The sequence below is a fragment of the Microbacterium sp. Clip185 genome (assembly GCF_028743715.1).
In the GTDB taxonomy this organism is placed as follows: Bacteria; Actinomycetota; Actinomycetes; order Actinomycetales; family Microbacteriaceae; genus Microbacterium.
On record NZ_CP117996.1, the window covers coordinates 1,302,094 to 1,358,013 of the forward strand.

General features: G+C 68.6%; 56 protein-coding genes (2 of these 56 cut by a window edge). 41 read left to right on the forward strand and 15 right to left on the reverse strand.

Annotated elements, in window-relative coordinates; all coding sequences use genetic code 11:
* The 6 genes in view from PQV94_RS06220 to PQV94_RS06245 are tightly spaced (at most 17 nt apart) and all read left to right on the forward strand, a layout consistent with a single transcriptional unit that may run on beyond the window.
* Window positions 1–1,686, forward strand: partial view of a peptidoglycan D,D-transpeptidase FtsI family protein gene (locus PQV94_RS06220; RefSeq protein ID WP_274287907.1) — the 3' portion only. The gene continues 96 nt to the left of window position 1, outside the view; 1,686 of the gene's 1,782 nt are visible here — the last part of the coding sequence; its start codon lies beyond the left edge, outside the window; the stop codon is at window positions 1,684–1,686.
* A 17-nt stretch (window positions 1,687–1,703) separates the two neighbouring features.
* Window positions 1,704–3,116 (forward strand): UDP-N-acetylmuramoyl-tripeptide--D-alanyl-D-alanine ligase, encoded by a 1,413-nt coding sequence (locus PQV94_RS06225; protein WP_274287908.1) that lies wholly within the window; start codon window positions 1,704–1,706, stop codon window positions 3,114–3,116.
* The gene (gene mraY / locus PQV94_RS06230) at window positions 3,113–4,222 is read left to right on the forward strand and encodes a phospho-N-acetylmuramoyl-pentapeptide-transferase (protein WP_274287909.1); all 1,110 of its coding nucleotides are present in this window, start codon (window positions 3,113–3,115) and stop codon (window positions 4,220–4,222) included. Before PQV94_RS06225 ends, mraY begins: the two co-directional genes overlap by 4 nt.
* Window positions 4,204–5,763, forward strand: a complete 1,560-nt coding sequence (gene murD / locus PQV94_RS06235; protein WP_443192712.1) for a UDP-N-acetylmuramoyl-L-alanine--D-glutamate ligase — start codon at window positions 4,204–4,206, stop codon at window positions 5,761–5,763. The genes mraY and murD overlap by 19 nt, the downstream gene beginning before the upstream one ends.
* Entirely contained in the window at window positions 5,714–6,958 is a 1,245-nt protein-coding gene (gene ftsW, locus PQV94_RS06240; RefSeq protein WP_274287911.1) for a putative lipid II flippase FtsW, read from the forward strand. Before murD ends, ftsW begins: the two co-directional genes overlap by 50 nt.
* Window positions 6,955–8,025, forward strand: a complete 1,071-nt coding sequence (locus tag PQV94_RS06245; RefSeq protein ID WP_274287912.1) for a UDP-N-acetylglucosamine--N-acetylmuramyl-(pentapeptide) pyrophosphoryl-undecaprenol N-acetylglucosamine transferase — start codon at window positions 6,955–6,957, stop codon at window positions 8,023–8,025. Before ftsW ends, PQV94_RS06245 begins: the two co-directional genes overlap by 4 nt.
* A 6-nt stretch (window positions 8,026–8,031) precedes the next feature.
* Here the strand turns inward: PQV94_RS06245 and PQV94_RS06250 are convergent, their stop codons facing one another.
* Entirely contained in the window at window positions 8,032–8,397 is a 366-nt protein-coding gene (locus PQV94_RS06250; RefSeq protein ID WP_274287913.1) for a GntR family transcriptional regulator, read from the reverse strand.
* Between the two features lie 102 nt (window positions 8,398–8,499).
* On the opposite strand from PQV94_RS06250, the gene murC reads away from it, so the two are divergent.
* The 10 genes from murC to PQV94_RS06300 all read left to right on the forward strand — a co-directional run bounded on the left by murC (window position 8,500) and on the right by PQV94_RS06300 (window position 16,763).
* On the forward strand, window positions 8,500–9,906 hold the full coding sequence (gene murC, locus PQV94_RS06255; RefSeq protein ID WP_274287914.1) for a UDP-N-acetylmuramate--L-alanine ligase: 1,407 nt from the start codon (window positions 8,500–8,502) through the stop codon (window positions 9,904–9,906).
* 2 nt (window positions 9,907–9,908) lie between these two features.
* On the forward strand, window positions 9,909–10,901 hold the full coding sequence (locus PQV94_RS06260) for an FtsQ-type POTRA domain-containing protein (RefSeq protein WP_274287915.1): 993 nt from the start codon (window positions 9,909–9,911) through the stop codon (window positions 10,899–10,901).
* A gap of 183 nt (window positions 10,902–11,084) precedes the next feature.
* Window positions 11,085–12,254 carry a cell division protein FtsZ gene (gene ftsZ / locus PQV94_RS06265; RefSeq protein WP_274287916.1) on the forward strand — a complete coding sequence of 390 codons (1,170 nt, stop codon included), beginning with the start codon at window positions 11,085–11,087 and terminating at the stop codon, window positions 12,252–12,254.
* A 65-nt stretch (window positions 12,255–12,319) separates the two neighbouring features.
* Window positions 12,320–13,009 (forward strand): YggS family pyridoxal phosphate-dependent enzyme, encoded by a 690-nt coding sequence (locus PQV94_RS06270; protein ID WP_274287917.1) that lies wholly within the window; start codon window positions 12,320–12,322, stop codon window positions 13,007–13,009.
* Between the two features lie 31 nt (window positions 13,010–13,040).
* Window positions 13,041–13,511 (forward strand): cell division protein SepF, encoded by a 471-nt coding sequence (locus tag PQV94_RS06275; protein ID WP_274287918.1) that lies wholly within the window; start codon window positions 13,041–13,043, stop codon window positions 13,509–13,511.
* A 6-nt stretch (window positions 13,512–13,517) separates the two neighbouring features.
* The gene (locus tag PQV94_RS06280; protein WP_274287919.1) at window positions 13,518–13,817 is read left to right on the forward strand and encodes a YggT family protein; all 300 of its coding nucleotides are present in this window, start codon (window positions 13,518–13,520) and stop codon (window positions 13,815–13,817) included.
* 93 nt (window positions 13,818–13,910) lie between these two features.
* Window positions 13,911–14,516 (forward strand): DivIVA domain-containing protein, encoded by a 606-nt coding sequence (locus PQV94_RS06285; protein WP_274287920.1) that lies wholly within the window; start codon window positions 13,911–13,913, stop codon window positions 14,514–14,516.
* Between the two features lie 8 nt (window positions 14,517–14,524).
* Entirely contained in the window at window positions 14,525–15,181 is a 657-nt protein-coding gene (lspA, locus tag PQV94_RS06290) for a signal peptidase II (protein ID WP_274287921.1), read from the forward strand.
* Window positions 15,181–16,101: an RluA family pseudouridine synthase gene (locus PQV94_RS06295; RefSeq protein ID WP_274287922.1), complete on the forward strand. Its 921-nt coding sequence runs from the start codon at window positions 15,181–15,183 to the stop codon at window positions 16,099–16,101. Before lspA ends, PQV94_RS06295 begins: the two co-directional genes overlap by 1 nt.
* Before the next feature lie 65 nt (window positions 16,102–16,166).
* A complete protein-coding gene (locus PQV94_RS06300) occupies window positions 16,167–16,763 on the forward strand; it encodes a GNAT family N-acetyltransferase (RefSeq protein ID WP_274287923.1) in 597 nt (198 codons plus the stop codon).
* Window positions 16,764–16,904: 141 nt separating this feature from the next.
* On the opposite strand, the gene PQV94_RS06305 is transcribed toward PQV94_RS06300, so the two are convergent.
* Together PQV94_RS06305 and PQV94_RS06310 are read right to left on the reverse strand one after the other, a co-directional pair.
* Window positions 16,905–17,510, reverse strand: a complete 606-nt coding sequence (locus tag PQV94_RS06305) for a cyclodeaminase/cyclohydrolase family protein (RefSeq protein ID WP_274287924.1) — start codon at window positions 17,508–17,510, stop codon at window positions 16,905–16,907.
* A complete protein-coding gene (locus PQV94_RS06310; RefSeq protein WP_274287925.1) occupies window positions 17,510–17,980 on the reverse strand; it encodes an NUDIX hydrolase in 471 nt (156 codons plus the stop codon). The genes PQV94_RS06305 and PQV94_RS06310 overlap by 1 nt, the downstream gene beginning before the upstream one ends.
* A gap of 112 nt (window positions 17,981–18,092) precedes the next feature.
* On the opposite strand from PQV94_RS06310, the gene dnaE reads away from it, so the two are divergent.
* The 5 genes from dnaE to PQV94_RS06335 all read left to right on the forward strand — a co-directional run bounded on the left by dnaE (window position 18,093) and on the right by PQV94_RS06335 (window position 25,573).
* Window positions 18,093–21,563, forward strand: coding sequence for a DNA polymerase III subunit alpha (gene dnaE, locus PQV94_RS06315; RefSeq protein WP_443192720.1), 3,471 nt, complete (start codon window positions 18,093–18,095; stop codon window positions 21,561–21,563).
* Window positions 21,564–21,649: 86 nt separating this feature from the next.
* Window positions 21,650–22,651, forward strand: coding sequence for a hypothetical protein (locus tag PQV94_RS06320; protein WP_274287927.1), 1,002 nt, complete (start codon window positions 21,650–21,652; stop codon window positions 22,649–22,651).
* Between the two features lie 42 nt (window positions 22,652–22,693).
* Window positions 22,694–23,995, forward strand: a complete 1,302-nt coding sequence (gene hisD, locus PQV94_RS06325; protein ID WP_274287928.1) for a histidinol dehydrogenase — start codon at window positions 22,694–22,696, stop codon at window positions 23,993–23,995.
* Window positions 23,996–24,007: 12 nt separating this feature from the next.
* Complete coding sequence (nrdR, locus tag PQV94_RS06330) at window positions 24,008–24,493, forward strand: transcriptional regulator NrdR (protein WP_274287929.1); 486 nt, start codon at window positions 24,008–24,010, stop codon at window positions 24,491–24,493.
* A 42-nt stretch (window positions 24,494–24,535) separates the two neighbouring features.
* Window positions 24,536–25,573 carry a quinone-dependent dihydroorotate dehydrogenase gene (locus PQV94_RS06335; RefSeq protein ID WP_274287930.1) on the forward strand — a complete coding sequence of 346 codons (1,038 nt, stop codon included), beginning with the start codon at window positions 24,536–24,538 and terminating at the stop codon, window positions 25,571–25,573.
* A gap of 48 nt (window positions 25,574–25,621) precedes the next feature.
* Here PQV94_RS06335 and PQV94_RS06340 read toward each other — a convergent pair whose 3' ends face one another.
* Entirely contained in the window at window positions 25,622–26,188 is a 567-nt protein-coding gene (locus PQV94_RS06340) for a DUF3043 domain-containing protein (protein ID WP_274287931.1), read from the reverse strand.
* A 48-nt stretch (window positions 26,189–26,236) separates the two neighbouring features.
* Here PQV94_RS06340 and PQV94_RS06345 point away from each other — a divergent pair, with 48 nt between their 5' ends.
* The 6 genes from PQV94_RS06345 to PQV94_RS06370 all read left to right on the forward strand — a co-directional run bounded on the left by PQV94_RS06345 (window position 26,237) and on the right by PQV94_RS06370 (window position 32,147).
* Window positions 26,237–27,628, forward strand: coding sequence for a dipeptidase (locus PQV94_RS06345; protein ID WP_274287932.1), 1,392 nt, complete (start codon window positions 26,237–26,239; stop codon window positions 27,626–27,628).
* A gap of 112 nt (window positions 27,629–27,740) precedes the next feature.
* Window positions 27,741–28,106, forward strand: coding sequence for an iron-sulfur cluster insertion protein ErpA (gene erpA / locus PQV94_RS06350; RefSeq protein WP_274287933.1), 366 nt, complete (start codon window positions 27,741–27,743; stop codon window positions 28,104–28,106).
* 154 nt (window positions 28,107–28,260) lie between these two features.
* A complete protein-coding gene (gene ctaC, locus PQV94_RS06355; RefSeq protein ID WP_274287934.1) occupies window positions 28,261–29,154 on the forward strand; it encodes an aa3-type cytochrome oxidase subunit II in 894 nt (297 codons plus the stop codon).
* 2 nt (window positions 29,155–29,156) lie between these two features.
* The gene (ctaD, locus tag PQV94_RS06360) at window positions 29,157–30,917 is read left to right on the forward strand and encodes an aa3-type cytochrome oxidase subunit I (RefSeq protein ID WP_274287935.1); all 1,761 of its coding nucleotides are present in this window, start codon (window positions 29,157–29,159) and stop codon (window positions 30,915–30,917) included.
* On the forward strand, window positions 30,918–31,352 hold the full coding sequence (gene ctaF, locus PQV94_RS06365) for an aa3-type cytochrome oxidase subunit IV (protein ID WP_137416753.1): 435 nt from the start codon (window positions 30,918–30,920) through the stop codon (window positions 31,350–31,352).
* A 3-nt stretch (window positions 31,353–31,355) separates the two neighbouring features.
* Window positions 31,356–32,147 carry a PP2C family protein-serine/threonine phosphatase gene (locus tag PQV94_RS06370; RefSeq protein ID WP_274287936.1) on the forward strand — a complete coding sequence of 264 codons (792 nt, stop codon included), beginning with the start codon at window positions 31,356–31,358 and terminating at the stop codon, window positions 32,145–32,147.
* A 13-nt stretch (window positions 32,148–32,160) separates the two neighbouring features.
* Here PQV94_RS06370 and PQV94_RS06375 read toward each other — a convergent pair whose 3' ends face one another.
* From PQV94_RS06375 to ctaE, 6 genes are all read right to left on the reverse strand, one after another.
* Window positions 32,161–32,568 (reverse strand): rhodanese-like domain-containing protein, encoded by a 408-nt coding sequence (locus PQV94_RS06375; RefSeq protein ID WP_274287937.1) that lies wholly within the window; start codon window positions 32,566–32,568, stop codon window positions 32,161–32,163.
* A gap of 72 nt (window positions 32,569–32,640) precedes the next feature.
* Window positions 32,641–33,819, reverse strand: coding sequence for an FAD-dependent urate hydroxylase HpxO (gene hpxO / locus PQV94_RS06380; protein WP_274287938.1), 1,179 nt, complete (start codon window positions 33,817–33,819; stop codon window positions 32,641–32,643).
* A gap of 115 nt (window positions 33,820–33,934) precedes the next feature.
* Entirely contained in the window at window positions 33,935–35,719 is a 1,785-nt protein-coding gene (qcrB, locus tag PQV94_RS06385; RefSeq protein WP_274287939.1) for a cytochrome bc1 complex cytochrome b subunit, read from the reverse strand.
* Between the two features lie 44 nt (window positions 35,720–35,763).
* Window positions 35,764–36,843: a cytochrome bc1 complex Rieske iron-sulfur subunit gene (qcrA, locus tag PQV94_RS06390; protein WP_274287940.1), complete on the reverse strand. Its 1,080-nt coding sequence runs from the start codon at window positions 36,841–36,843 to the stop codon at window positions 35,764–35,766.
* 37 nt (window positions 36,844–36,880) lie between these two features.
* A complete protein-coding gene (qcrC, locus tag PQV94_RS06395; protein WP_274287941.1) occupies window positions 36,881–37,684 on the reverse strand; it encodes a cytochrome bc1 complex diheme cytochrome c subunit in 804 nt (267 codons plus the stop codon).
* 19 nt (window positions 37,685–37,703) lie between these two features.
* Window positions 37,704–38,345 (reverse strand): aa3-type cytochrome oxidase subunit III, encoded by a 642-nt coding sequence (gene ctaE / locus PQV94_RS06400; RefSeq protein ID WP_274287942.1) that lies wholly within the window; start codon window positions 38,343–38,345, stop codon window positions 37,704–37,706.
* A gap of 177 nt (window positions 38,346–38,522) precedes the next feature.
* Between ctaE and trpD the strand changes: the two genes are divergently transcribed.
* From trpD to PQV94_RS06415, 3 genes are all read left to right on the forward strand, one after another.
* Window positions 38,523–39,587, forward strand: a complete 1,065-nt coding sequence (gene trpD / locus PQV94_RS06405) for an anthranilate phosphoribosyltransferase (RefSeq protein ID WP_274287943.1) — start codon at window positions 38,523–38,525, stop codon at window positions 39,585–39,587.
* A gap of 97 nt (window positions 39,588–39,684) precedes the next feature.
* Window positions 39,685–40,173 (forward strand): aromatic ring-opening dioxygenase LigA, encoded by a 489-nt coding sequence (locus PQV94_RS06410; RefSeq protein ID WP_274287944.1) that lies wholly within the window; start codon window positions 39,685–39,687, stop codon window positions 40,171–40,173.
* A 55-nt stretch (window positions 40,174–40,228) separates the two neighbouring features.
* A complete protein-coding gene (locus PQV94_RS06415) occupies window positions 40,229–41,530 on the forward strand; it encodes an MFS transporter (protein WP_274287945.1) in 1,302 nt (433 codons plus the stop codon).
* Here the strand turns inward: PQV94_RS06415 and PQV94_RS06420 are convergent.
* Window positions 41,461–42,369 carry a 5'-3' exonuclease gene (locus tag PQV94_RS06420; RefSeq protein ID WP_274288231.1) on the reverse strand — a complete coding sequence of 303 codons (909 nt, stop codon included), beginning with the start codon at window positions 42,367–42,369 and terminating at the stop codon, window positions 41,461–41,463. The genes PQV94_RS06415 and PQV94_RS06420 overlap by 70 nt on opposite strands.
* 87 nt (window positions 42,370–42,456) lie before the next feature.
* Between PQV94_RS06420 and PQV94_RS06425 the strand changes: the two genes are divergently transcribed.
* The 4 genes from PQV94_RS06425 (at window position 42,457) to PQV94_RS06440 (ending at window position 44,990) form a co-directional block, all read left to right on the forward strand.
* The gene (locus tag PQV94_RS06425) at window positions 42,457–43,452 is read left to right on the forward strand and encodes a PHP domain-containing protein (RefSeq protein WP_274287946.1); all 996 of its coding nucleotides are present in this window, start codon (window positions 42,457–42,459) and stop codon (window positions 43,450–43,452) included.
* A 50-nt stretch (window positions 43,453–43,502) separates the two neighbouring features.
* A complete protein-coding gene (locus PQV94_RS06430) occupies window positions 43,503–44,093 on the forward strand; it encodes a nucleoside deaminase (RefSeq protein WP_274287947.1) in 591 nt (196 codons plus the stop codon).
* Window positions 44,094–44,145: 52 nt separating this feature from the next.
* A complete protein-coding gene (locus PQV94_RS06435) occupies window positions 44,146–44,553 on the forward strand; it encodes a hypothetical protein (RefSeq protein ID WP_274287948.1) in 408 nt (135 codons plus the stop codon).
* A 71-nt stretch (window positions 44,554–44,624) separates the two neighbouring features.
* Window positions 44,625–44,990: a TraR/DksA family transcriptional regulator gene (locus PQV94_RS06440; protein WP_274287949.1), complete on the forward strand. Its 366-nt coding sequence runs from the start codon at window positions 44,625–44,627 to the stop codon at window positions 44,988–44,990.
* Between the two features lie 6 nt (window positions 44,991–44,996).
* Here the strand turns inward: PQV94_RS06440 and PQV94_RS06445 are convergent, their stop codons facing one another.
* Genes PQV94_RS06445 through PQV94_RS06455 form a run of 3 tightly spaced genes read right to left on the reverse strand, consistent with a single transcriptional unit; the run spans window position 44,997 to window position 47,481 of the window.
* Window positions 44,997–46,031, reverse strand: a complete 1,035-nt coding sequence (locus tag PQV94_RS06445; RefSeq protein ID WP_337994371.1) for an FUSC family protein — start codon at window positions 46,029–46,031, stop codon at window positions 44,997–44,999.
* A complete protein-coding gene (locus PQV94_RS06450) occupies window positions 46,031–46,519 on the reverse strand; it encodes a hypothetical protein (RefSeq protein ID WP_274287950.1) in 489 nt (162 codons plus the stop codon). Before PQV94_RS06450 ends, PQV94_RS06445 begins: the two co-directional genes overlap by 1 nt.
* Before the next feature lie 29 nt (window positions 46,520–46,548).
* Entirely contained in the window at window positions 46,549–47,481 is a 933-nt protein-coding gene (locus PQV94_RS06455; RefSeq protein ID WP_443192713.1) for a VOC family protein, read from the reverse strand.
* Window positions 47,482–47,560: 79 nt separating this feature from the next.
* Between PQV94_RS06455 and PQV94_RS06460 the strand changes: the two genes are divergently transcribed.
* From PQV94_RS06460 to PQV94_RS06475, 4 genes are all read left to right on the forward strand, one after another.
* On the forward strand, window positions 47,561–47,971 hold the full coding sequence (locus tag PQV94_RS06460; RefSeq protein ID WP_274287952.1) for a YchJ family protein: 411 nt from the start codon (window positions 47,561–47,563) through the stop codon (window positions 47,969–47,971).
* 35 nt (window positions 47,972–48,006) lie between these two features.
* Window positions 48,007–48,651: an SDR family oxidoreductase gene (locus PQV94_RS06465; RefSeq protein WP_274287953.1), complete on the forward strand. Its 645-nt coding sequence runs from the start codon at window positions 48,007–48,009 to the stop codon at window positions 48,649–48,651.
* Between the two features lie 39 nt (window positions 48,652–48,690).
* Window positions 48,691–49,809: an NAD(P)-binding domain-containing protein gene (locus PQV94_RS06470; RefSeq protein WP_274287954.1), complete on the forward strand. Its 1,119-nt coding sequence runs from the start codon at window positions 48,691–48,693 to the stop codon at window positions 49,807–49,809.
* Between the two features lie 61 nt (window positions 49,810–49,870).
* On the forward strand, window positions 49,871–50,452 hold the full coding sequence (locus PQV94_RS06475) for a flavin reductase family protein (protein WP_274287955.1): 582 nt from the start codon (window positions 49,871–49,873) through the stop codon (window positions 50,450–50,452).
* A 61-nt stretch (window positions 50,453–50,513) separates the two neighbouring features.
* Here the strand turns inward: PQV94_RS06475 and PQV94_RS06480 are convergent, their stop codons facing one another.
* A complete protein-coding gene (locus PQV94_RS06480; protein ID WP_274287956.1) occupies window positions 50,514–50,999 on the reverse strand; it encodes a Dps family protein in 486 nt (161 codons plus the stop codon).
* Between the two features lie 148 nt (window positions 51,000–51,147).
* Between PQV94_RS06480 and PQV94_RS06485 the strand changes: the two genes are divergently transcribed.
* From PQV94_RS06485 to PQV94_RS06495, 3 genes are all read left to right on the forward strand, one after another.
* Window positions 51,148–53,292: an acyltransferase family protein gene (locus PQV94_RS06485; protein WP_274287957.1), complete on the forward strand. Its 2,145-nt coding sequence runs from the start codon at window positions 51,148–51,150 to the stop codon at window positions 53,290–53,292.
* 9 nt (window positions 53,293–53,301) lie between these two features.
* Window positions 53,302–53,832 (forward strand): gamma carbonic anhydrase family protein, encoded by a 531-nt coding sequence (locus PQV94_RS06490; protein ID WP_274287958.1) that lies wholly within the window; start codon window positions 53,302–53,304, stop codon window positions 53,830–53,832.
* A gap of 153 nt (window positions 53,833–53,985) precedes the next feature.
* Window positions 53,986–55,920 carry the 5' portion of a DUF2510 domain-containing protein gene (locus PQV94_RS06495; RefSeq protein WP_274287959.1) on the forward strand. Its footprint extends 381 nt past the window's final position, so 1,935 of the gene's 2,316 nt are visible here — the first part of the coding sequence; it begins with the start codon at window positions 53,986–53,988; its stop codon lies beyond the right edge, outside the window.

Consider the following 55,920-nt stretch of genomic DNA (forward strand, 5'->3'; position numbering starts at 1 on the left):
GACATCCAGGTGGTCAACGCCGGCGAGCACATCGACGACTCGCTGCGCATCGCAATGGGCGGCAAGACCACTCTGTACGGCACGCGCGGATCGATCGTCGACGAGAACGGCAACGTCCTTGCGGGAAGCATCCTCACCTACGACGCCGAACTCGACCCCAGCAACGTGGGACCGATCGAGCGCACGGACGACGCAGGCAACGAGATCGAGGTCGACTGGCCCACCGTCGCCGGCGAGATCGCCCAGATCACCGGTCAGAGTGCCGAAGACGTGCAGAAGATCGTCGCCGATGCACTCGCGGTGAACCCGAAGTCGCAGTACGCGTCGCTCAAGAACGGGCTCTCGACCGAGAAGTACCAGCAGCTGCTGGATCTGCGCATCCCGTACCTGACGATGCGACCGCATCCGGCCCGCACGTATCCCGACGGCGCCGTCGCCGGCAACCTCGTCGGATTCGTGGGATCCGACGGGAAGCCGCTGGAAGGACTCGAGTCCGCCCAGGATTCGTGCCTGGCACCCACCGAGGGCGAGCGCGTCTTCCAGAAGGGCAAGGACGGCGTCATCATCCCGGGCACCGAGCAGGTGACGCCTGCCGTGGACGGCGGGACGCTCACGTTGACGATCGACCGCGACCTGCAGTACTACCTGCAGCAGCTGATCGCGGAGCAGGCCACGAACCAGGGCGCGCAGCACGGGCAGATCATGGTCGTGGAGGCCAAGACCGGAAAGATCCGCGCTGCGGCGGAGTGGCCGACGGTCGATCCCAACAACGTCTCGGCCACGGCGCCGGAAGACCGCTCCAGCCGTATCTTCCGCGGCACGTTCGAGCCCGGTTCGACATTCAAGGCGCTGTCGGCTGCGACCGTGATCGACACGGGCGCAGCGACGCCGACCTCGACCGTCACCGCCTCCGGGCGCGAGACCTTCCCCAACGGGGCCCGCGTACAGGACGCGATCCCGCACGGGGCGCTGAACTACACGCTGGCGGGCGTGCTCATCGACTCCTCGAACGTGGGTATCTCGAAGTTCGCGGAGATGGTCCCCGCCCAGACGCGATACGACTACCTGCAGAAGTTCGGCATCGGTCAGGTCAGCGGCGTGGGTTTCCCCGGCGAGGCGAAGGGGACGCTGCGTCCCGTCGACGAGTGGGACAACCAGACCTTCTACAACACCTCCTTCGGCCAGGGTGTCGCGACGACCCTGCCGCAGCTCATGGGCGCGTACCAGGCGATCGCGAACGACGGCACGAAGGTGCCGCTGTCCCTGGTCGAATCGTGCACGAAGGCGGACGGCACCGTCCAGGACACGGATGCGGGGGCGAGCACTCAGGTCGTGAGCGCAAGCACGGCGAGCCAGGTGCGAGAGCTGCTCGAGAACGTTGCGGTTCAAGGCGGCAACGCCAAGGCGACGGCCATCAGTGGCTACCGCGTGGGGCTCAAGACCGGAACGGGTGAGATCTCCGACGGCGCCGGCTACAAGAGCGGCGTCTACTTCACGACCATGATCGGCATGGCCCCGGTCGACGACCCGCAGTACATCGTCGCGGTCACCCTCGATCAGCCCACTGCGGTACGCTCGTCTGCGGCCAACGCTGCGGCCTTCCAGAAGGCGATGACCCAGGTCCTGAAGACCTACCGGGTCCTGCCCTCCGACTCGCAGCCCGAGCTGCTGCCGAAGATCGGCTGAGCGGCGCCCTCCAGGACATGATCGCACTCACACTCTCCCGCATCGCCGAGATCCTCGGCGGCACCCTGCTCCCCGCAGGCGCCGATGACGCCGACACCGTCGTATCCGGCGATGTCGACACCGACTCGCGCCAGATGCGCCCCGGCGCCATCTTCGTCGCCAAGCCCGGCGAGACGACAGACGGGCATCTCTTCGTCGATGCGGCCGTCGCCTCGGGCGCTGTCCTCGCCATCGTCGAGCGCCCTGTGGACACCGCGGTGTCCCAGATCGTCGTTCCCGACGCGGTCACGGCCCTCGCCGATCTCGCGCGCGCTGTCGTCGCCGAGGTGCGCGCGGGCGGACGCCTGCGAATCGTCGGGATCACCGGCTCCAACGGCAAGACGACCACCAAGAACCTGCTCGCCCGCATCCTGGAGCCGGAGGGCGACACGGTCGCGCCCCGTGCTTCCTTCAACAACGAGGTCGGCGCGCCGCTGACGATGCTGCGCGTCACCCACGACACGCGCTTCCTGGTGAGCGAGTTCGGTGCCAGCGCCCCGGGCGCGATCGCCCAGCTGGCAGGGCTCGTCGAACCCGACATGGGCGTCGTGCTGATGGTCGGTATGGCCCACGCCGGCGGCTTCGGCGGCATCGAGGCCACGTTCCACGCCAAGAGCGAGCTCGTCAGGGCGTTGCGCCCGGGCGGACTCGCCGTGCTCAACGTCGACGACGCTCGGGTGCGGGCCATGGCGCCCATCGCGGCCGAACAGTCCGTCGACGTGCGCTGGTTCGGCCTCGGTGAGGATGCCGCCGTGCGCGGCACCGATGTCGAAGTCACCGCATCCGGGACCCGCTTCGTCCTCACCGTCGACGGGGAGAGCCGCCCGGTGGCGCTTCGGGTCCTCGGCGCCCACCACGTGATGAACGCCCTCGCTGCGGCAGCGGCCGCCACCGCGCTGGGGGTGGCGATCGACGACGTCGTGACCCGCCTGGAGTCGGTGGAGCTCGCCGAACGCTGGCGTATGCAGCCGCTGGGATCCGACCGTGTGCGCATCATCAACGACGCGTACAACGCGAGTCCCGACTCGATGGTCGCGGCGCTGCGGACGCTGGCGCAGATCACGGGCCCGCAGGAGCGGATGGTCGCGGTCCTCGGGGCCATGAGCGAGCTGGGCGAGTATGCGGGGGAGGAGCACGACCGCATCGGCGAGCTCGCCGTCCGCCTGCGCATCCCGCGCATCGTGATCATCGGGCAGGCTGCGCGGCGCATGTACCTCGCAGCGGTCGCCGAGGGCTCGTGGAGCGACGAGGCCGTGTTCTTCGACGACGACGACGCCGCGTACGCGTACCTCATGGGGGAGCTCCGTGACGGTGATCGTGTGCTCGTGAAGTCGTCCAACTCCGCCGGGCTCCGCTTCCTCGGCGACCGTCTGGGAGAATCGTTCTCGTGAGATCCCTGCTGACAGCCGCCGCGATCTCGCTCGCCTTCACCCTGTTCCTGACGCCGGTCTTCCTGCGGCTGTTCCGTGCATGGGGATGGGGCCAGGTGATCCGCACGCCGGAGAACGAGCACAACCCGAGCCACGGCGCAAAGCGCGGCACGGTCACGATGGGCGGCACGATCTTCATCGTCGGCAGCCTCGTCGGCTACTTCATCGGCACCTACGCGGGCGGCAACCCGCCCACGATCTCCGGGCTGCTCGTCATCTGGATGATGGTCGGCTTCGGCATCGTCGGCTTCATCGACGACTTCATGAAGGTGCGTCGCCAGAACAGCCTCGGACTCTCCGGCTGGCGCAAGATCATCGGCCAGATCCTGGTCGTCGTGCCGTTCGGCATCGTCGGGTTGAGCTTCCCGAACGCCGACGGGCAGACGCCCGCGAGCCCTTTCGTGTCACTCTTCCGCGATATCCCGGTGCTCTCCTTCATGGCGCTGGGCGCCATCGTCGGATGGCTGCTGTACCTCGCGTGGATCGCATTCCTGGGTGTCGCGGCCTCGAACTCGGTCAACGTCGCCGACGGCCTCGACGGCCTCGCCGCCGGCTCCGGGATCTTCGTCACGAGCGCCCTCGCCCTGATCTCCTTCTGGCAGTTCAAGCAGCCCTGCGACCTCGACGCGATCAGTCGAGGCCTGCAGGACGCCTGCTACCAGACGCGCGATCCGTTCGACCTCGCGATCATCGCCGCATCCTTCATCGGCGCCCTCGTCGGCTTCCTGTGGTGGAACGCTCCCAAGGCACGCGTGTTCATGGGTGATGTGGGCTCCATGTCGATCGGCGGCGTGATCGTCGCTCTCGCGATCCTCACCCGCACGGAGATCCTGCTGGCCGTCATCGCCGGCGTCTACGTCATCGCGTCCGGCTCCGTCATCCTCCAGCGGTTCTACTTCAAGCTCACGCGCGGCAAGCGGCTGTTCCTCATGAGCCCGCTGCACCACCATCTCGAGATGCGCGGCTGGCCCGAGATCACGATCGTGGTGCGGATGTGGATCATCGCCGGGCTCCTCGCGCTGACCGGCGTCGGTCTGTTCTATGTGGAATGGCTCGTGCGATCGTGAGCACCGCTCGTCTGGACGGCCTGAACAGCTGGCATGCGGACTGGAAGGGACTGCGGGTCGTCGTGCTCGGCCTGTCGATGACCGGATTCTCCGTCGCCGACACCCTGGCTGAACTCGGTGCCGACGTGCTCGTGGTCAGCGAGAGCGCCGACGAGGAGTACGCCAGGCTGCTGCCGGTCATCGGCGCCGAGCTGTGGACCGGATCCTTGGACACGGTCCCCGACGCGCTGATCGCACACCGCCCCGACCTCGTCGTCGCCTCGCCGGGGTTCGCCCCGCATCATCCCGTCATCTCCTGGACGAGGTCCGAGGGCATCGGGCTCTGGGGGGACCTCGAGCTGGCATGGCGGGTGCGCGACAAGGTGCCGCGACCCGACGGCTCCCCGCACGAGTGGATCCTGGTCACGGGCACCAACGGCAAGACGACGACGACGCGACTGACCGCGACCATGCTGCAGACCGCGGGCTACCGCGTGGCCCCCGTCGGCAACATCGGCGTGCCGGTCCTGGATGCGGTGCGCGACCCCGCCGGCTTCGACGTCCTCGTGGTCGAGGTGTCCAGCCACCAACTCTGGTACCTGTCGTTGCAGACGGGGCCGGAGCCCGTGTCGCCCTGGGCCAGCGTGTGCCTCAACCTCGCCGACGACCACCTGCAATGGCACGGTTCGTTCGCCGCGTACCGCGACGCGAAGGCCGTCGTCTACTCCCACACCCGCACGGCCTGTGTGTACAACAAGGCCGACGAGGCGACGCGGCTGATGGTCGAGGACGCCGACGTCGTGGAGGGCGCGCGCGCCATCGGCTTCGACCTCGGGATGCCGGGGCCCAGCGACCTCGGCGTCGTGGAGGGAATCCTCGTCGATCGGGCGTTCCTCGATGATCGCCGCAACAGCGCCCTCGAGCTCACGACGCTCGAGGAGCTCGCCCGCCAGCAGCTCGCGGCACCCCACATGGTCGCCAACGTGCTCGCGGCCGCGGCGCTGGCCAGGTCGGTGGGCGCGGAGCCGGCGGCCATCCGTGAAGCGCTCGCGACGTTCCGCCTCGATCCGCACCGTATCGAGGTCATCGCCACATCGGCGGGAGTGACCTGGGTCGACGACTCCAAGGCAACGAATCCGCACGCCGCCGCGTCCTCGCTCGCCGCCTACCCCGGCGCCATCTGGATCGTCGGCGGTCAGTTGAAGGGCGTGGACGTCTCGGACCTCGTCGCCACACGCGGCGTGCTGGCGAAGGCCGCCGTCGTGATCGGCGCCGATCGCACCGAGGTACTGGCGGCGTTCGCGCGACACGCGCCCGCGGTTCCCGTCTTCGAGGTCGTTGACACCGAGACTGAAGACGTCATGGCGCAGGTCGTCGAGCTGGCGACGGAGATCGCGCACGACGGGGACGTGGTTCTGCTCGCCCCCGCCGCCGCATCCTTCGATCAGTTCACGTCCTACGCGGACCGCGGAACGCGCTTCGCGAACGCCGTGCGAACGAGGATCGAAAGGGATGCGGGTGGTCGACACGACGAGGACCAGGCCCCTCCCGCAGGAGCCTGAGCCCCCCAAGCGAGGACTGGCCGCACGGGTCTCTCTGGGACGCGTCTTCGCCCCCGTTCCCAGCGAGTTCCTGCTCATCGCGTCGACGGCGCTGATCCTGACCGGTTTCGGTCTCGTGATGGTCCTCTCCGCAACCTCGGCGACCAGTGAGGACGCGGGTGGTGGACCCTACGACGCCGTGATCAAGCAGGGCGTGTTCGCGGTGATCGGCATCCCGCTCATGTTCCTGGCCTCCCGCATGCCCCTGCGGTTCTGGAAGCGTATGGCGTGGCCGGCTCTCATCGGGGCGACGGTCTTCCAGCTGCTCGTGTTCACACCGCTGGGAATCACGAACGACGGCAACCAGAACTGGATCCGCATCGCCGGGCTGCAGGCGCAGCCGTCGGAGTTCCTGAAGGTCACCCTCGCGATCTGGCTGGGGTACATCCTCTATCGCAAGCGAACGCTGCTCGCCGACTGGCGCCACGTCTTCATCCCCGCCGTTCCCGTGGGTATCGCCGTCATCGGCACCGTCATGGCCGGCCACGACCTCGGCACCGCCATCATCCTCGTGCTCATCATGCTCGCCGGTCTGTTCTTCTCGGGTGTGAAGCTGCGGGTCTTCCTTCTCCCGCTCCTGCTCTTCGCCGGCGGCGTCGCGTACTTCGCGATCTCGAGCCCCGACCGCATGCGTCGATACATGAGCTTCCTCTCCAACGACTGCCTCGCCGACTACTACGGCGACTGCTATCAGCCGCTGCACGGCATCTGGGGACTGGCCGGCGGCGGCGTGTTCGGCGTGGGCCTGGGTAACTCGAAAGAGAAGTACAGCTGGCTGCCCGCCGCGGCCAACGACTACATCTTCGCGATCGTCGGCGAGGAGTTGGGGCTGATCGGCTGCATCGTCGTGCTCACCCTCTTCGCGATCTTCGCGGTCGGCGCGTTCCACATCGTCCGCAAGACCGACGACCCGTTCGTGCGGATCGCCGCCGGTGCGATCACGGTCTGGATCATCGGCCAGGCGTTGCTGAACATCGGTGTCGTGCTGCGCCTGCTGCCCGTCTTCGGCGTCCCCTTACCGTTCCTGTCACAGGGCGGAACCTCCCTCATGTCGGTGCTCATAGCCTGCGGTGTGCTGCTCTCGTTCGCGCGCACCATCCCGCACAAGGCACGCTCAGCGGCAGCTCCGGCGACGCGTGGCAGAATCGCCCGGTGACGACGTACCTTCTCGCCGGCGGTGGCACCGCCGGCCATGTGAATCCTTTGCTCGCGGTCGCCGACGGGCTGCGCGAGCGCGAGCCGGACGCGCAGATCCTCGTGCTGGGTACGCGCGAAGGGCTGGAGTCCCGACTGGTGCCGGCGCGCGGATACGAGCTGCTCATCGTCGACAAGGTGCCCTTCCCTCGTCGGCCGAACGGCGCGGCTCTGCGCTTTCCCGCCCGATGGCGCCGCGCGGTGGCGCAGGTGCGCGGCTACATCCGCGAGCGCGGCGCGGACGTCGTGGTCGGATTCGGCGGGTACGCCGCAGCTCCCGCCTACGTCGCCGCCCGCCGCGCGGGCGTTCCGGTCGTGGTGCACGAGGCGAACGCGAAGCCGGGGCTGGCGAACGTGCTCGGCGCCCGGCGAGCCGCCGCCGTGGGAGTCGCCTTCGAGGGGACGCCGTTGCGCCGCTCCGAGGTGGTCGGGATGCCGCTGCGCCGAGAGATCGTGTCGCTGGACACCGCCGCTCTGCGGCCGCAGGCCGCTGCGTCGTTCGGCCTCGACCCCGCTCGCCCGACCCTCCTCGTCTTCGGCGGCTCGCTGGGCGCGCAGCGGCTCAACGACGCGTTCGGTGCCGCCTATGAGGACGTGCTCGCTGCCGGCTGGCAACTGCTGCACATCACGGGTGAGCGGTCGGAGCTCGCCGACCCTGCGGTGCGCGGCTACGTCGTGCGCCGATACATCGATCGGATGGACTACGCCTTCGCGGTCGCCGATGCGATCGTCTCTCGCTCGGGAGCGGCGACGGTCAGCGAGATCAGCGCGCTCGGCATTCCTGCCGTCTACGTGCCATACGCGGTCGGTAACGGCGAGCAGAGTCTGAATGCCGCATCCGCCGTCGCCGCGGGAGCTGCGGTGCTGATCCCCGACGCCGAACTGGATGCCGAGCGCGTGCGTTCCGAGATCCTGCCGCTCATCTCCGACCGGACCCGCATCCAACGGATGCGGGAGGCGTCGGTCGGCGTCGGCACGCGCCGCGGAACAGAGAATGTCATCGCGCTGATCGATCGCGCGCGGGCCTGAGCGCATTCAGCGCGTTGCGCGCAGTGCGTCTGCCACCAGCTGTACGGCATCGTCGTCGGTGATTCCGAGCCCGCGAACCTGGGTGGCGTAGGCTGCCGCCGCGCGCTGAGCCTGGCTTCGCAGAGGGTCCTGCGCGAACGACACGAAGGTCCCCGCCCGGCCTCGCGTCTCGATCACACCGTCCGCCTCGAGCTCCTTGTACGCTCGGGCGACCGTGCCCGGTGCGACACCCAGCTGGTCGGCCAGCGCTCTCACCGTGGGCAGTTTCGCGCCCGCGATGAGCGAACCGGCGGAGACCGCGCCGACGATCTGTGAACGCAACTGCGCATAAGGCGGTTCGGCAAGAGCCTGGTCGACGTTCAGCGAGAGCATGCTCTCCTTCGTAGCGTCGGCGGCGGTCACCGTCAATGCGCACGGGTGCCGTGCGCGCGCCGGAGCCGCGCGGGGACGGGGCGAACGTAGACTTTGACGGTCATGATCAGACCCGACCTGAGCCTTCCCCTGCCCGACGACATCACGGCGGCGCATTTCATCGGCATCGGCGGATCCGGGATGTCCGGACTCGCGAAGATGTTCCTCGAGCGCGGCATCCGCGTGTCCGGTTCGGACCGCTCCGACTCCCGCGCGCTGCGCGAGCTCGCCGCCGCCGGCGCCGAGGTGCATGTCGGCCACGACGCCGCCCACCTGGGGGATGCGGACACCGTGGTGCACACCGGAGCCATCTGGCCGGAGAACCCCGAGTTCGTGACGGCCAAGGAGCGCGGACTCAGCGTCATCCACCGCTCGCAGGCGCTCCACTGGCTCATCGGGTCGCGCCCGCTCGTCGCCGTTGCGGGAGCGCACGGCAAGACGACCTCCACCGGGATGATCGTCACCGCGCTGCAGTCGCTCGGCGCCGACCCGAACTACGTCAACGGCGGTGTCATCGCGCAGTTGGGCACCTCCAGCGGCACCGGCGCCGACGACCTCTTCGTGATCGAGGCGGATGAGTCCGACGGCACGTTCCTGCTCTACGACACTTCGATCGCCCTCATCACGAATGTCGATCCCGACCACCTCGATCACTGGGGGAGCCGCGAAGCCTTCTTCGACGGTTTCGTCCGTTTCGCCGATGAAGCGTCCGATGCCGTCGTCATCTCGGCCGACGATCACGGGGCCCGCGAAGTGCGCGCCCGCATCCGCCACGACAGAGTGCTGACGTTCGGCGCCCACGAGAGCGCGGATGTGCGGGTCACGGACATCGATGCCGCCGCGACGGTGTCGTTCAGCGTGAGATTCGACGGACAGACGCAGCGCGTGTCGCTCTCCGTTCCCGGAGAGCACAACGCCATCAACGCCGCCGGTGCGATCGCCGTCCTCATCGCGCTGGGATACGTCTTCGCCGACGCGGTGACCGCTGTCGCGGGGTTCTCGGGCACGGTGCGCCGGTTCGAGCTGCACGGTGTCGAGCGCGGCGTGAGCGTCTACGACGACTACGCGCATCACCCGACCGAGGTGGCGGCTGCACTGAACGCCGCGCGCACGGTCGTCGGCTCGGGGCGGCTGATCGCGGTTCACCAGCCGCACACCTATTCGCGTACCCAACTGATGTCGGGCGAGTTCGCGCGCGTACTCGAGGAACTCGCCGACCACACGGTCGTCCTGGATGTCTACGGCGCCAGGGAGGATCCGATCCCCGGAGTGACGGGGGAGCTCGTCAGCGACGCGTTCGTCGACGCCGCCCGCGTGCACTACGTCGCCGACTGGCAGGAGGCGGCCGATTACACGGCCGCGGTCGCTCGTGAGGGCGACTTCGTCATCACGCTCGGCTGCGGCAACGTGTACCAGATCATCCCGCAGGTGCTCGGCGCGCTCTCCGCCTCGGCGACGCCCGAGGACTGAAGATGCGCCGCCCCTCGCCGTTGCCGCCGCAGGGCGGGAGACCCGCCGACGCGCCGCTGCGCCCCCGCTCGGTGAAGCCGGCGCGTGAGGAATCGCCGCGGCCGGTTGCGGACGAGGATCTGCAGGAGACGGCGCCCATCGCGCCGCTGTTCGTCCCGCCCGCAGCGCCGGCGACGTCCGACGCCGTGCCGGCGATCGAGGACGATGACGTCGAACCCACCGAGACGACGCCCGTCGGATGGCGCGACGTCTGGCGCGCCGCACGCTCGAGGCGAAAGGCGCTGCGAGCCGAGGTCAGGCGGTTCACGGTCCGCCAACGCCGTCGGCGCATCGTCTGGCTGAGCGTGGCCGCATCCCTGGTGCTCGTCACGATCGCCACGGTCGGCGCCGCCTACAGCCCGTTGTTCGCGGTGCAGCAGATCACCGTGGTCGGCACGTCGCAACTGGCGGCCACCGACGTCGAGGCCGCCCTCGACGGCCAGCGCGGCACGCCCCTCGCCGCGATCGACGCATCCTCGATCAAGGCGGCGCTGGTCGCGTTCCCGCTCGTGGAGAGCTACACGCTCGAAGCACGTCCGCCGCACGAGCTCGTGGTGCGGATCGTGGAGCGGACGCCGATCGGAGTAGTCTCCGGCGCGGCCGGCTACACCCTCGTGGATGCGGCGGGCGTCGCGCTGTCGACCTCGCCGACACCGCCCGCCGGCTACCCGCTGGTCGACGCCGCGGGCGGTGAGGACGGCGTCGCGTTCGCCGCGATCGGCAAGACGATGCGTGCTCTGCCCGCCGATCTGCGCGCCCAGGTGACCCAGGTCGAGGCGAAGACGGCCGACGATGTGACGCTCACCCTGGGCGGCACGAACACGCGCGTCGTATGGGGGAGTGCGGACGAGTCAGCGCTCAAGGCCCTCGTGCTGCAAAAGCTGACGGCGACGCGCCCACCCGACGGCGTGGCGGTCTACGACGTCTCCTCGCCCGAGGTTCCGGTCATCCGCTGACGCCTCCCGCGACGAATCCCACAGGACTTGGGCGACACGCCCGCGCGCCTGCGGGTCGCAGGGCGCGCGGCGCATACCTTCGATTCAGGAATTGCATACCGGGCAATACTTTAACCCTTTACATGAGGTTTAAGGTTCAACGCTCCGGTAGGGACGTCGGTTCAACGAGACGAAAGGGCTGGGATGAGCCAGAACCAGAACTACCTCGCGGTCATCAAGGTCGTCGGGGTAGGTGGCGGCGGAGTCAACGCCGTCAATCGGATGATCGAGCTGGGTCTGCGCGGAGTGGAGTTCATCGCGGTGAACACCGACGCCCAGGCACTGCTGATGAGCGACGCGGACGTCAAGCTGGACGTCGGTCGCGAACTCACGCGCGGTCTCGGAGCGGGAGCGGATCCCGAGGTCGGCCGACGCGCCGCCGAGGATCACGCCGAGGAGATCGAGGAGGCGCTTGCCGGTGCCGACATGGTCTTCGTGACTGCTGGCGAGGGTGGCGGGACCGGCACGGGCGGCGCGCCCGTCGTGGCGCGCATCGCCAAGTCGATCGGCGCCCTGACGATCGGTGTCGTCACGAAGCCGTTCTCCTTCGAGGGTCGTCGACGCCAGAGCCAGGCCGAGGCGGGCGTGGCGAAGCTCAAGGAAGAGGTCGACACCCTCATCGTCGTCCCCAACGACCGTCTGCTGGAGATCAGCGACCGTGGCATCTCGATGATCGAGGCCTTCGCCACGGCGGACCAGGTGCTGCTCGCCGGTGTCCAGGGCATCACCGACCTCATCACGACCCCGGGTCTGATCAACCTCGACTTCGCCGACGTGAAGTCCGTCATGCAGGGAGCAGGTTCCGCCCTCATGGGCATCGGCTCGTCTCGCGGGGCGGACCGCGCCATCAAGGCGGCCGAGCTGGCAGTCGAGTCGCCGCTGCTGGAAGCCTCGATCGAGGGTGCCCACGGTGTGCTCCTGTCCATCCAGGGCGGCTCCAACCTCGGCATCTTCGAGATCAACGACGCGGCGCAGCTCGTCAAGGAGGCCGCGCACCCCGAAGCGAACATCATCTTCGGCACGGTCATCGACGACACGCTCGGTGACGAGGTGCGTGTGACGGTCATCGCGGCAGGATTCGACGGCGGCGAGCCCAGCCCGCGCCTCGAGCCCGTCACCGCGACCCGTCCCGCGGTCAACCCCCTCACCACGCCGGCAGCGCCGGCCGTGGCCGCGGAGGAAGCCGCCGCCACGCCGGTTCCCGCCGCCGAGGAGCCGCCGGCTGTGCCGGTCACCGCGGGAGTCTCTGAGCCGTCGTCGTACGACTCCGCCTTCGGCGACGATGACCTGGACATCCCCGACTTCCTGAAGTAAGCCACAGGCAACGGGCGGGTCGCGGGTATCTGCGGCCCGCCCGTTCCGATTCTCCTGGAGGACGAGTGGACGACACCCTCGCAACGCGTCTGGCATCGATCGACGAGCGCATCGCGGATGCGGCGCGCGCCGCAGGTCGAGACGCGGCCGGCATCACCCGGATCGTGGTCACCAAGTTCCATCCGGCATCGCTCGTGCGGGAGCTCCACGCCCTCGGCGTACGCGAAATGGGGGAGAACCGGCAACAGGAGCTGACGACCAAGCGCGACGCGACGTCCAATCTCGGGGATCTCGTCTGGCACTTCATCGGCCAGGCGCAGACGAACAAGGCCCGCGCCATCCGTGACGCCGCATCCGCGGTGCACACGGTGGATCGCACGCGACTCGCCGACGCGCTGCAGCGCGCGGCCGGCGAGGGCGATCCCGCGCTCGACGTGCTGGTGCAGATCAACCTCACCGAGGATCCCGGGCGCGGGGGAGTCGCCCCGAGCGAGCTCGAGACACTGGTCGAGCACGTGCTCGGCTGCGACACCCTGCGCCTGCGCGGTGTCATGGCGGTGGCGCCTCTGGATGAGGACCCCGCCGCCGCCTTCGCGCGCGTGGCGGACTACGCTGCGCGCGTGCGCAGGCTCGAGCCCGCGGCGAGCTGGATCTCTGCCGGAATGACCGGTGATTTCGCCGAGGCGATCGCCTCAGGCGCGACACACCTGCGGATCGGGTCGGCAATCACGGGTCCGCGCCCGCTACACGGTTAGCCTCGAAGAGGACGAGCAAACGGAGGATGCGATGTCGAACCCGCTGAAGAAGACCATGGTCTACCTGGGCCTCGCTGACGAGGAAGAGGTCTACGAGGAGCAGCCTGCACTGGCGCGCGAGCGCCGCAGCAAGCCCGAGCAGGTCGTCGAGAAAGCCGCGCCCGTGACCCCCATCCACCGCCCCGCGGTCGTCCGTCAGCCGTCCGTCGGCGCGGTGACCGAGATCCTCACGGTGCACCCGAAGCAGTACCGCGATGCCCAGATCATCGCCGAGAACTTCCGCGAGGGCGTGCCGGTCATCATCAACCTGTCGCAGATGAGCGACGCCGACGCGCGCCGTCTCATCGACTTCGCGAGCGGACTGTCGCTGGGCCTCTACGGGCGCATCGAGCGTGTGACGAGCAAGGTCTTCCTGCTCTCGCCGGAGAACGTCGCCGTCTCGGGCGATGGCGCCGTGGCGCAGGCCGACCCCGAAGCGACGCCGTTCGCTGCACAGCAGTAACGCGTCGTGGAGGTCGTCCGCCTCGTCGCCTCGATCGCGAACATCCTGCTGCTGCTCTACCTGCTGGTGCTCTTCGCGCGTTTGGTGCTGGATTACATCCCCATCTTCAACCGTGAATGGCGCCCGCGTGGAGCGGGTCTCGTGGCCGCTGAGCTCGTCTACACGGTCACGGACCCGCCCATCAAGCTGTTCCGTCGTTTCATCCCCCCGCTGCGCGTCGGCCCGATCGCGATCGACTTCGCGTTCACGCTGACGCTGCTGCTCTGTTTCATCCTGCTGTCGGTCACCGGTTCCCTCGCAAGGTGATTCACGGCCGACTATGCTTGGCTGAAGCGGCCCGTCCGCGGGCATCATCCCCCTGAAATCGGCACGCCGCCACGCCCCGAAAGAGGAATCATCATGGCATTGACTCCGGATGACGTCGTCACCAAGCAGTTCCAGCACGTCCGGTTCAAGGAGGGCTTCGACCCGGACGAGGTCGACGACTTCCTCGACGAGATCGTCGTCGAATGGCGCAAGACCATCGCCGAGAACGACGAGCTGAAGGCGAAGATCGCGGCTCTCGAGTCCGGCGCCTCCGCCGCTCCTGCTGCCGCTGAGACCGCCGCCCCCGAGCCCGTCGCCGAGGCGCCCGCTCCGGCACCGGTCCCCGCGCCCGCTCCGGCTCCGGCCGAGGGCGCCGCAGCCACCGCCGGCATTATCGAGCTCGCCCAGCGTCTGCACGACGAGCACGTCGCCGAGGGCAAGGCCCAGCGCGACCAGCTCATCGCCGACGCGCAGGCCCAGGCCGCGACCATCGTCGCGGAGGCCGAGGCCAAGGGCCGCGACGAGATCGCCCGTCAGGAGAAGGAGCGCAAGGCGCTCGAGGCCCGCATCACCGAGCTCCGCCAGTTCGAGCGCGACTACCGCGCCGAGCTGCGCAGCTTCATCGAGGGCAAGCTCCGCGACCTCGAGACCTCGCCCAACGGTTCGTCCAACACGCCGGTCTCGGCCATCGGTCTCTGAGTAAGGCCTTGTCGGACCGACGACCCCTGCGTCAGGCGGCGGCCGGCATCATCATCGCGTCTCTCGCGGTGCTGGTGCTGGCCGCCGACCAGTTTGCGAAGCTCCTCGCGATCGCCGAGCTGCCCCCGGAGCAGCCCGTTCCCGTCATCGGGGACTTCCTGATCTTCTATCTCGTGCGAAATCCCGGGGCGGCATTCTCGCTCGGCGAGGGCGTGACCTGGATCTTCACCATCGCGATGGCGGCCGTGGCCGTGGCCATCGTCGTGATCGCGCGCCGCATCCGCTCGCGGATCTGGGCCGTCGTACTGGGGCTGCTGCTCGGAGGTGTGCTGGGAAATCTGGCCGACCGACTGTTCCGCGAGCCGGGATTCGCGGTCGGCCACGTGATCGACTACATCTCCACGCCGTGGATGATGCCGGCGATCTACAACGTCGCCGACATCTTCATCGTGACGATGATGATCTCCGTCGCGCTGCTGGTGCTCATCGGTCTTCGTTTCGACGGCACCCGGGAGCGTCGCTCGAACGCCGCGGCGGCGGATGCGGACTCGAGCGCGGATGCGACCCCTGCGGGCACCGGGGAGCTGCGCGACCCGCTGTTCCCCACGGCAGACCCCGAGGCCGGCGCGCCACCGGCGGCGGGCGACGGTCGCCGCGAGAGCTGATGGAGACGCGCAGCCTGCCCGTTCCCGACGGGCTCGACGGCGTCCGTGTCGACGCCGCGCTCGCCAAGATGCTCGGCTTCTCCCGAACGTTCGCCGCCGAGATCGCCGACGCGGACGGCGTGGAGCTCGACGGCCGGATCGTCGGACGTTCGGACCGCCTTCGCGCCGGTGGCTGGCTCTCCGTGAGCTGGGAGCCCAAGCGTGAGCCCGAGGTCGTTCCCATGGAGGTGCCGGATCTCGGCATCGTCCATGATGACGACGACATCGTGGTGGTCGACAAGCCCTCCGGTGTGGCGGCTCATCCTTCTCTCGGATGGGAAGGTCCGACCGTGCTCGGCGCGCTGGCCGCCGGCGGATATCGGATCGCGACGACCGGTGCCGCTGAACGACAGGGCGTCGTACATCGACTCGATGTGGGTACCAGCGGGTTGATGGTCGTCGCGAAGACCGAGAGCGCCTACACCGCGCTCAAGCGTGCGTTCAAGGAGCGCGAGGTCGAGAAGATCTACCACACCGTCGTGCAGGGACACCCCGACCCTCTCGCCGGCACGATCGACGCACCGATCGGGCGGCATCCCTCGCACTCGTGGAAGTTCGCGGTGCGCCCGGAGGGCAAGGACTCGGTGACGCACTACGAGACGCTGGAGGCGTTCCCCGGCGCGTCCCTGCTCGAAGTACATCTCGAGACCGGTCGCACTCACCAGATCCGCGTCCACATGGCCGCGCATCGGCACCCGTGCGTCGGCGACCCCCTCTACGGCGCCGATCCGACGATGTCGGCCCGACTCGGCCTCACGCGCCAGTGGCTGCACGCTCGTGAGCTCTCGTTCACGCATCCGCTGACCGGTGAATGGGTCACCTTCACCTCCGAGTACGCGCCGGATCTCGCTGCCGCCCTCGCGATCCTCCGCCGCGACTGACGCGGGGCCAGGAGGTTCACCGAGGCGGGATGGCACGGGGCCGGGGAGCGTGCCACGCTCTGTCCATGACCGATGACACTCTCGTCGCGCGGGCGGGTATCGAGGTGCGTCCCGCGACGGTGTTCGACGACGTCGCCGCCCTCGTCGGCCCGAAGCGTCCCGACGCGACCGTGTGCTGGTGCCTCAGCTACCGCATCCCGGGTGCCCAGAACCGTGCGTTGTCCGGGACCGAGCGCGGAGAGCGGATGCGGCAGCTCACCCTCGAGGAGCCCCAGGGCGTGCTCGCCTACGAGGGCGACGAACCCGTCGGGTGGGCTGCGGTGCACCGCCGGGCGGACACCACGTTCGCGACCAACAGGCGCATCCCGCACGTCGACGACGAGGACGCGTGGAGCGTCTGGTGCATCCGCGTGCGTCCCGGTCACCGAGGTCGGGGCATCTCGCACGCGTTGCTGGCGGGTGCCGTCGCGTTCGCGCGGAGCAACGGAGCCCCGGTGCTGGAGGGCTACCCGGTGGACAATCGCGGTGCGAAGGTCGACCTGACCATGGCCTACGTCGGCACGAAGGCCTTGTTCCAGGATGCGGGGTTCACGCAGGCGGCGGAGACGCGCTCGGTGCTGAACGGCTTTCCCCGCGTCCTCATGCGCCTCCCACTCACCTGAGCGGCCTCGCGCTTCCGCTCGTTCCCCTCACTGAGACAGCATCTCCCGCACGAGATCACGGTAATCACCCGTGATCTCGTCGTGGAAGTGCAGTCTCGCGGGACGAGGAGGGGAGGGCGCGGGCGGGGGAAGGGGAGCGGGTCAGGGTTCGCCGAGGCGGTCCGCCAGCGCGCGGATGTCGGTGCGCGCTGCCAGCAGGGCGTCGGCGAGTGGCCGGTGCGCGGCCTCGAGGGCTGCGGAGTCGCCGTGCGCGGCGGCCAGCGCCAACCCGCCGCGGAGGTTTGTCGCCGACGCTCCGATGCCTGCGGCGGTGACATCGGCCGCGACGGCCAGATCCGACATCAGGTGGCGGTTGCCCACATCCGCCACCTCCCGCAATTCACGCGCCACGGCGAGCGACAGCTCTCCGAGAGCAGCGGATGCGGCGCAGGCGTCCGTCGCCGCGGTGAACACCGTCGGTGAGCGGTCCGGGGAATCGGGAAGCGCGAGCGCGGCGCCGAGTCGTTCCGAGGCCTCGGCGTCCGCCGCGGCCGCCGCCACGAGCCGATCGCCCAGGAGGTCTAGGGCGAGCGCACGTTCGCGGGCGCGGGGGTCGTTGGGGGTGTACGCGCACACCATCGTCCCGAGTGCCGCGCCGACCGCGGCCACGACGCCTCCCGCAGCACCGCCGCCGGGGTTCCCGGTCGGCTGGCGCAGGCCCTGGAGGAACATGCCGACCGTACGGTCGTGCACCGCGTTGGTCGCCATCACCGGCCGCCGGCGAAGCGCGTCGGGCCGTCCTCGAGAGCGGCGGCGACGCGCGCGCGCATCTCGTCGTCCAGGCCTGAGAGGTCCTCGAGCGGATACCAGCCCACCTCGGTCATCTCGCCGTCGGCGGGGTAGGGCTCGCCCTCGAGCCACGCGCACCGGAAGGTGAGGTCGAGGTAGTCCGTCTGATCGCCGTTCGCGTAGACGACGCGCGGGATCTGGTGCACCCAGGCCAGGCGATCCACGCGGATGCGCACTCCCGCCTCCTCCTCGGCCTCGCGTCGCGCGGCATCCGCCGGCTCTTCGTGCGGGTCGACGATCCCCGTGATCGGCGTGAGCGCGCCGTTGTCGCTGCGCCGTCCCAGCAGGATTTTCCCCTCGTGCACGATCACCGCGGTGACGCCGGTGAGGGTGAGCGGATGCGTGCCGACCATGCGGCGCAGTTCGAGGATGAACTCGGGGGTGGCCATGCCGCAACGCTAGCCGAACGGGTCGACCGGGCGCCCGATGTCGGAGGGCTGCGCGTACCCTGGACAGGTGGCAGACTCCTTCGTTCACCTCCATGTGCACAGCGAGTACTCGATGCTCGACGGCGCCGCCAAGATCGGCGCGATGACGCAGGCGGCGTCCGAGTACGGGATGCCGGCGATCGCCGTCACCGACCACGGGAACACCTTCGCGGCGTTCGAGTTCTACCGGGCCGCGCAGGGCGCGGGCGTGAAGCCGATCATCGGCCTCGAGGCGTATGTGACCCCGGGAACCCACCGCAGCGACAAGTCGCGTGTGGCCTGGGGCTCACCCGACCAGAAGAGCGACGACGTGTCGGGCTCGGGCGCGTACACCCACATGACGATGTGGAGTCAGACCACAGAGGGCATGCATAACCTCTTCCGGCTGAGCTCGCTGTCGAGCATGGAGGGGTACTACTTCAAGCCGCGCATGGACCGCGAACTCCTGCAGACCTACGGCAAGGGGCTCATCGCGACGACGGGCTGCCCGTCGGGCGAGGTGCAGACGCGCCTGCGTCTCGGTCAGTACGACGCCGCGCGGGCGGCTGCGGCGGAGTTCCAGGACATCTTCGGCAAGGAGAACTACTTCGCCGAGATCATGGACCACGGGCTCTCCATCGAACGCAGGGTCATGAGCGATCTGATCCGCTTGGCGAAGGATCTCGACATCCCGCTCGTCGCGACGAACGACTCGCACTACACCCACCAGCACGAGGCCGATGCGCACGAGGCTCTGCTGTGCGTGCAGTCGGGCTCCACCCTCGACGACCCCAATCGCTTCAAGTTCGACGGCGACGGCTACTACATCAAGACGGCGCAGGAGATGCGTCAGCTCTTCCGCGACCACCCGGAGGCGTGCGACAACACGCTGCTGATCGCGGAGCGGTGCGAGGTGGAGTTCAACACCTCGGCCAACTACATGCCCCGATTCCCCGTGCCCGACGGCGAGACCGAGGACAGCTGGCTCGTCAAAGAGGTCGAGAAGGGGCTGCACTACCGCTACCCGCAGGGCATCCCCGACAGGGTGCGCAAGCAGGCCGAGTACGAGACCGGCATCATCCTGCAGATGGGCTTCCCGGGGTACTTCCTCGTGGTCGCCGACTTCATCAACTGGGCCAAAGACAACGGCATCCGCGTCGGTCCCGGCCGCGGTTCCGGTGCCGGTTCCATGGTCGCGTACGCGATGAAGATCACCGACCTCGACCCCCTCGAGCACGGTCTCATCTTCGAGCGCTTCCTGAACCCTGATCGCGTGTCCATGCCCGACTTCGACGTCGACTTCGACGACCGCCGCCGCGGCGAGGTGATCGAGTACGTCACCGAGAAGTACGGCTCGGAGCGCGTCGCGCAGATCGTGACGTACGGCACGATCAAGTCCAAGCAGGCGCTGAAGGATGCGGGCCGCGTGCTCGGCTTCCCGTTCTCGATGGGTGAGAAGCTCACCAAGGCCATGCCGCCCGCCGTCATGGGCAAGGACATGGAGCTGGGCGGCATGTTCAACAAGGAGCACCCGCGGTACAAGGAGGCCAGCGAGTTCCGCGCGCTCATCGAGAGCGACCCGGAGGCCAAGACCGTCTTCGACCGCGCGCTGGGCCTGGAGGGTCTGAAGCGGCAATGGGGCGTGCACGCGGCCGGCGTCATCATGTCGTCGGAGCCGCTGCTGGACATCATCCCGATCATGCGCCGCGAGCAGGACGGCCAGATCGTCACACAGTTCGACTACCCGTCGTGCGAGACGCTCGGGTTGATCAAGATGGACTTCCTGGGGCTGCGCAACCTCACGATCATCTCCGACGCGCTCGATAACATCCGCAGCAACCGCGGTGAGGAACTCGACCTCGAGCATCTCGCCCTGGATGACCGACCCGCTTACGATCTGCTGACCCGCGGTGACACGCTCGGGGTGTTCCAGCTCGACGGCGGGCCTATGCGCTCGCTCCTGCGGCTCATGAAGCCCGACAACTTCGAAGACATCTCGGCCGTCATCGCGCTGTACCGCCCGGGGCCGATGGGCGCGAACTCCCACACGAACTACGCTCTGCGCAAGAACGGGCTGCAGCCGATCACCCCGATCCATCCCGAGCTCGAGGAACCTCTGCGAGACATCCTCGACACGACCTACGGCCTGATCATCTATCAGGAGCAGGTCATGGCCATCGCGCAGAAGGTGGCCGGGTTCTCGCTCGGTCAAGCAGACATCCTGCGCCGCGCGATGGGAAAGAAGAAGAAGTCCGAGCTCGACAAGCAGTACGAGGGCTTCTCGGGCGGGATGAAGGAACGCGGCTTCGGCGACGCCGCGATCAAGGCGCTGTGGGACATCCTGCTGCCCTTCTCCGACTACGCCTTCAACAAGGCGCACTCCGCGGCCTACGGGCTCGTCTCCTACTGGACCGCGTACTTGAAGGCGCACTATCCCGCCGAGTACATGGCGGCGCTGCTGACCAGCGTCGGCGACTCCAAAGACAAGATGGCGATCTACCTGAACGAGTGCCGTCGCATGGGCATCCGGGTTCTGCCGCCGGATGTGGGGGAGTCGATCAACTTCTTCGCGGCCGTCGGCGACGACATCCGCTTCGGCCTCGGAGCCGTGCGCAACGTCGGGTCGAACGTCGTGGACGGCATCGTCACCTCGCGCGAGAAGGAAGGATTTACCTCCTTCCACGACTTCCTCGCGAAGGTTCCGATGCATGTCGCGAACAAGCGAACCGTCGAATCGCTCATCAAAGCCGGCGCGTTCGACTCCATGGGTCACACCCGCCGCGCGCTGCTGGAGATCCACGAGGACGCGACCGAACAGGCCGTGCTCGACAAGCGCCGCGAGGCCAACGGCGAGGTCGGATTCGACTTCGACAGCCTGTGGGGCGATGACGAGCCGCAGCAGGTCTCGAAGGTCCCGGATCGCCCGGAGTGGACCAAGAAGGACAAGCTGGCCTTCGAACGGGAGATGCTCGGGCTGTACGTCTCCGACCATCCGCTCGCGGGGCTGGAGATCCCGCTCGCGAAGCACGCCTCGACCTCGATCCATGACCTGCTCTCCTCGGAGAGCGTGCAGGACGGCGATCAGGTCACGGTGGCGGGCCTGGTCACCAGCGTCCAGCATCGTGTGGCGAAGCAGAGCGGCAATCCGTACGGCATGATCACGGTCGAGGACTTCAACGGTGAGGTCACCGTGATGTTCATGGGCCGCACGTACACCGAGTTCCAATCGGTGCTGCAAGCGGATTCGATCCTCGTCGTGCGCGGACGCGTGTCGCGACGCGACGACGGTCTGAACCTGCATGCCCAGAGCTGCTTCAGCCCGGACCTCGGAGCGGTGGATGCCACGTCGGCCCTCGTCCTGGTGGTTCCGGAGCAGAAGGCGACCCAGTCCGTCGTGGAGGAGCTGGCCGCGGTGCTGCATCGCCATCCGGGCGAGACCGAGGTGACGTTGAAGCTGCACCGGGCGGGCACCGCGAAGGTGTTCGAGGTGCCGCATCCGGTCACGATCAGCGCCGATCTGTTCGGTGACCTCAAGGGCCTGCTCGGCCCCAGTTGCCTGGGATGAGCGCCCTGTGGACGCTATGAGCTCTCATAGCCGCCGCCGTTAGGATCGACTCGCTCTTTCCCCTGCCCGCGCCGAAAGGATGCGACATGACCGATGAGAACCCCGTCGTGACCGGTGACGACGAGTTCGTCGACGCCGTGGAGGACGACCAGCTCGACGAGTTCGAGGACGACGAGGCGACGGTGCCGCCCCAGTACGGCGTCTGGCCGTTCTCGATCCGTGAGGTCGCCCTGCTCGGCATCTGGGCCCTCGCGTTCATCGCGTCGTTCTTCTCGCTGAGCTACTTCGCCCCGCTCTCGGTGTGGACGATGGGCATCGCCTGGGTGCTCACCATCGGGCTGCCCACCGTCGCGGTATTCCTGATCGTGCTGCGCCGGCTCTCGCCTCAGGGCATCCGCCGCGTGGGCTCGCTCGGCATCGATCAGTTCGCCTCCGTCGCCTTCGCCGTCTCGACCGTGGTGTGGGTGCAGATGATCTGGGAGTCCTTCGCGCTCACGGGCCTCGGCAGCTGGGTCCACTGGGTCGAGCTGGTGCTCATGGCCGCCGGGGTCGTCTTCACGGCGATCGCTCCCTTCATCCCCGGACTCAAGGACGACTTCGAGTACCGGACGGAGACCGTCTCCCATCGCGTCGCTCGCGGTGCCCGCCCCGTGTCTCAGCGCCCGGCGCCTGCCCCCGTCGCACACGACGCCTCGGCACCCGGCTCCGCGTACCCGGTGGCACATCAGCCCGAACCGGGCTGGACGCAGGCCACGCCGCCGGCCGACCAGCCTCGAGACGAGGCCGCTGCGCTGTTCGGGGCCACCGACGAGGCGTACGCCGACCCCCACGCTCAGACCGCCGCCTACGACGAGGGATTCGCCTCCGCGGCAGAGCCTGCCACCGAGCAGCTCCCGGTCTCCCAGGCGTTCTGGGCCCTCGTGCCCGAGGAGCGCGAGGTTCTCGACGAGATGGGCGTGCCGATCTTCCGCGTCGATTCGACGGCGTGGGCACTGGTCATCGAGGATCGCGGCGAGGTCTTCGTGGTTCGTCACGAAGACGGTCGTATCGGCTATCTCCACGACGTGTCCGGAGTCACGCGCGGCTGACGCACGCGCGGAGGCGGACGCCCGAGACGGTAGCCTGAAGGGATGCTTCAGACGATCGACCTGCGCGGTCGCACGCTTTCCGCGAGCGAGCTCCTGGCCGCAGTCCCGCGTGCGGAACTGGCGCGCGAAGCGGCTCTGACGGCGGCGGCCCAGATCGTTCATGATGTCGCCGCCCGTGGTGAGCAAGCCCTCCGCGAGCAGGCGGAGCGCTTCGACGGCGTCACGGACCACCCGGTGCGTGTGCCGGCGTCGCACCTCGATGACGCGCTCGCAGAACTCGCTCCCGAGGTGCGCGCGGCGCTCGACGAGGCGATCCTCCGCGTGCGAGCCGCCTCCGCGGCGCAGGTCCCGCCGCCCACCACGACCGAGCTCGCCCCCGGCGCGAAGGTGCATCAGCGATGGCAGCCGGTTCGACGCGTCGGTGTGTACGTGCCCGGCGGCAAGGCGGTGTATCCCTCGAGCGTCGTCATGAACGTCGTGCCCGCCCAGGTGGCGGGCGTGTCGGTCGTCGCGCTCGCGTCGCCTCCCCAGCGGGAGTTCGGCGGACGCATCCACCCCGTGATCCTCGCGGCGGCCAAGTTGCTGGGGGTCGACGAGGTCTATGCGATGGGCGGGGCCGGTGCGATCGGTGCGCTCGCTTACGGCGTGCCCTCGCTCGAGCTCGACCCGGTCGATGTGGTCACCGGGCCCGGCAATAATTTCGTCGCCGCGGCCAAGCGCGCCGTGGCGGGGCTCGTCGGCACGGATGCGGAGGCAGGCGCGACCGAGATCCTCATCGTCGCCGACGACGCCGCGCAGCCCTCGCTCGTGGCCGCCGATCTCATCAGCCAGGCCGAGCACGACGAGCAGGCCTCGGCCGTGCTGGTCACCCCGTCCGCTGAGCTCGCCGAGCGGGTGAGTGCCGAGCTGACGATCCGCCAGCCGCGCACCCGGCATGCCGAGCGCGTCGCCGCCGCGCTGTCGGGCCCGCAGTCGGCGATCGTGCTCGTCGACGACGTGGACCAGGCGATCGCCTTCAGCAACGCATACGCCCCCGAGCACCTCGAGATCCACCTGTCCGATCCGCGTGTGGACGAGTTCGTCAACGCCGGCGCCGTGTTCGTGGGAGACCACGCGCCGGTCAGCCTCGGCGACTACCTCGCCGGCAGCAACCACGTCCTGCCCACGGGCGGCCAGGCGCGGTATGCGGCGGGGCTGTCCGCCTCGACGTTCCTGCGCCCGCAGCAGATCATCGAGTACGACAGGGCCGCTCTCGCCGACGTGCGCGACGCGATCGTCACGCTCGCCCGCGCCGAAGCACTGCCCGCGCACGGCGAGGCCGTCGAGGCCCGTTTCGAGGACTAATCTGGCCTGGTCATGCATTGCCCGTTCTGCCGCCATCCCGATTCCCGCGTCATCGACTCCCGCACGACCGATGACGGACTCAGCATCCGCCGACGTCGTCAGTGCCCCGAGTGCGGCGGGCGTTTCTCGACCGTCGAGACGGCGAGTCTGAACGTCATCAAGCGCTCGGGGGTCATCGAGCCCTTCAGTCGCGACAAGGTCGTCTCCGGGGTGCGCAAGGCATGCCAGGGGCGTCCGGTCACCGACGGTGATCTGGCGCTGCTCGCCCAGCGCGTGGAGGAGATCCTGCGCCGCACCGGCAGTTCGCAGATCGACACCAACGAGATCGGGCTGGCGATCCTCGACCCGCTCCGTGAGCTCGATGAGGTCGCCTACCTTCGGTTCGCGAGCGTCTACCAGGCGTTCGAATCGTTGGAGGACTTCGAGTCGTCGATCGCCCAGCTGCGCGCCGATCACGAGCTGCGCGCCGCCGCCGCGTCGGAACCCACGAACGACTGACGGTGCGGGGGCCCGCGCGAGGCAGCGATAGCCTGGCTGTCGATGTATGACCTCCTCTTTCGCCGCGTCCTGTCCCGCATGGACCCCGAGACGGCGCACCACGCCGCCATGCTCGTCATCCGCGCTCTGGGCGTCCGCCCGCTCACCCCGCTCGCCCGGGCCCTGACACGCCCGGCGCCCCAGAACAGGGTGCGCACGCTCGGGCTGCAGTTCGACTCGCCGTTCGGTGTCGCGGCGGGCTTCGACAAGAACGCTGTCGCCGCCGCCGGGCTTTATGCGCTCGGGTTCGGACACGTCGAGGTCGGCACCGTCACGGCCGTGCCGCAGGAGGGGAACCCTCGCCCGCGGCTGTTCCGGTTGATTCCCGACCGCGCCGTGATCAACCGGATGGGATTCAACAACGCCGGTGCGGATGCGGCGGCAGCGCGACTTCGCCGGCTGCGCCGCCGGCGCCGCAGGCCCGTTCTGGGCGTCAACATCGGCAAGAGCCGCGTCGTCGACGTCGCCGACGCTGTCGACGACTATGTGCGCAGCGCGCGCCTGCTCGCGCCCCTGGCCGACTATCTCGTCGTCAACGTGTCGTCGCCCAACACCCCGGGGCTACGCGGCCTGCAGGAGATCGACACCCTTCGGCCGTTGCTGGAGGCCGTGCGTGCCGCATCCGGTACGACGCCGCTCCTGGTGAAGTTCGCCCCGGATCTCTCCGACGACGGTATCCGCGCCGTGGCACGCCTGGCCGTGGAGCTGGGACTCGACGGTGTCATCGCCACCAACACGACGATCTCGCGGGAAGGGCTTCGGACCGCCCCCGAGATCGTCGAGGCGGCGGGAGCGGGAGGGCTGTCGGGCGCGCCGCTCGGTCCGCGTGCCGTCGAGGCGCTGCGGATCGTGCGCCAGGAGGTTCCGGAGGACTTCTGCGTGATCGCCGCCGGCGGGATCGAGACGGCGCAGGACGTGCAGGAGCGGTTGGATGCGGGCGCGACGCTGACCCAGGGCTACACCGGATTCCTCTATCGAGGGCCGTTCTGGGCGCGGCAGATCAACAGAGGCCTGGCCGCCGCACCCTCCCGCGTTCGCTGACACGAGAAAGCGGCCGGTCCCCAAGGACCGGCCGCTTCGTCGATTCGATCAGGCGGGACGCTGTCCGCGCTTCACCTGGGGCTTGGGTAGGCGCATGAAGCGCATCTGCACCGTCCGCATGGCGCCGTAGAAGCCGAGGCCCTTCTCGACACGGTCCTCGCCGAACTTCGCCCGAGCGGCGCGCTTGACGCGGATCGCGGTGATCACCATGTCGAGCACGGCCACGATGATGAACGCCCACAGCACGAGGTACGCGTACACCTGGATGGCGGGGATGCCGACGAACATGAGCAGGAGCACCGCGACCATGACGGGCATCACGAGCTCGGCGACGTGCCACGTGGAGTCGACCCAGTCTCGGACGAAGCGGCGCTGCGGGCCCTTGTCGCGCGCCTGCAGGTAACGGTCGTCGCCGTTGGCCATGCCGATGCGCGCCTTCTCCTGCCGCTCTCGCAGCTCGGCGCGTGCCCGGGCCTTCGCTTCCTTCGTGTCGGCGACGAGCGGACGCTTTCGCGCCGCTTCCCGCTCGGCGCGGGTGGGCGTCGCCCGCCCCTTGCCGGTCGTCGGAGTGCTCGGCGCGTCGTGCGCGGCGGAGTCGGCGGAGGTCTTGGCCACGATGGTCCTCAAAAGAACGGGGGAGGGGTGCGCCTTAAGATTACCCGCATGACCTCCGAGAATCCCAGGAACGGGGCCGTTCACGAAGCGGCCGCCGCCGGCATCCCCGTCGCCCTCGCCGATCTGGGTGCGCTCGTGCGCATCCCCTCGATCGCGTGGCCCGCTTTCGACCAGGACGCCCTGGTGCGCAGCGCCGAGGCGATCGCCGCCCTCGCCGAGGGGATCGGCATCTTCGATTCCGTGGAGATCGCCCGCTCGGCCGTGCCCGGTACGGACGAAGTGGGTCAGCCCGCGATTCTCGCCACCCGCGCGGCGCGGGAGGGAGCGCCCACCGTGCTCCTGTACGCGCACCACGACGTGCAGCCGCCCGGGGACGATGCTCTCTGGGAGACGCCGCCCTTCGAACCCACCGTGCGCGATGGCCGTCTGTACGGCCGCGGTGCCGCCGACGACAAGGCGGGGGTGATGGCGCACATCGCCGCGCTCCGCGCGATCCACGAGGTGTACGGCGACGACCTGACGCTGGGCATCGCGCTGTTCATCGAGGGCGAGGAGGAGTACGGCTCGCGCTCGTTCGCACAGTTCCTCGCCGACCACCGCGATCAGCTGCGCTCCGACGTGATCGTGGTCGCCGACTCGGGCAACTGGGATGCGGTCACCCCCGCGCTGACGGTCTCGCTGCGCGGCAACGCGCGCTTCACCCTCACCGTGCGCACCCTCGAGCACGCCTCGCACTCGGGGATGTTCGGCGGCGCCGTGCCCGATGCCACGATGGCGGCGATCAAGCTGCTCGCGACGCTCTGGGACGACGACGGGGCCGTGGCCGTCGAAGGCCTGACGGAGCGCGACGCGCCGACACCGGACTACACCGAGCAGACCCTGCGCTCTGAGGCCGGTCTTCCCGCCGGGGCCACCCCGATCGGTCGCGGCACGATCCTGTCGCGCATCTGGAACAAGCCGTCGGTGACGGTGACCGGCATCGACGCGACGAGCGTCGCCGCCGCATCCAACACCCTGGCGCCGGAGATCTCGGTCGTGGTGAGCGCGCGCGTGGCTCCTGGACAGTCCGCACACGAGGCGTATGCCGCGATCGAGGAGCACCTGCGCCGTCACGCCCCATTCGGTGCGGAGCTGACCTTCTCCGACGTCGACCTCGGCGACGGCTTCCTCGTCGACACCGATGGCTGGGCCGTCGAGGTGGCCCGCACGAGTCTCGCCACCGGCTACGGCGTCGACCCGGTCGACGTCGGCGTGGGCGGCTCCATCCCGTTCATCGCCGATCTCGTGGAGCAGTTCCCCGGCGCGCAGATCCTGGTGACAGGAGTGGAGGATCCGCACTCCCGGGCGCACAGCCCGAACGAATCACTGCACCTCGACACCTTCCGTCACGCCGTACTGGCCGAGGCGTCATTGCTGGAGTCGTTGAACGAACGGCGCTGAACCCGCCCTGGACGCGGCTCGGCGGCGTAGAATCGGCGTGATCCGTCCCCTTCGGGCGCCACGCCCGCATCCGACGGCATCGGACCGTACCGAGAAGTACACGAGGAGAGTCATGACCGACACCGCCCTGTCGAACGAAACGACGGCCCGCGCACACGGCGTGGCCCTCACCGACGACGCCGCCGCCAAGGTGAAGAACCTGCTCGAGCAGGAGGGCCGCGACGACCTGCGTCTGCGCGTCGCCGTGCAGCCGGGTGGCTGCAGCGGGCTGATCTACCAGCTCTACTTCGACGAGCGCCTGCTCGAGGGGGACCAGACGGTCGACTTCGACGGTGTCGAGGTCGTCGTGGACGACATGAGCGTTCCGTACCTCGACGGCGCGAAGATCGACTTCAAGGACACGATCTCGGAGCAGGGGTTCACGATCGACAACCCCAACGCAGCCGGGTCCTGCGCCTGCGGCGACAGTTTCCACTGACCCCGCGACACGCCGAGAATCGGCGCGTCCAGGCTCGCTTCTCCGCGATCCGGACGCGCCGATTCGTCGTTCTGGGCTGAACGCGTGGCCTGAATCAGGTGTGAGCTTGCTCTAGACTGAAGGAAGCTTTATTCGTGACCTGGAAAGGTGCACCGTGCCTTCGAAACGTCGAATCCGACTAGCCGTTCTTCCGCTGGGGATCGCGACGGCTGCCATCCTCGCTGGATGCAGCCCGACCCAGCTGCACGGCTTCCTTCCCGGGTTCACCGAAGACGGCCAGGCTGCCACGAACCACACCGACATGGTCGCCGGACTGTGGGTCAACTCCTGGATCGTCCTGCTCGCCGTCGGCGTCATCACGTGGGGTCTGATGCTCTGGGCGATGATCGCCTACCGTCGTCGTCGCGGCCAGACGGGTCTGCCGGTCCAGCTGCGCTACAACATGCCGATCGAGATCTTCTACACGATCGTGCCGCTGATCCTCGTGGTCGGCTTCTTCGCCTTCACCGCGCGCGACCAGGCGACCCTGGAGACCCAGACCGACGACCCCGACGTGTCGATCGTGGCGATCGGCAAGCAGTGGGCGTGGGACTTCCAGTACAACGGCGAAGACGCCTCCGGCGATGACGCCGTCTGGTCCATGGGCATCCAGGCGCAGACCGACGCCGCCGGCAACGTCGACCAGTCGCAGCTGCCGACGCTCTACCTGCCCGTCGACAAGAGCGTCAAGATCAAGCTCGAGTCCCGCGATGTCATCCATTCCTTCTGGATTATCGACTTCCTGTACAAGAAGGACATGTACATCGGCCGTGACAATTACTGGTCGTTCACGCCGACGCGTGAGGGGACGTACGCCGGCAAGTGCGCCGAGCTGTGTGGTGAGTACCACTCGATGATGCTCTTCAACGTCAAGGTCGTCAGCGACGCCGAGTACGAGCAGTACCTCGAAAGCCTGCGCGACAAGGGTCAGACCGGCGACATCCAGGACGCCTACGACCGACTGGGCAACCTGCCGGGCACCGGCGCAACCGCCAAGGGAGACGAGTGATCATGGCGACGACAGCCCCGCTTCAGGAAGCGCCTTCCCGCCCCACGACCCTGCCGCCGCGCCAGGCCGCTCTGCTGAGCTCCTCGCGGATCGAGCAGAAGGGCAACATCATCGTCAAGTGGATCACCTCCACTGACCACAAGACCATCGGGTACATGTACCTGATCGCCTCGTTCCTGTTCTTCCTGCTGGGCGGCGTGATGGCGCTGATCATCCGCGCCGAGCTGTTCGAGCCCGGGATGCAGATCATCCCGACCAAAGAGCAGTACAACCAGCTGTTCACCATGCACGGCACGATCATGCTGCTCATGTTCGCGACCCCGCTGTTCGCGGGCTTCGCGAACGCGATCCTGCCGCTGCAGATCGGTGCGCCGGATGTGGCGTTCCCGCGACTGAACGCGTTCGCCTTCTGGCTGTTCCTGTTCGGTTCCACGATCGCCGTGGCCGGATTCCTCACGCCCGCGGGCGCCGCATCCTTCGGCTGGTTCGCGTATCAGCCGCTCGCGAGCGCCTCCTTCACTCCAGGCGCCGGCGGAAACCTCTGGATGCTGGGTCTGGGTATCTCGGGCTTCGGAACGATCCTGGGTGCGGTCAACTTCATCACCACGATCGTCACGATGCGCGCCCCCGGCATGACCATGTGGCGCATGCCGATCTTCTCGTGGAACACGCTCGTCACGAGCATCCTGATCCTGCTCGCGTTCCCCGTGCTGGCAGCGGCGATCTTCGCCGCTGCCGCGGACCGCGTGCTGGGCGCTCACATCTACGACCCGCACAACGGCGGCGTCCTGCTGTGGCAGCACCTGTTCTGGTTCTTCGGCCACCCTGAGGTCTACATCATCGCGCTGCCGTTCTTCGGCATCGTGTCCGAGATCTTCCCGGTGTTCAGCCGCAAGCCGATCTTCGGATACAAGACCCTCATCTACGCGACCATCGCCATCGCGGTGCTCTCGGTCGCGGTCTGGGCCCACCACATGTACGTGACCGGTGCGGTGCTGCTGCCGTTCTTTGCCTTCATGACGATGCTCATCGCGGTCCCGACCGGTGTGAAGATCTTCAACTGGATCGGAACGATGTGGCGAGGATCGGTGACGTTCGAGACGCCGATGGTGTTCTCGCTCGGCTTCCTGGTGTCGTTCGTCTTCGGTGGCCTGACCGGTGTCATCCTGGCCTCGCCGCCCCTCGACTTCGCACTGAGCGACTCGTACTTCGTCGTCGCGCACTTCCACTACGTCGTCTTCGGAACCGTCGTGTTCGCGATGTTCGCCGGCTTCTACTTCTGGTGGCCGAAGTGGACGGGCAAGATGCTGAACGAGCGTCTGGGATACATCCACTTCTGGATCCTGTTCATCGGCTTCCACATGACCTTCCTCATCCAGCACTGGCTGGGCGTCGACGGCATGGTGCGCCGCTACGCGGACTACTCCTCGGCCGACGGCTGGACCTGGCAGAACCAGGTGTCGACGATCGGCTCGATGATCCTGGCCGCATCGGTGATCCCGTTCCTCCTGAACGTCTGGATCACCGCGCGCACGGCGCCCAAGGTCACCGTCAACGACCCGTGGGGTTACGGCGGCTCGCTGGAGTGGGCCACGAGCTGCCCGCCCCCGCGCCACAACTTCACGTCCATCCCGCGCATCCGCTCCGAGCGTCCCGCCTTCGATCTGAACCACCCCGAGGCCGCCGTGCCGGTGGGCGTGGGACCCGCGAAGGATGCCCCTGACGCCCCGGTCGTCGATGCGGCCGACGGAGAGGTCAAGTAAGTGCGCACCAACATCAACCTCTGGTGGATCCTGGTCGGGTTCTTCGTCTTCATCGACGTCGTCTACACCGGCTGGAACATCCTCGCTCACCCCGATCTCGCCTGGCACAACGCCATCGAGTGGGTCGGATCGGTCGCTCTGCTGTTCGGCGCCTTCATGGCGCTCATGATCGGGTTCTACACGCACCGCGTCTACAAGGCGCAGCAGGGCGAGCTTCCCGAGGACACGCTCACTGCCGACATCGACGACGGTGACCCTGAGCTCGGTGAGTTCAGCCCGTGGTCGTGGTGGCCGCTCGTTCTCGCGGCCTCCGCGGCGGTGGCGGCGATCGGTCTCGCGGTCGGCACCTGGATGCTCCCGATCGGTCTCGGCATCTTCGCCGTGGCGATCGTCGGCTGGGTGTACGAGTACTACCGCGGGTACTTCGCCCACTGATCCGTGCCGATCAGGCTCAACGCGGCCGCCGTCTCAGACATCGGCCGATATCGAACGTCCAACCAGGATGCGGCCTTCACCGCATCCTGGGGTGCCGCCGTCGCCGACGGCGTCGGCGGAGGCCCCTCAGGGGATCTCGCGTCCGCAGCCTTCGTGCACCGGCTCGTGCCCTCGCCTCTGTCGGCGACGGATGCGGAGCAGCTGCTGGTGCAGATCCGCGAAGCGAACTGGGACCTGCGCGCACACGTACAGCGGGATCCCTCGCTTCAGGGCATGGCGACGACCTTCACCGGCGTCTTCGTCGCCCCCGAGGAGCGTCTGCTTCTCGCTCACACGGGTGATTCCCGCGCGTACCTTCTGCGGCACGCTCAGCTGCGCCGGGAGACCAGGGACGACTCTTACGTGCAGGCCCTCGTCGACAGCGGCCTCCTCACGCCGGAGGCCGCGGCATCGCATCCGCGTCGCAACATCATCACGGCGTCGCTCGGCGGCGGTGAGGAAGACGTCGTATCGATCGCAGAGCGCGATACGGTGATCGGCGACCGTTGGCTGTTGTGCAGCGACGGGGTCAGCGACTACCTGGATGACGAGGAGATCGGACTGACGCTGCTTCGCCACCGCGGTGCTTCGGAGGCGGCCGCGGCTCTCGTGGCTCTCGCGCTGGACAGCGGCTCGCGCGACAACGTCACCGCGGTGGTCTGCGACGTCGTCGACGGCGATGTCGCAGGGGAGCCCGCGGTTTTCAGCGGCTCCGCCGGCGAGCTCTTCCAGGAGAACCTGGACATCTCCGCCTGAGCGCGCGCAGGACTCAGGGCGCGACGATCGACAGGAGGGGATCCCGGTGGCGTGGGAGGGGTCCTGAGGCATTCTCGGCGGGATATCCCTCCCGCACCCAATACTCGTATCCGCCGATCATCTCCTTGACCGCATAGCCGGCCTCGATGAATGCCAGCGCGCCCTTCGTGCCCGCATTGCAGCCGGGGCTCCAGCAGTAGACGACGACAGAGGACCCGGTGGGGATGATCTCCGCCGCGCGCTCGGCGATCTCGCGGTACGGAAGATGCACGGCGCCGGAGATGTGGCCCTGATCCCAGGCGGCCGTGCTGCGCACATCCACCAGGATCAGCTGTTCGCCGGCGCGCTGCGCGGCGTACACATCTGAGGCGTCTGTCTCGTTGGCGAGCTTTGCGGAGAAGTAGCTGCGTGCATCCTGCATGATACGACTCTAGGCAGCGTGGCGCCGCACGTCAGCGCTCAGAACCGTCGCACATCGACAGGATCCTGCCGGTCAGCTCAGCAGTCCGCCGATCGTCACGGGACTGTCGACGATGTTGCCGACGATCCCGCGGATGACGTTCTCCCCGGTTTCCTTGCGCAGCCCTGCGTACCAGGCGGCGGTCGTCTCAGGGTCGAAACCATGGGTCTCGGCGGCCCGCTTGCGTGCACGGAGAACGAGGTCGCCCGCGCGGGTCGTGCGGGCCGCCTCGTACCGCCGCAGGGCGTCAGCGACACCCAAGGTCGTCGTCGCGAACACGAGTCCGAGCACGAAGCTGTCCTCGAGGGCCGAACAGGCGCCCTGGCCGATGTCGGGAGCGGTATTGTGCGCGGAGTCCCCGAGCAGGACGACGCGACCGCGCGTCCACGTGTGGAAGGGATCGATGTCCCAGATCTCGACGCGATTGAGCGACGTCGCCGGATCGATCGCATCGAGCAGGATCTGCACCCCCTCCGTCCATCCGGCGAACGCCTCACGCAGCGGCGCGACGCCCTCGCTGCGGTCGTAGGGGAGCCCCGAGGGCTGCGGGACGTCGAAGAAGAAGTAGAAGCGATCGCCGGCGACGGGCATCACCGACACGCGCTTGCCCTCGCCCACGTACGTCGTCCACTGGTCGGTGGGGGAGATGCGGGCATCGACCGGAACGAGGCCGTTGAAGTTCGTGTATCCCGAGTATCGACGTTTCGTGGGCGCACCCAGCACGTAGTCACGGGTGAGTGAGCGCGCCCCGTCTGCGCCGATGACCAGATCAGCCTGTGCGGTGCTGCCGTCCTCGAACGTGACGGTGACCTCGTCGTCCGCCTCGGAGATACCCGTCATCCGCATCCCGAGGTGGATGCGGCCGGCGCCGACCCTGTCCATGAGCAGCGCCTGCAGGTCGGCGCGGGCCACTGGGTAGGCGCGCTGACCGGTTTGCCGGGTGACGGGGTCGAGGCTGAAGCGGCACATCTCGTCGCCGTCGAGCCCGTCGACGTACGCCATGTAGTCCATGCGACCGCCGAGAGCGGCCACCTCGTCGCCGAGGCCGAGCCAGTTGAGCACCTTGACACCGTTGGGCCACAGCGAGAGCGCGGCGCCGACGGGCCGGTTCTCGCGGATCTGGTCGTAGACGTGGACGTCGTGGCCGAGGCGGCCGAGCGCGATCGCCGCGCTCGTACCCCCGATGCCTGCTCCGATGATGATGACTCGCACATCGCCACGCTAGCGAGGCGCTGTCACGGGAATGTTACAGACACCAACATCCAAGAAGTACACGAAGAGAGGGCCCCGATCCGTGGATCGGAGCCCTCTCTTCGTCGTGACGTGACTACTTCTTGTCGTCGTCCGTCTCGGGCTTCTCAGCGCCCTCGAGGAACTTCGGCGCGGGGATCTCGACCTCTGCCTTGTCGTGCAGGGCGACGGTCGGGCGTCCTTCGGCGGCGGCGCGCTGTGCGGCACCTTCGAGCTCGGCCGTCTCCTCGGCGTCGATGTGGTCGATCTCGTGGTGCTGGTGCGCGAGCGCGGCATCCACCTCAGCCTGCGTGACGGGGGTGAGGCGATCCTCGAAGAACCACCGGGAGAGCGATGCGCGCATGTTCTGGTGCCAGGGGATGCGACCCTGAGCGTTGGGACGCACGACCAGCGGTTCGTTGACCTCGAAGTCGACCAGCTTCCAGCGCTCGTACTCGTCGACGGGCTGGTGCACCTCGATGTACTCGCCGCCGGGCAGGCGCACGATGCGACCCGACTCGTAGCCGTGCAACGCGATCTCACGATCCTTCTTCTGCAGCGCGATGCACAGGCGCTTCGTGACGAAGTAGGCGATGACCGGGCCGACGATGAGCAGAGCCTGCAGCGTGTGGATCACGCCCTCCATCGTCAGGTGGAAGTGGGTCGCGATGATGTCCGACGAAGCGGCTGCCCACAGCACGGCGTAGAACGTGACTCCCGCGGCACCGATGGCGGTACGGGTCGGCGCGTTGCGCGGACGCTGCGCGATGTGGTGCTCGCGCTGGTCGCCTGTGATCCATGCCTCGATGAACGGGTAGATCAGAACGAGGACGATGAACAGGCCCAGGATGCCCAGCGGCAGGAGGATGTTCCACGACCACGTGCGGTCGAGGAAGACGAACTCCAGGTGCGGGGGCACAAGGCGCAGTGCGCCGTCGGCGAAGCCGATGTACCAGTCGGGCTGCGTACCGGCCGACACGGGGGAGGGGTCGTACGGACCGTAGTTCCAGATCGGGTTGATCGTGAACAGAGAGGCGATCAGGACGATCACACCGAAGGTGAGGAAGAAGAAGCCACCCATCTTCGACGCGTACACGGGGACCATCGGGTAGCCCACCACGTTGCTGTTCGTCCGGGCGGGGCCGGCGAACTGGGTGTGCTTGTTGATGATCATCAGTACGAGGTGCAGCGCCAGCAGGGCGATCAAGATCGCCGGGAGCAGCAGGATGTGCAGCGTGTAGAGACGGCCGACGATGTCGGTGCCGGGGAACTCGCCGCCGAAGAGCAGGAACGAGATCCACGTGCCGACGACGGGGATGCCCTTGACCATGCCGTCGATGATGCGCAGACCGTTACCGGAGAGCAGGTCGTCGGGGAGCGAGTAGCCGGTGAAGCCCTCTGCCATCGCGAGGATGAAGAGGATGAAACCGATGACCCAGTTGAGCTCGCGGGGCTTGCGGAACGCGCCGGTGAAGAACACGCGCAGCATGTGCACGCCGATACCGGCGACGAACACGAGCGCCGCCCAGTGGTGGATCTGACGCACCAGCAGGCCGCCGCGCACATCGAACGAGATGTGCAGCGCGGACTCGAGCGCCGCGGACATCGCGATGCCGCGCATCGGCTCGTAGGCGCCGTCGTAGTGCGTCTCGACCATGGAGGCCTGGAAGAAGAACGTCAGGAACGTGCCGGACAGCAGCACGACGACGAAGCTCCACAGCGCGATCTCGCCGAGCATGAACGACCAGTGGTCGGGGAAGATCTTGCGACCGAGCTCCTTGACGAGGCCGGAGAGGCTCGTGCGCTCGTCCAGGTAGTTCGCGGCGGCACCGACGAAGCGGCCGCCGAGGGGCTTGCTGCGCTCAGAGGAGCTCGCAGGCATCGCGGGTTCCGTCGTGACGTTCTCCGTGGGGTGGGTTGCGGTGCTCAATGGCGCTCCCAGAAGCTCGGACCGACGGGCTCGGTGAAGTCACTGCGGGCGATGAGGTAGCCCTCGTCGTCGACCGCGATGGGCAACTGTGGCAGCGGACGCGCGGCCGGGCCGAGGATGACCTTGGCGCCGTCGGAGACGTCGAACTGCGACTGGTGGCAGGGGCAGAGGAGGTGGTGCGTCTGCTGCTCGTAGAGCGCCACCGGGCATCCGACGTGGGTGCAGACCTTGGAGTAGGCGACGATGCCGTCGTACGACCAGTCCTTGCGGTCCTCGGCCTCGATCAGCACGTCCTGCGGCATGCGCATGAGCAGCACGATCGCCTTGGCCTTCTCCTCGAGGTAGCCGTCGTGGTGGCTGAGGGAGGCGAGCTCTTCGGGGATCACGTGGAACGCGGAGCCGAGCGTGACATCCGACGCCTTGATCGGACGACCGCTGGGGTCGTGCGCGAGGCGCATGCCCTTCTTCCACATCGTGTTGCTGAGCAGGTGCACCGGGTCGCCCGCGTAGGGGTTCTCCGGGCTCGACTCGGGTGCGAGCCCGCGGAAGAGGACGACGCCGGGCACGACCGAGGCGACGAGAGCGGCGAACAGCGAGTTGCGGATCATCGCGCGGCGCCCGAATCCGGACTCCTCGTTGGCGACCGTCAACGCCTCCACGACCGCCTCGCGGGTGGTGTCGCGCCCACGAGTCGCGTGACGCGGCTCGATGAACTCCTTGTCGGACATGATCGCCTTCGACCAGTGGATCGCGCCCACGCCGATGGCCAGCAGCGCGAAGGCGATGCCGAGTCCGATGAAGAGGTTGTTGTCGCGGATGGCCGCGATGGAGCCGCTCTCGATGGGGAAGACCATGTAGGCGACGACAGCCCACACGGATGCCGCCACCGACAGGTAGAACAGCGTGTACACGGTGCGGACGGCGCGCTTCATCGCGGCGGGGTCCTTATCGGTCACGCGCTCGCGGTGGGGCGGCAGACCGGGGTTCTTCACCGGGTCGGACACCGTCACGGCGAGCCCGCTGGAGGGCTTCCAGGAAGCCCTCTCGTGCTCGAGCGCGTCGTCCTCGTGTGCCATGGTGCTCCTCGTACGTTCCGTCAGTTCGTCAAAAAGATCAGTTGGACTTCGCGGTGATCCACACCGTGATGGCGATCAGCGTGCCGATGCCGAAGATCCAGATGAACAGGCCCTCCGAGACGGGGCCGAGAGAGCCGAGCGAGAAGCCACCGGGGGATTCGGTCTTCTGCATGTACAGCAGTGCCGAGATGATGTCGCGCTTGTCCTCGGGGGTGAGGTTCATGTCGTTGAACACCGGCATGTTCTGCGGGCCGGTCACCATCGCCGCGTACATGTTCAGCGCGCTGGTCGTGTGCAGGTCGGGGGCGTACTTGCCCTCCGTGAGCGCACCACCGGCGCCGGCCACGTTGTGGCACATGGCGCAGTTGATGCGGAAGAGCTCTGCTCCTGCGGAGACGTCGCCTTCGCCGTCGAGAACCTCCGAGGACGGGTAGGTCGGGCCGGGCGCGATCGACTGGACGAACTTGGCGATCGCCTCGGTCTGCTCGTCGGTGAACTGCACCGGCTTCTGCGGGGCCTGCGGCGCCTGCGCCTGCAGGGGCATGCGACCGGTCGAGACCTGGAAGTGCACGGACAGCTCGCCGACGCCGTAGAGCGACGGGCCGTTCTGCGTGCCCTGAAGGTCCATGCCGTGGCAGGTGGCGCAGTTCGCCTGGAACAGCTTCTTGCCGTCTTCGACGGTGAGCTGGGACGCGGCGGTCTGCGTCTCGGTGGTCGCCGCCATCGCGGCGGATGCTCCGGCGTAGATGCCGCCGGTCATCAGCAGGCCGATGCCGATCAGGGCTGCTGCGGCCAGGGGGCTTCGACGACCGGAGGTGCGCCGCTTCTTCTCACGTGCCATGGTGCTGGGCTCCGGCTTCTTATTTCAGGAAGTAGATGACGAGGAACAGGGCGATCCAGACCACGTCGACGAAGTGCCAGTAGTAGGACACGACGATCGAGGTGGTCATCTCCTTGCGCCCGAAGTTCTTGACCGCGTAGGCGCGGCCGATGACGAGCAGGAACGCGACGAGGCCGCCGGTGACGTGCAGAGCGTGGAAGCCTGTCGTCAGGTAGAAGGCGGATGCGTAGGCGTTGGCCGTGATCGGCATGCCCTCGGTGACGAGCTGCGCGTACTCCCACACCTGACCGGAGACGAAGACGGCTCCCATGAAGAAGGTGAGGAAGAACCACTCGACCATGCCCCAGCGGCGCAGGTTCCAGAACGAGCCGGTGCGGTAGGGCTGGAAGCGCTCGGCGGCGAAGACGCCGAACTGGCAAGCGAAGCTGGACAGGACCAGGACCAGGGTGTTGACGGCTGCGAACGGAACGTTCAGCAGCTCGGTCTCCTGGGCCCACAGGTCGGGCGAGGTGCTGCGGAGGGTGAAGTAGATCGCGAACAGGCCCGCGAAGAACATCACCTCGCTGCCGAGCCAGACGATTGTCCCCACGGCGACCGGATCTGGCCGTTTGACCGAACGGAGGGCCTGGTTATATGTCGCTGGCGTCGTCACGCTCACCATTATGACCGATATTCACGGCCGACTCTTGCACCTCGCGCCCCCGAACGGACCTTGTCGCAGCTTAGGGCGACCTAAGAGAATCGGGCGAGCGGGCCGTGAAGACGCTCGGTATCCGGTGATCGCGCGCCGGAGGCCATTGCCGTCGCGGGACGGGCGCGCTCGGTAGGATCGGGAACCATGTTCCCCGCGCGCACCTGGTCCGACATCCTGACGGAATTGCTCGGGGGTGCCGACCTCAGCGTGTCGGACGCGACATGGGCGATGCAGCAGATCATGGCGGGCGAGGCGACGCCGTCCCAGCTGGCCGGATTCCTCATCGCGCTGCGGGCCAAGGGCGAGACGGTGGACGAGATCGTGGGCTTCCGTGACGCGATCCTCGCGGCGGCCTTGCCGCTGCCCGTGCCCGCCGATGTGCTCGACATCGTGGGGACCGGCGGCGACCGCTTCGGGACGGTGAACATCTCCTCGACGGCGGCCATCGTCGCCGCATCCACGGGTGTGCCGGTCGTCAAGCACGGCAACAAGGCGGCCAGCTCCTCCTCGGGTTCCTCCGATGTGCTGCGTGAGCTCGGCATCGATCTGACCCTCAGCCCGGATGCGGTCGCGGCGACGCTCGAGCGCGCCGGCATCACCTTCGCCTTCGCGGCGGCGTTCCATCCGGGATTCCGACATGCCGGCCCCACGCGCGCCGAGCTCGGCGTCCCCACGGTCTTCAACTTCCTGGGGCCGCTGTGCAACCCCGCGCGCGCCGAGGCGAACGCCGTGGGCGTCGCGCATCTGGACCGCGTGCCGCTGATCACGGGGGTGTTCCGCACCCGCGGTGCGACCGCGCTCGTGTTCCGCGGTGACGACGGGCTGGACGAGCTGACCACGACCGGACACAGCCGGATCTGGGAGATCTCCCGCGGAGACGTGCACGAGCACGACCTGGATCCGCGGGACCTCGGCATCCCTCTCGCCGACATCTCCGAGCTCATCGGCGGCTCGCCCGCCCACAACGCCGAGGTCGTGCGGCGGGTGCTCGCCGGCGAGGCCGGTCCGGTGCGAGACATCGTGCTGCTCAACACGGCGGCCGGTCTCGTCTCGTACCGGCTGTCGCAGGATGCGGCCCAGGTGCAGCGCCCGATCCTCGAGCGCCTCGCCGAGGCGAAGGAAGAGGCTGCGGCAGCGATCGACAGCGGTGCGGCCGAGCGCACGCTCGCCACCTGGGCGGCGACGACGCAGGAGCTCGCGGCGGGCTGAACGACCGGGCCGATATTCACGGCGCCCTGCCTTTCGGCCGCTCACAGCGGACCCGTAGGTTCGAAGCACCACCGTTCGAACCCACCGAGGAGCAAAGATGTCCACCCCCGCCACCGCCGACACCATCGAGGCACCCGCCAAGAAGGTCGGCTTCGTCAAGATCGCCGCAGTCCTGGGAATCCTGGGCGGCGTCGCCCTCATCGTCGTGGGCATCGCCGTCTGGGTCATGGTCTCGTCGCAGCTGCGCGCCGAGAACATCGTCGTCCCCGATGACGCGATGGCCTTCCAGGGGCAGGTCGTCGACGGCCCCTTCACCGCCTACGTGCAGGCCGACATCATCCAGCACCACGCCCTCGAGGCCTCGAACGGTGCCACCTACGCCGAACTCGACCGCGACGACCCGGTGCGCGCCACGATGATGAACGCGTCGTTCCTGCGCGCCTCACTGTTCACCTCGGTCGTTTCCTTCGGCGTCGCCGCGTTCGCGATGGGCATCGGCGTGCTGTCGATCCTGTTCGGCTCGGCCATCTACCGGCTCGCCGCGGTTCCGGTCGTCGTTCGCCGCGCGAACGTCTCCGGCGCCTGATCCGGTCGCGGGTCGGCGTGACGCCCGATCCGACCCGCGTTCATAGACTGGACGGATGAGCCCGCCCGCCCCGCCCCATGCTGGGGGTGCGGGGCGGGCATTTCCTTTCCTCGTCGTCATCGGGCTGCTCGTCGCCGCGTTGAGCCTGCGTGGCCCGATCGTCGCTCCGACGCCGGTGATCCGCCAGATCGAGGACGATCTCGGGATCGGTGCGGCATCCGCCGGGCTGCTGACCACCGCGCCGGTGCTCATGTTCGCGCTTCTCACCCCGATCGCCGCTCTGGTGATCCGTCGGGCCGGTGCCGAGCTGGCGCTGCTCGTGACGTTGACCGGCGTCCTCCTCGGAACTGCGATCCGCGCGCTTCCCGGTTATCCCGCATTGCTGACGGGAATGATCGTCATCGGTGCGGCGATCACGATCGGGAACGTCGTGATCCCCGTCGTCATCCGCCGCGACGTGCCCCCGGATCGCGTCGCGTTCGTCACGGCTTCCTACACCGCGACCCTCAACGCGGGTTCACTGGCGACGTCGCTGCTGACGGCCCCCATCGCCGAGGTCGTGGGCTGGAACCTCGCTCTGGTGGTCTGGTCCGTGCTGACGCTGGCCGGCGTCGCTGTGTGGAGCGTCCACCTCGCGCGGGAGCGCCGGCGTGGCGCGCTGTGGGGCGAACGCTTCTCCGGCGCACCCTCGGCCGCATCCGCCGGGGTGAGCTCCGTCGACGACGTCGCAGCGCTGACGGGGCCGCTCCCCGTCGTCTCCACCAGGGGCGGCGTCTTCCGGCGGCCGGTGGTGTGGCTGCTGCTGGGCGCCTTCTCGCTCCAGGTCACCATCTACTACGCACTCTCGACGTGGCTGCCCTCGATCGGTGCCGACGAGCTGGGGCTCGACCGATCCGGTGCGGGCGCGCTCGCCTCCATCTTCCAGGGGGTGGCGATCGCCGGGTCCTTCCTCGTGCCGGTCCTCGCCCGCTACACCCCGCGCATCGTCGTCCCGCTGACCATCAGCGCGTGCTGGCTGACGCTGACCGTGGGCATGCTGTGCGCTCCCGAGCTCATGTGGGTGTGGCTGTCCTTCGGAGCTCTCGCGCACGCGGGTGGGTTCGTCGCGATCTTCTCCGCCGTCGTCACCGTGGCCCGCACGGATGCGGAGGCGACCACGATCTCCGCCCTCGTGCAGGGCGGCGGCTACGGCATCGGGGCCTTCGGGGCCCCGATCGCGGGTGCCCTGCACGAGGCGACCGGCGGCTGGCAGGGGCCCCTGGTTCTCATGCTGGCCGTCGCGGTCGGTTATGCGGTCGCGATCCTTGCGGCGATGGCCTTCGTGGCGCGCGCGAACGCGGTGCCCAGACCCCACTGATCGGCGAAGGCCGCCGCATCGGGGGAGACCTCCCGGAGGGTCGCGTCGAACGTCGCCAGCTCGAGGTCTCGCACCACGCGGACCACCGTGGGGGCGACGGTCAAGTAGTCGGCGCCGGCCGCGATCTTCGCGCGCACCCCGGCGCTCATTCCTTCTCCTGCCGTCGCCGCGGCGATGATTCCGGCGAGGTCGCCGTGGGCGGTCAGCAGGGTGGCTGCCGTCTTCTCGCCGATGCCCGCCACTCCGGGAAGCCCGTCGGATGCGTCGCCGCGGAGCACGGCGAAGTCGGCGTACTGCTGCGGTGCGACGCCATACTTGGCGCGCACGACATCATCCGTGACGATCTCGAGGTTGCTCATGCCGCGGGCCGTGTAGATCACACGCACCCCGGCCGCGTCGTCGACGAGCTGGAAGAGGTCGCGGTCACCGGTGACGATGTCGACGGGCATCCCCGCATCCGTTGCCAGGGTGCCGATGACGTCGTCCGCCTCGTGCGCGGCGGCACCCACGATCGGGATCCCCAACCGGTCGAGCGACTCGCGGATCAGCGGGATCTGCGCCTCCAGCGGGTCGGGCACCTCCTCGACATCCGGGCCCGCCTCCACCTCGGCGACCACACGATGGGTCTTGTAGCTCGGGATGAGCTGCACGCGCCAGTCAGGGCGCCAATCGTCGTCCCAGCACGCGACGAGGTGGGTCGGCTCGTAGGTGCTGACGAGTTTGGCGATGATGTCGAGCAACCCACGGACGGCGTTGATCGGCTGCCCGTTCGGAGCCTTCACCGAGTCGGGCACGCCGTAGAAGGCGCGGAAGTACAGCGACGCGGTGTCGAGGAGCATGAGGCGGGACACGGGCTCATCCTGCCACGCGCGTCGGCATTCTCGAGCGCCCCTGACACGGGAGGCGGACGTGGGCACACTGGGACGATGGATCCCATCGACGCGCTCCGCGAGATCGCGACGCTGCTCGAGCGCGAGCGGGCATCGCGTTATCGGTCCCAGGCTTTTCGTGCGGCGGCAGAGGCGGTGGCTGCATTGCCGTCGGCGGTGCGGTCCGATCCGGAGACCCTGCGGCGCACGAAGGGGATCGGTAAGAGCTCGCTCGAGGTGATCCTGCAGGCGGCGTCGGGCGCCGTCCCCGACTACCTCGCGGAACTGAGAGACCGCGTTGCGCCGGAGGAGGCGAGCACGCTCTTCGCTCGACTTCGCGGCGATCTTCACGCGCATTCGAACTGGTCCGACGGGCAGGCACCCATCGCTGCGATGGCGGACGCGGCGCGCGCGATGGGTCGCGAGTATGTCGCCCTCACGGATCACTCGCCGCGGCTGCGCGTGGCCAACGGCCTCACGGCGGAACGGCTCGCACAGCAGCTCGAGGAGCTTCCGCGGTACTCCGGCGACGGGTTCACGCTCCTCAGCGGCATCGAGGTCGACATCCTCGAGGACGGGTCACTCGATCAGACACCGGAGATGCTCGCGAGGCTCGACGTCGTGGTGGCAAGCGCCCACTCGAAGCTCCGGATGGCGGGTGGCGAGATGACCGGGAGGATGCTGCATGCCGTGCGCAACGAGCACACAGACGTCCTCGGCCACTGCACCGGGCGCCTCGTGGAGGGCTCGCGCGGGACGCGCCCGCCATCCGATTTCGACGCGGAGCGTGTCTTCGCGGCCTGCGCCGAGCGCGGCGTCGCGGTCGAGATCAACTCCCGACCCGAACGGCAGGACCCACCGGACGAGCTGATCGCCATCGCGCTGGATGCGGGTTGCCTGTTCGCGATCGACAGCGACGCCCACGCGCCGGGACAGCTCTCGCTCCTCGACCATGGCGCTGCGCGGGCCGAGCGCGCGGGTGTGCCAGCGGAGCGGGTCGTCACGACGTGGCCGCTGGACCGGCTCCGGTCCTGGCTGGCACGCGATCGTTGAGCGCGACGCCGTGTAACAGCCCCGACATGTGCCCCGGACAGGATGTCCTCATGCCTCTCGCTTCCTCGATCTCCGCATCCCTGCCCTCCTGGCTCCTGGACGAGCTCGATTCGCTCCCCGAGGTGCTTCCAACCGCGGAGGAGCGGATGGATCTGGTCAACGCCCTCGCCGACCGCAACTGGCGCGAGGGAAGCGGCGGGCCGTTCGCGGCGATCGTGGTCGATTCGGTCACCGGGCGCCTCGTCTCGGCGGGCGTGAACGTCGTGCTCGCCTCGGGTCTCACCTCCCTGCACGCGGAGGTGACGACGCTGAGCCTCGCGCAGACCGCGCTCGGGCGCTGGGACCTGGGCGCGGACGGTGCCGAGCTCGAACTCGTCGTCAACTGGCGTCCGTGCGTCATGTGCTACGGGGCCACGATGTGGAGCGGCGTGCGTTCGCTCGTCGTCGCCGGCGAGGGCCCGCTCCTCGAGGAGCTCACGGGCTTCGACGAAGGACCCGTCGTGGACGACTGGGCCGCCCAGTTCGAGCGCCGCGGCATCAGCGTGACGATCGGCATCCGTCACGACGAGGCCGTCGAGGTATACCGGGCGTACGGGGCGAGCGACTCGATCGTGTACAACGCCCGCGGCGCGGTCGAGTGACCGTTGCGCGATCGTGACCGGCGGCGGGCGGGCGCGCCGCGATACTGACCACATGAAGCTCAGCAGACTCGCGCTCGGTGCCGCCGTCGTCACCGTGTCCCTTCTCATGGCGGGTTGCTCGCCCGCCTCCTCGTCGTCGCCGACCGGGGATGCGACACCGATCGGCGGCGACATCGTCGCGCCTGTCACGATGTCGGCGACCGACCTCCAGGGCGCCAGCGTCGACCTGATCGTGGGTCAGACGCTGAACATCGACACGGGCGACCTCGCGGTGGACAGCTACACCGGCACCGTCGCCGACGGGGTCGTCGCCGAGTTCGTCGCGGGCAAGGATGACGGGAGCGCCACCTTCAACCCCGGTGTGCGCGCGTTGTCGGTGGGGACCACGAGCATCACGATGACGAACAAGGATGGCGGTATCCAGCCTCTCGAGTTCACGGTGGTCGTCACGGCACGCTGAGCCTCTGAGCGATCCGGCGGCCGGAGTCCAGCCCCTCGGCTTCGCAGGGCTCGTCAGGGCACGATGGGCTTGTGAACGAAGAGATCGACCCCGCCGTGTTCACGGACCTGCTGACATCGTTGCGCCGGGACGCGTCGGAGCACCTGAGGGCGCGTGGCGAGGCCATCCGCGACGTGCAGGACGCCCGCAACGATCCAGCCGGAGCCGATGACGAGCACGACCCGGAGGGCGCGACGCTCAGCGATGAGTGGTCTCGTCTGGAGGGGTTGCGGCGCGCGGCGAGTGCCGAGATCGACGAGATCGACGATGCGCTGCGCAGACTGGGCGACGGCACCTTCGGGGTATGCGAGTCGTGTGGACGCGACATCCCGGTGGGTCGACTGCTCGTGCGCCCGACCGCGACGCTGTGCGTGCCGTGCGCCGAGGGGCGCCGCTGAGCATTCCTAGGCGTCTTCGCGTTCCACGAGGCTGTGGTGGATGCGGTGCAGATCCTCCAGCAGAGAGCCGATGAGCACCCAGTGGGCGGACGGCGGACGCGGTATCTGCAGCGGCGTCGTGAGTGCCGGCGGCTCGTCGACGGGCGCCGCCTCCGAACCGCGCGTGCGCTCCAGATCGTGCGCGGCGCGACGCATCTGCTCCGCCAGCGCCCGCACCTGGGGGTCGGTGACGATCTCAGGGGCGTAGTGGTCGTAGACCGCGCGGGTCATGCCGGTGACCTGCGTGACGATCGGGGTGTAGAGATCCAGACGGTCCCGGAGCTCTGCCAGCTCGGTGCGGTGCCGCCGACTGCGCGGATTGAGTGCGAGCGACTCCGCCCCGCCGCCGATCGCGCGCTCCGCCGCATCCCGCATCGGACGCAGGAGCCGCGCCTCGACCATCAACGCCTCCAGCTCGCCCGGGGAACGCTGCGTCTCGAGCGCGTCGGCGAGGCGGTCCAAGGATGCGGCGAGCTCGGCGGACAGCCGATCGGTCGCCTCGCGAGCCGGAGCGATCGCCACCGGGGGGACGATGGCGATGTTGACGACGAAACCGATCGCTGCGCCCAGCAGGGTCTCCAGAATTCGATCGAGCGCATAGTCGGGCGTGGCCGGCCCCAGCGAGAGCACGAGGATGGCGCTGATCGCGATCTGCGTGGAGGCGGTGGGCGACAGGCGCAGCGACCAGGCGACCAGGAGTCCCGCGCACGCGGCGAGCAGCACGACCCACGTGCCGTTGCCGAAGACGAGGCCGAGTGCGGACGCGAGCAGCACGCCGGCGATGACGCCGACGGAGCGCTCGATGGCGCGCGTGAACGACTGATTCAGACTCGGCTGGACCACAAGTACGGCCGCGATCGCCGCGAACACCGGGGGCGGGCCCGGAATGAGCCATTGCGAGAGGAGCCACGCGCCCACGGTCGCGACGGCGGACTTGACGACGAGCAGGAGCGGTGCGCGCTGCGTCGCGCGCACCGTCACCGGGAGCGAGATGCGAGCCATCAGGGCTGGAGCGCACGCAGGGATCGGGCGGCGTCCGCCGGCGGGCACCCGAGGTCATGCGCCGTGAAGGTGAGGTCGTATCCGCCGCTGCGCTCCCGCTGGGCGCGCAGACTCTCGCGTGTATGGCTGTTGTGTGCACCGGCGAGGAGAGCCTCGGTGCGCCGCATCCGGATACCGAGCTCGCCCTTGGCTGTGGTGGCGATCCGATCGACGTCGGCCCACGGCGCGGCCCCCATGCGCGCGACGCGGATCCCGTCAGCGTCCGCTCGCAGCACGGTCGCGTTGCGGAACTGGCCGATCAGCGAGAATCCGCCGCCCAGGCCGAAGATGCCCACCACGGCGACGCCGAGCAGCAGGCTGGGCGTGTTGTCGATGTTGAGGGCGATGATGACCGCGCCCATGGCGGTGATCACGGTGCACAGAGCCGCGAGCACGAGCAGGCGTCCGCGCGGCGTGACGAAGCGGAGGGTGTCGGTGTCGGAGGCCACCCGTTCAGGGTACGTGGCGGCGCGCCGCTTCACCGTGTGAGCAGCTCGTCCGTGCTCGTGCCGCCGATCGTCACCGTCACCCGCGTACCCCACGGGTCGTGCGCCGTGATCGCGTGACCGTCGTCGTCGAACGAGAAGCTCGAGCGACGCAACCTTTCGGTCAGCGCGTCGAGCGCCGAACGATCGGCGACAGCCAGCGCCAGCTCGCCCAGTCCGAGGGTCGCTGCCCGGGGTCCCGCGCCCGCGCTGTTCCAGGTGTTCATCGCGACATGATGGTGATATCCGCCGGCCGATGCGAACAGTGCCGTGGGTATCGCGGTGAACGAGGGCGCGAACCCGAGCGCGTCGACGTAGAACCGGCGCGCGGGAGCGATGTCGCCCACCTGGAGATGGACGTGTCCGACCCGGCCTGGTTCGGCCGACACACGATCGAGACCGTCTTGCGTGAGGTGCGTGCGCAGGTACTCGTTCGGGTCCAGGAACAACGTGTCCATCTGCACCTCCCCGTCGACGTGACGCCAGAGGTCGCGCGACCGGTCGGTGTACAGCTCGATGCCGTTGCCCTCGGGATCCGTGAAGTAGAACGCCTCGCTGACGAGGTGGTCACTCGATCCGGTGAACCGCGCGCGGCCGTCCTGGGCGGTCCGGTAGACGATGGCGGCCAGGGTCGCGGCGTCGTCGAACAGGAACGCGGTATGGAAGAGTCCCGCGGAGCCGGGCGCGGCAAGGGGGAGCTCGGGTGTGTGCGCGAGGCGCACCATGGGGACTCCGCCGCGTCCGAGGACGCGATGGACCTCGTGCCCGCGAGCGCGCTCCTCGATGGGCTCCAGCGCGAGGGCGGAACCGTAGAAGCCGGTCATGTTCTCGAGGTCCCCGACACGAAGGGTCACGGCATCCATGGCCGTGTCGTCGGGCAGGAGTTCCCCGGATAGTGGGGCGGGTGCGCTGTTCATGGTGCTCATTTCTTCGGCTGCTGAAGAGCCCAACATCGGCGCGGCGCCGAATATTGCGTCGGATCGGCGGGCGGGCGAGGATCGTCGGATGGAGAAACAGCCGTGTCCCTGCGGGAGTGGCCGCACTTTCGACGGATGCTGCGGTCCCGCCCTGGCGGGCACGCCCCCGCTGACGGCCGAGGCGCTCATGCGTTCGCGCTACACGGCGTTCGTCCGTCAGGATGCGAGCTACCTCATCGACACCTGGCATCCGGGCACACGGCCGACGGAGCTGACCCTCGACCGTGATGTGCGCTGGCTGGGTCTCTCCGTCCTCGACGCGACGGGCGGCTCACCCGACGATCGCAAGGGCACCGTGGAGTTCCGTGCGGCGTGGCGCGAGGGATCTTCATCGGGTGTGCTGCACGAACGCAGTCGGTTCGTGAAGCAGAGCGCCAGATGGTGGTATCTCGACGGTGTTCTCGATCCGCCCGGGCCCCACTCGGAGCCCGGTGCGTAGGCTGGAAGGACGCTCACGACGCGAAAGGACGCACCATGTCTCGCATCCTCATCATCGGTGGACACGGCAAGATCGCTCTCCTGCTGGCGCCCCTGCTCGCAGCGCGGGGCGACGAGGTCACCTCCGTGGTGCGCAACCCGGATCACGCCGACGACGTGCGCGCGTCGGGGGCGAGCCCGCTTGTCCTGGATGTCGCCGCCGCGGACACCAAGACGCTGTCCGAGGCCTTCGCCGGCTACGACGCCGTCGTCTGGTCGGCGGGCGCCGGCGGCGGTGACGCAGCGCGCACCTACGCAGTCGATCGCGACGCAGCAATCCGCGCCATGGATGCGGCGGAGGTGGCCGGCACCTCGCGCTTCGTGATGGTGTCGTGGATCGGCTCCTCGCCCGATCATGGGATCGACCCCTCCGACTCGTTCTTCCCCTACGCCGACGCGAAGCTGGCGGCCGACGAGCACCTGCGACGCAGTTCTCTCGAGTGGACCGTGCTCGGGCCCGGGACGCTGACCTCGGATGAGGCGACGGGGCACATCACCACCGAGCCGACGGGGCGGGGAGAGGTCTCCCGTGCCGATGTCGCCGCGGTGATCGCCGCGACCCTCGCCGATCCCGTGACCGTTCGACGCACGATCCGCTTCGGAGCGGGCGACACGCCGATCGCCGAGGCGCTGTCCGTCTGAGCGTGGAATGCAACGCGCGCCGCGGGCGTTGACGAGGGCATGACCGCATCCGATCCCGCCGTCGGCGTGCCCGTGGATGTCGTCGTCATCGGAGCCGGTCAGGCGGGACTCTCCGCCGCCTACCACCTGCACCGTCGGGGCTTCCGACCCCTCGATGCACTGGCCCGCGATTCGCGGAGCTTCGTGGTGCTCGACGCCGAATCCGCGCCGGGCGGGGCATGGCAGCACCGGTGGGAGTCGCTGCGGATGGCGACGGTGAACGGCATCCACGAGCTCCCCGGGTTCCCGGTACCGCCGGCGGATCCCGCGTCGTCCAGCCGTGACGTGCTTCCGCCCTACTTCGCCGCGTACGAGGAACGCTTCGATCTGCGGGTGCGCCGCCCCGTGCGCGTCCGGGTTGTCTCGCGTTCCGGCGAGCGGCTGCGGGTCGACACGGATGCGGGAAGCTTCTCGGCGAGGTACGTGATCAACGCCACGGGCACGTGGACGAGGCCCCACTGGCCGGCGGTGCCGGGGCGTGAGAGCTTCCGCGGCACGCAGCTGCATGTGCACGACTACGTCTCTGCCGAGCAGTTCACGGGCAAGCGTGTGGTGATCGTCGGAGCCGGGGTGTCGGGCGTGCAACTGCTCGAGGAGATCTCACGTGTGGCCGACACGTTCTGGGTCACCCGGCGCGAGCCGGAGTGGCGTGACGACGAGTTCGACATCCCCGCGCGCGTTGCGGCGATCGCCGGTGTCGAGCAACGGGTGCGTCAGGGCCTTCCCGCCGGCAGCGTCATCTCGGTCACCGGGATGCACTGGACCCCGTGGGCGCGCGAGGCCGAGCGCCGGGGCGTGCTGGTGCGGCATCCGATGTTCCGTGCCATCGAACCCGACGGCGTACGGATGCCCGACGGCACCCTGGAGCCCGCCGACGTCATCCTCTGGGCGACGGGCTTCCGTCCCGCCCTCGACCACCTCGCCCCGCTTCGACTTCGCACGCCAGCCGGCGGAATCAGGGTCGAGGACTCCCGGGCGCTGGACGAGCCGCGACTGTTCCTCATCGGCTACGGTCCTTCGCAGTCCACGGTCGGGGCCAACCGTGCCGGTCGCTCCGCCGTGCGTCAGCTGCTGGCGGACGGAGTGCTGGAGGCGCCCGAGGTCGCGATCGCCGGATGATGCGTTGCGCTGTGTGTCGCCACGTGCCCTGCCCGAAACATGAAAGTCGTAGCGTCGAAGTATGACCACTCCCGCACCCCTGTCGAACCCGCTCGGCGAGCACGGCGCCGAGCGCGACCGTTTCGCCGGCGCCTCGCTGTCGTCGGATGAGTTCAAGGCACTGTTTCGCGGTCACCCCGGCGGCGTCGCGGTCATCACGGCAGAGGGTCCGGACGGGCCCGTCGCGCTGACGGCCACCTCGGTGTCATCGGTGAGCGCGGAGCCGCCGCTGTTGATCTTCTCCGTCTCCGCCCTGTCGTCGGCCACCCCCGCGATCCTCGCCGCCGACACCGTCGTCGTCCACCTGCTCGACAGTGACGACCTCGATGTTGCCAAGCTCGCATCGACCAGCGGAATCGACCGCTTCGCCGATCCCGAGAGCTGGAGCCGCCTGGTCACCGGGGAACCCGTCTACAACGGTGTTCGGGCATGGGTGCGGTGCGCCATCATCGAGCGGATGAACGCGGGCGGCTCGACCGTCATCGCCGCCCACGCTCTGCAGTCGGGCATCAATCGGGACGTGCAGCCGGGCGAGCACGGCGACGCGCTGGTGTACCACAACCGCTCCTGGCACCGACTCGGCGACCACTCGCGGATCGACTGACCCCTTTCACGACAAGACCCCCGCCTCCTCGGAGGGCGGGGGTCTTCTCGTGTGGTCCGATTTACTCGGCGAGGTGGGCCGAGAGGAACCAGCGGTCCTTCTCGAGACCGGCGCGGATGCCGATGACGATGTCCTGGCTCGTGAGGTCGATCTCGTCGAGGCCGTCGATCGCCGTCTGGACATCGACGATGATCGTGTCGATGTCGGCGACGATGTGGCGGATCATGTCGTCCCACTGCGTGAAGCCGGCGGGCACCGACGAGGGCGCCACCTTCGCAGCGATCGTGGACAGGCGCGCATCCACCGGCAGACCCAGGGCGACGATGCGCTCGGCGGTCTCGTCGGCCCAGCCCTGCGCGTGCTCCACGACGGAGTCCAGGAGCTCGTGGATCGCGATGAAGTTCGCACCGCGCACGTTCCAGTGCGCCTGCTTGCCGGTGACGGCGAGAGCCTGCAGGCCGAGGGTGACGGGGGTGAGGAACTGCGCGGCTCCGGCGGCGACGGTCGGGTCGGCAGCGCTGGCGGGGATGGTCTGGTTCTTCGTCATGACAAAGCCTTCCGTTGGGGCAGTCGCATCTGCTGAATCAAACGCTAGCCAGCCGGAGAAATTCCGCAAGCAAGATGAGGCTGGGCTCACACGATCGGAGATCGCGCCGCAGACGGGATTCCGGGGAACCTGCGGCTAACGTCGGAGGGTGTCAGCCTCAGAACCCGCCCGGACACCGCAGAACCTGGACGAGCCCGCGCGCTTGCGCCGACGCCAGCCGACTGGTGCGTCGCCCGAGCACGCGGAACCCTCGCGCTTCATCCCTCACGTGCAGGGCTTGCGTGCGATCGCTGTGCTGCTGGTCGTGCTGTACCACTTCTGGCCGGGGCGGATCCCCGGTGGCTATGTCGGCGTCGACGTCTTCTTCGTGATCTCGGGCTTCCTGATCACGGGCCATCTGATGCGCGAGCTGACGGCCACCGGAACCGTGCGCCTCGCGCAGTTCTGGGCGCGGCGCGCGCGCCGCCTGCTGCCGGCGTCGCTCCTCGTGCTGCTCTTCTGCGCGATCGTCGCCGCATCCCCGTACCTCATGCCCATCTCGGGGCTGCAACGGGAGGTCAGCGAGATCATCGCGTCGACCTTCTATGTCGAGAACTGGTATCTCGCGCTGACGTCCGCCGACTATCTCGGCAACTCCGGCGAGCCGGCGATGGTGCAGCACTACTGGTCGCTGTCGCTCGAAGAGCAGTTCTATGTGCTCTGGCCGCTCATCATGCTCCTTGCGGCATGGATCGCGGTCCGCTTCTTCGCGGGACGTCGCCGTCGCGCAATCCTGATCGCGCTGGGCGCCGTGAGCGCCGCATCCTTCGTGTTCTGCGTCGTCTTGACCCTCAACGACCCGGCGCCGGCGTACTTCGTCACCTTCGGTCGGATGTGGGAGTTCGGACTCGGCGCCATGGTCGCGCTCGTGCCCGCGCTGCGCGTGCGCAATGCGGCGGCGAGCTTCGTGCTCGGCTGGGCAGGTATCGCAGCCCTCGTCTACACGGCCTTCCGCTTCGACTCCTCGACGCCCTTCCCGGGTTATGCGGCGTTGCTGCCGGCGCTCGGAGCGGCCGCGGTGATCGCGGCCTCGAACTCCGCCCGATGGTGGTACCCGACCCGCGTCCTGTCGATCGCGCCGATGCGCTTCACCGGCGACATCTCCTACTCGCTGTATCTCTGGCACTGGCCGCTGATCATCATCGCGCCGTCCGTGCCCTTCTGGGGGCTGAGCATCTACCACCGCGTCGCACTGCTGGCGATCTGTTTCGTGCTCGCGTGGCTCACCAAGAAGTTCGTCGAGGATCCGGCCCGGTCCTGGCGGGTGCTCACCTCCCGGCGTCCGCGAGTGACGCTGTGGGCATCACTCGCGGCGATGGTTCTGGTCGCCGGCACCGCCGGCGGTGCCTGGGCGTTGAACGCGCCCGCCTACCGCGACGGCGTGGCGCAGCTGGAGCAGTTGCGCACCGATCCGCCTGCCTGCTTCGGTGCCCAGTCCGTGCTCGACCCGGACTGCCAGGGCACGCCCGCATCCGGCACGATCCTCCCGGCGCCGGGATTCGCCGGCGTCGATAAGCCCGCCGACGAGCAGTGCTTCGTGCAGCTAAACGATGCGCGGCCCGTGAGCTGCACCTTCGGCTCCGACGCGCCGGACGCACCCACGGTCGCTCTCATCGGTGACAGCCACGCGTTCCAGCTGCTGTCGACGTTCGAGCGGATGGCTCAGGCGAACGGCTGGCGTCTGGTGACCTTCTTCAAGGGCGCTTGCCCGTGGAACGACACCCCTCTGTCGACGCCGGGCGCCTTCGGCGCGGCGTGCTCCGAGTGGCGCACCGCGGTCGATCAGGCGCTCGTGGATGCGAAGCCGGACGTCGTGTTCACGTCCGCCCTCGCGACGACGCCGTACGCGTCGGACGGGCACGACTCCTCCTACGATGCCGCCGTGGCGGGCTACCGCTCGGCGTGGTCGAAGATGACGGATGCGGGCGTGCCCGTGATCACCGTCGTCGACAACCCGGTGTGGGAGACCGACCCCAACAAGTGCCTGCGCACCCGCGACGCGGCCGCCTGCGACGGGGCGCGGTCCGACGTGCTCGTCGCGAAGGATCCGCTGCGCGAGGCTGCGGAGGGGGCGTCGGGGGTCACGCTTCTCGACTTCACCGATGTGTACTGCGACGACACGACCTGTTTCCCCGTCGTGGGCGGGGCGGACGTCTACCGTGACCAGGACCACCTCACGGTGACTTTCGTCGACACCCTCATGCCGCAGTACACCGAAGCGATCCGCGCCGCGTTGGAGCGTTCCGCCGGTTAGTGTCGGGGCATGACCGTCTCGGAAGCCGCATCCGTGATCGCCCTCGCCGACACCGCGCCGGAGGTGCCGCCATCCGCTTTCGTGGCCGCCGGGGCGCGCCTGATCGGCGGGGTGCGGCTGGGGGAGAACGCGAGCGTTTGGTACAACGCCGTGCTGCGTGCCGACGGCGACACGATCACGGTGGGTGCGCGCAGCAACGTGCAGGACTCGGTGAGCGTGCACGTGGACGGTGGGCATCCCGTGACCATCGGCGAGGATGTCTCGATCGGGCACAACGCCGTGGTGCACGGCTGCACGATCGGCGACGGAAGTCTGATCGGCATGGGCGCCGTCGTGCTCAACGGGGCGCGGATCGGCGCCGGCTGCCTCATCGCCGGGGGAGCGGTAGTGCTGGAGGGGGCGGAGATCCCCGACGGCTCCCTGGTCGCCGGCGTGCCCGGCAAGGTGCGGCGCGCGCTGACGGATGAGGAGCGCGCGGGGCTGGTGCGCAACGCCGCGGCCTACCTGGCTCACAGCGAGCGTCATGCCGCGGCGGGCTGACGACCTGTCCACAGCTGACGCGTGGGGGCGCGGCGGCGTGCGGTGACTCCCTTAGCGTGGAACCCCCTGGTACGCGCAAGGGTTACGGCGGAGTTTTCTCTGCTCGGTTAGCGTGTGCGAGGTCCCCCGCAGCATCTCGAGAATCAGGGCGTCATGGCACAAGCGACACCGGCCGGTTGGTACCCCGATCCCGCAGGCGGTGGCGGGCGGCGCTATTGGGATGGCACCGCGTGGACGTCGAACGTCAGCACCGACATGCCGATGCAGGCCGCGGGCGCCGATCCCACGCAGGTCGCTGCCGTATCCGCTCCCGCATCTGCTCCAGCGCACGCCGCTCCCGCATCCGCGTCGGAGTCCGGCACGCGTTCGCCGCGGAAACGCCGCAGGGGTGTCGTCATCGGGCTCAGTGTGACCGGCGGTGTTGCACTCATCGCGGTCGTCACGCTCGTCGTCGGGATGTTCACCTTCCTCCGTCCGATCGAGGGCGTGCCCGCCGCGCTGCACACCGATGTGTCCGAGCAGTACGACTACACCGACCCCATGCTCGATCTCGACCGTGATCACGAGTTCGTCTTCGACGTCGACTACCTGCTGGAGGACGTCAACGCGGCGAACAGCCCGAAGACCGAACAATCGGGGTACGACGAGGGGCGGGCCGCTCCGGACTGGGCCTTCCAGGTCTATTACGACGCCGCGTTGACGCACGAGGCCGGCGCCACGGTGGTGCAGCCGGCCAGCTCGAAGTCGTACCCGTCGGACGATCGCCGCATCCGCGTCGTGCCCAATGATTCGACCTACGCGCGCTCAGGGGATGGCCAGCGGGACATCTCCGACTCGGCGATCTCGGAGTGGTCTCTGCACGACGAGTACTACCTCGTTCAGCGCGCCGACAGGGAGGGCAACCCGCTCGCGAAGCCGATCGTGACGATGTTCACGGTCAAGCGCGAATTGGCGACCCCCGTCGCAAGCCTCGGCACACCGACGGGCGACGGCAGTCTCGCCCTCAATTGGCAGGCCGTTGACGGCGCGACCGAGTACCTGGTCGTCGCCTCCAAGGCTCAGGTGACCGGACCACGTAGCTACACGCTGCTCGGGTCGACATCCGACACGACGTGGACCAGCGAGTCGGTTGTGACGGAGAGCGGCCTCCAGAACGAGCCATGGCCAGAGCGTCAGAATGACGCACTGAAGGCGTACGAGGGATCGAGCGCTGACGAAGACGGCGCCGGATACCTGCCCGGACCGAACTACGGCACGTCTGGCTGGGACTTCGGCGTCATCGCCACGGACGGCAAGCGCTTCTCGCCGTACCAGAGCTTCGACACGATCGGTCAGGGCGTCGGCGCGCTGCCCTACCAGATCGCGACCGCCACGCTGCGGGGCGAGATCGGTACGTCGGTCCCGAGCGTCGCAGCTCTTCCGAAGACCATCCCGTTCACGTCGCTGGACGGCGCCACGCGCGCCGCTATCACGTACGTGGACGCGTCTAAGGCCCGCCCCTACCGCGAGTGGTACATGGTGCCGATGTTCGCGCGGGGGACGCAGCTGGGCACGTGGACGTATGTGCCGCAGGCGGCGGTGACGGACCTGCAGGCGGAGGCGGATGCCTTCAACGCTGCGGCGCTGGCGGCTGCGCCCCCGACGGGAGCGGCGGGCTTCCAGCTGGTCTCGGCGCCGGTCGATCCCAACATCGAGACGGTGAACACGTACCCCGACGTGGCATATCCGGTGTTCGGCAGCACGGAACTGACGCGGTTCATCGCGGCGCACCTGATCGCGGGGTCGAAGGCGGTCGACATCTCCGCGTTGACCTCCGCGCCCGGGGCCCCGCAGGGTGACGACGCGCTGGATGAGGCTCTCGCTCAGAACCCCTACGCGCTCGGCGTGAAGGGGGCGGCCGTCTACGACAACAAGACGTTGTACGTCACCTACGACGAGGACCACTCCGCAATCGAGGCGCAGCAGGCCGAGATCAAGACGGCGGTGGACGCGGCCGTCGCCGCGGTCACGACGCCGGAGATGTCCGCGCGGGACAAAGCAGTAGCGCTCAACGACTGGCTGACGGCTCACGCCGAGTACGACTATGCG

Bases quoted from the DNA above. Each gene is read 5' to 3' on its own strand.
- PQV94_RS06225 (WP_274287908.1), top strand. From the start codon at position 1,704: ATGATCGCACTCACACTCTCCCGCATCGCCGAGATCCTCGGCGGCACC.
- murD (WP_443192712.1), top strand. From the start codon at position 4,204: ATGGCTCGTGCGATCGTGAGCACCGCTCGTCTGGACGGCCTGAACAGC.
- ftsW (WP_274287911.1), top strand. From the start codon at position 5,714: ATGCGGGTGGTCGACACGACGAGGACCAGGCCCCTCCCGCAGGAGCCT.
- PQV94_RS06250 (WP_274287913.1), bottom strand. From the start codon at position 8,397: ATGCTCTCGCTGAACGTCGACCAGGCTCTTGCCGAACCGCCTTATGCG.
- murC (WP_274287914.1), top strand. From the start codon at position 8,500: ATGATCAGACCCGACCTGAGCCTTCCCCTGCCCGACGACATCACGGCG.
- PQV94_RS06260 (WP_274287915.1), top strand. From the start codon at position 9,909: ATGCGCCGCCCCTCGCCGTTGCCGCCGCAGGGCGGGAGACCCGCCGAC.
- ftsZ (WP_274287916.1), top strand. From the start codon at position 11,085: ATGAGCCAGAACCAGAACTACCTCGCGGTCATCAAGGTCGTCGGGGTA.
- PQV94_RS06275 (WP_274287918.1), top strand. From the start codon at position 13,041: ATGTCGAACCCGCTGAAGAAGACCATGGTCTACCTGGGCCTCGCTGAC.
- PQV94_RS06285 (WP_274287920.1), top strand. From the start codon at position 13,911: ATGGCATTGACTCCGGATGACGTCGTCACCAAGCAGTTCCAGCACGTC.
- PQV94_RS06295 (WP_274287922.1), top strand. From the start codon at position 15,181: ATGGAGACGCGCAGCCTGCCCGTTCCCGACGGGCTCGACGGCGTCCGT.
- PQV94_RS06300 (WP_274287923.1), top strand. From the start codon at position 16,167: ATGACCGATGACACTCTCGTCGCGCGGGCGGGTATCGAGGTGCGTCCC.
- PQV94_RS06305 (WP_274287924.1), bottom strand. From the start codon at position 17,510: ATGGCGACCAACGCGGTGCACGACCGTACGGTCGGCATGTTCCTCCAG.
- PQV94_RS06310 (WP_274287925.1), bottom strand. From the start codon at position 17,980: ATGGCCACCCCCGAGTTCATCCTCGAACTGCGCCGCATGGTCGGCACG.
- dnaE (WP_443192720.1), top strand. From the start codon at position 18,093: ATGCTCGACGGCGCCGCCAAGATCGGCGCGATGACGCAGGCGGCGTCC.
- PQV94_RS06320 (WP_274287927.1), top strand. From the start codon at position 21,650: ATGACCGATGAGAACCCCGTCGTGACCGGTGACGACGAGTTCGTCGAC.
- hisD (WP_274287928.1), top strand. From the start codon at position 22,694: ATGCTTCAGACGATCGACCTGCGCGGTCGCACGCTTTCCGCGAGCGAG.
- nrdR (WP_274287929.1), top strand. From the start codon at position 24,008: ATGCATTGCCCGTTCTGCCGCCATCCCGATTCCCGCGTCATCGACTCC.
- PQV94_RS06335 (WP_274287930.1), top strand. From the start codon at position 24,536: ATGTATGACCTCCTCTTTCGCCGCGTCCTGTCCCGCATGGACCCCGAG.
- PQV94_RS06345 (WP_274287932.1), top strand. From the start codon at position 26,237: ATGACCTCCGAGAATCCCAGGAACGGGGCCGTTCACGAAGCGGCCGCC.
- erpA (WP_274287933.1), top strand. From the start codon at position 27,741: ATGACCGACACCGCCCTGTCGAACGAAACGACGGCCCGCGCACACGGC.
- ctaD (WP_274287935.1), top strand. From the start codon at position 29,157: ATGGCGACGACAGCCCCGCTTCAGGAAGCGCCTTCCCGCCCCACGACC.
- PQV94_RS06375 (WP_274287937.1), bottom strand. From the start codon at position 32,568: ATGCAGGATGCACGCAGCTACTTCTCCGCAAAGCTCGCCAACGAGACA.
- qcrB (WP_274287939.1), bottom strand. From the start codon at position 35,719: ATGCCTGCGAGCTCCTCTGAGCGCAGCAAGCCCCTCGGCGGCCGCTTC.
- qcrA (WP_274287940.1), bottom strand. From the start codon at position 36,843: ATGGCACACGAGGACGACGCGCTCGAGCACGAGAGGGCTTCCTGGAAG.
- qcrC (WP_274287941.1), bottom strand. From the start codon at position 37,684: ATGGCACGTGAGAAGAAGCGGCGCACCTCCGGTCGTCGAAGCCCCCTG.
- ctaE (WP_274287942.1), bottom strand. From the start codon at position 38,345: ATGGTGAGCGTGACGACGCCAGCGACATATAACCAGGCCCTCCGTTCG.
- trpD (WP_274287943.1), top strand. From the start codon at position 38,523: ATGTTCCCCGCGCGCACCTGGTCCGACATCCTGACGGAATTGCTCGGG.
- PQV94_RS06410 (WP_274287944.1), top strand. From the start codon at position 39,685: ATGTCCACCCCCGCCACCGCCGACACCATCGAGGCACCCGCCAAGAAG.
- PQV94_RS06415 (WP_274287945.1), top strand. From the start codon at position 40,229: ATGAGCCCGCCCGCCCCGCCCCATGCTGGGGGTGCGGGGCGGGCATTT.
- PQV94_RS06420 (WP_274288231.1), bottom strand. From the start codon at position 42,369: ATGCTCCTCGACACCGCGTCGCTGTACTTCCGCGCCTTCTACGGCGTG.
- PQV94_RS06425 (WP_274287946.1), top strand. From the start codon at position 42,457: ATGGATCCCATCGACGCGCTCCGCGAGATCGCGACGCTGCTCGAGCGC.
- PQV94_RS06430 (WP_274287947.1), top strand. From the start codon at position 43,503: ATGCCTCTCGCTTCCTCGATCTCCGCATCCCTGCCCTCCTGGCTCCTG.
- PQV94_RS06435 (WP_274287948.1), top strand. From the start codon at position 44,146: ATGAAGCTCAGCAGACTCGCGCTCGGTGCCGCCGTCGTCACCGTGTCC.
- PQV94_RS06445 (WP_337994371.1), bottom strand. From the start codon at position 46,031: ATGGCTCGCATCTCGCTCCCGGTGACGGTGCGCGCGACGCAGCGCGCA.
- PQV94_RS06455 (WP_443192713.1), bottom strand. From the start codon at position 47,481: ATGAGCACCATGAACAGCGCACCCGCCCCACTATCCGGGGAACTCCTG.
- PQV94_RS06460 (WP_274287952.1), top strand. From the start codon at position 47,561: ATGGAGAAACAGCCGTGTCCCTGCGGGAGTGGCCGCACTTTCGACGGA.
- PQV94_RS06465 (WP_274287953.1), top strand. From the start codon at position 48,007: ATGTCTCGCATCCTCATCATCGGTGGACACGGCAAGATCGCTCTCCTG.
- PQV94_RS06470 (WP_274287954.1), top strand. From the start codon at position 48,691: ATGACCGCATCCGATCCCGCCGTCGGCGTGCCCGTGGATGTCGTCGTC.
- PQV94_RS06475 (WP_274287955.1), top strand. From the start codon at position 49,871: ATGACCACTCCCGCACCCCTGTCGAACCCGCTCGGCGAGCACGGCGCC.
- PQV94_RS06480 (WP_274287956.1), bottom strand. From the start codon at position 50,999: ATGACGAAGAACCAGACCATCCCCGCCAGCGCTGCCGACCCGACCGTC.
- PQV94_RS06490 (WP_274287958.1), top strand. From the start codon at position 53,302: ATGACCGTCTCGGAAGCCGCATCCGTGATCGCCCTCGCCGACACCGCG.